Source organism: Streptomyces sp. CNB091 (assembly GCF_000377965.1).
Genome location: NZ_KB899011.1, coordinates 1 through 56,038, shown reverse-complemented (window position 1 = coordinate 56,038; position 56,038 = coordinate 1). Strand labels below are relative to the sequence as shown.

Here is a 56,038-nt window from a genome sequence, read left to right as displayed (position 1 = left end):
CGAGGCACCTGGCGGGGCGTCCGACGCGGGTTGCCACCTCGCATTCTCGACCAGGACGGTGGCGGCGACCCTCCTGGGCGTGATGGCGATCGCCTCGTCGGCTTTCTGAAGGCGAGACGGTTCGAGTTCTCTTGTCGCGTTATTCATGGTTCTCTCCGGATCGGTCCGTTGAGCCCCACGAAGACGACGACGTCTGCGGCGTCGATCTCTCTACAGTTCTCGGCCAGTTCTGTAGAAAAGAGCCCCATCTCCGCTTCTTGTCGCGGCAGTTCCGGCTGGGCCAGAGTTCGGGGCGCGGCGACAGGAACATGTCATCGCCGCCGGGCAGTGTCCATGGAACACATCGTGCTTCCCCAGGCGCGGTGTGGCCACCCCCCCCCATTGTCTGGACGCTCGCCTGCGTAGCGGAAGGAATCGCGTGAAGCACAGCCGGAAGAAGAACGCGCGCAGATACATCGTCGCCGCCTCGATCGGCGCTCTCCTGTCGGCCGGAGTCGCCACAGGGGCCTACGCCGGCGCGCCGACGGAGTCCTCGGCTCCCTCGGCTCCGGCGTACCAGCCGGAGATGGTGAAGGCGCTCGCCACCACCCTGGGTGTCAGCGAGAAGGCCGCCGTGCGGCGGCTGGACCACGAGGCCGACCAGCAGGACCGGTTCGCGGAGCTGCGGAAGGACCGGGTCGACACGCTCGGGGCCTTCTTCGCCGAGGACGGTTCGCTGATCGTCAACGCCGCCGACGCCGAAGCGGCGAAGGACGTCCGGGCCGCGGGGCTCAAGGCCCGCGTCCCCGAGCGCGGCGAGAGCGAGCTCGACCGGATCAAGGCACAGCTCGACGCCAAGGCGCTCAGGAGCGCCCCGGCCGGGGTGTCCGCGTGGTCCGTCGACCTCGCTTCGGACACCGTGACCGTCGAGGTCAACGGCGACTCCGACGCCGCGACCCGCAGCTTCCTCAAGGCGGCGAAGAGCAACGGCGACGCCGTACGCGTCGTGAAGGGCCAGGAGAAGCTGGAGACCCAGGCCGTCGTTCCGCCCGGCAGCCGGATGACCTTCAACGGCTACCTGTGCTCCGTCGGTTACGGCGCCAAGGACCGCAGTGGCAGGCAGGTGCTCGTGACCGCCGGGCACTGCATCGAGGACCTGCCGGCCCTGGCCTACAACGGCACACGGTTCGCCAAGGGCACCCACACCCGGTTCGCGCTGGGCACCCGCAGCGTGGACATGGGCATCGCGACCGTCGACGCCGGCCACTCGATCGGCCTCGACGTCACCACGTACGGCCGGGCCGGCACCGTCCCGGTCAAGGGCAGCAAGCGGGCCCCCTCGGGTGCGGCGCTCTGCAAGTCCGGGCAGACCACCCAGTGGACCTGCGGACGGGTCGGCTCGTACAGCGTCAGCGTCACCTACACCGACCAGAACGGCGGTCCGGACACCGTCGTGACCGGCCTGGCGAGCTCCAGCGTCTGCACCCAGGGAGGGGACAGCGGAGGCGCGTACATCTCCGGTGACCAGGCCCAGGGCATGACGTCCGGCGGTCCCAGCAACCAGCGCTGCAACGGTCAGGTCAACTCGCCCGGCTCCTCCTACTTCCAGCCGCTCGACGACGCCCTCGCATACTACGGGCTGACCCTCAACACCAAGTAGCAGCACCACAGATCAGACCGGCCAAGGCCACCCCCCAGACGCGGGAGGCCGTCCACTCATCCTGGGCGGCCTCCCGTTCCACTCGTTCCCGTCCCGTAGTCCCACGCCACCCCTTGGACGCCGGGCTTGCACCGGGAGGTGAGGACATGGACGTCGTGCGATTCGCTCAGCGGGATGCGCCTGCGTGCGCGGGGCGGGGCGCCGACCTTCTCCCGGACGTAGCGGTGGCAGTCCGACGGCAGGGCGCCGGGGTGGAAGAAGACCTGCTGGAGGTATTCGTGCAGGTTCGTCCGCGACCAGCGCTCGTAGTGGGTGGCAGGCGTCTCGGACGGGCTCACCTCGACCGCGTAACTCACCACCGTGGTATCCAGTTTGGCCAGCTCCCGGCCGAAGTGGATCTCCAGCACCAGGGATTTGAGCCCCTTCAGATACGTGGCCTCGGCGAGGCGTCCGCAGCTGACCCTGATGTCGACCGGCTCGGCCGCCTCGTCGTCGAAGCTGAGCACGAAGATCGCGCGGTCGGCCCCCGCCCGGCTGGCCCGCAGCACGTTCGTGGTGGAGATCGCGCTCAGCGTGCCGCTCTCTCCCATCCTCACGATGTCGTGGACCATCAGGGAGCTGGTCTCCTGGTTGAAGTGGCGGAAGCGGGCGCCGAGCGCCTTCTCCACCACCGAGTCCTCCCCGAGGATCTGGAGCGCCGCCCCCTCCGCGCCGGGCGGGGTGATCCGGCCGCGCGGGCGGCGCGGTCCGAGCAGCGAGCGCAGGGCTCCGGCGGGCAGTTCCAGGATCTCCTCCAGCACCTCCACCGCGCGCAGGGACCGGGCCCGTTCGGGCTGGCTTCGGCCGCGCTGCCAGCTGCTGAGGGTGGCCTGGCTGATGGTGATGCCGCGCACCCTGAGCCGTTCGCTCACCCGCTCCAGGGACAGCCCGCGGCGGTTCAGTGCCTCCCGCAGCGCCCCGGGGAAGGTGTCGGCGCCGGTCGCCGCCGCGTGCAGGGCCGAGGTGGTGATGGCCTCGCCCGTCCGCGCCGCGGTGGCGTGCGCCTCGGTGGCGTGCGCTTCGGAGACCTGTGCTTCAGTGGCCTGTGCTTCGGTGGCGTGCGCCTCGGCTACCTGTGCTTCGGTGGCCTGCGTCTCGATGACCTGTGCTTCGGTCACCCGTGCTTCGGTGGTGTCCGGACCGGTGGAGTCGCTTGCTCCGCCGGCCGTGGCCTCCGGCAGCGTGACGTCGGTGTCCGTATCGCTCGACATGTTCCTCCCGTTCCCGGCACTCTCTCGGCGGGACGGCCTACGGGCCCCCGCATACTGGTTGACCACCGGGCGGCGGACGGATAACAAAACCCTCAGGGGTGACCTGTCCCACATCCCGGTGGCGAACCGAACGAAGGGCGTGAACGGCGTGGACGGCACCGCTCTGGACAGCACCGCTCTGGTCATCGCGGCGAGGAACGGTGACCGGGTTGCCGGGGAACGGCTGGCCGCCCAGTACCTCCCGCTGGTCTACAACGTCGTCGGGCGCGCCCTCAACGGCCATCCGGACGTGGACGACGTGGTGCAGGAGACCATGCTCCGGGCGCTGTCCGGGCTGCCCTCGCTGCGTGATCCGGCCCGCTTCCGCTCCTGGCTCGTCGCCATCGCCATGAACCAGGTCCGCACCCGCTGGTCCGGCCTCGGCCACCGCCCGGCCCCGCTGGAGGCGACCGATGAGCCGGCCGACCCCGCCGCCGACTTCGTCGACCTGACGATCCTGCGCCTCGAACTCTCCGGCCAGCGGCGCGAGACGGCCGAGGCCACCCGCTGGCTGGACGGATCCGAGCGCGATGTGCTGTCCCTGTGGTGGCTGGAGACGACCGGCGACCTCACCCGGTCCGAACTCGCCGAGGCGCTCGGGCTTTCCCCGCAGCACGCCGCCGTACGCGTCCAGCGGGTGAAGAACCAGCTCGACGTCGGCCGCGCGGTCGTCCGGGCCCTGGCGTCCGACCCCCGCTGCCCGGCCCTGGAGGACCTGCTGGGCGACTGGGACGGTACGCCGACGCCGCTGTGGCGCAAGCGGATCGCCCGCCATGTACGCGGCTGCGCCTCCTGCTCCGACGGCAGTGCGGGGCTGGTTCCGCCGGAGGGCCTGCTCTCCGGGCTCGCCCTGGTGGTGCCGCTCTACGACAGCGGGCAGCAGGCGGCGGTGGCCTTCGCCTCATCGGCGGCCCCGGCCGCCGCGTCCGCGTCCGCCCCGGCCCCGGCCGCCGCGTCCGCCCCGGCCGCTTCCGCCCCCGCCACCTCCGCACCGCTCGCCTCCGCCCCCTCCGCCTCCGGCGCGTTCTCGGCAGGGAAGGCGGCGGGGCTCATAGCCGGCGCGGCCGCCGCGGCCGCCCTCGCCGTGCTGATCTGGCCCTCCGCCCCCGCCCCGCCCGCATCACGGGGCGGGGGTGTCACGTACAGCCCGTCGCCCTCGCCCCCGCCGCCCGCGGCCGCCCCCGCCGAGCCGCTTCCGGCGCCCTCCACGGCCTCGCCCTCGCCGACGCCCTCGCCGACGCCGAGCCGTACCGCCGCCTCCCGGGCGCGCCCCGTCGCCCCGTCGCCCGCCGCCCCGCCCGAGCCCGCCGAGCCGCGCCCCCGCCCGGAAGCGGGCGTGGTCACCCGGGTCAACACCCTGCGCGCCGCGAACGGCTGCCCGGAGCTGGAGACCGACCCCCGGCTGACCGCGGTGGCCCAGCGGCACTCCGAGGACATGGCCGCGCACGACTACTTCGACCACACGGACTCCTCGGGCCGGGGCGCGGGCGACCGGGTCGACGCCACGGGCTACGACTGGTCGGCCGTCGGGGAGACCATCGCGACCGGCATGAGCGATCCGGCGGCGGTCGTCGAGGAGTGGCGCGACAGCCCGGGCCGCGACGGCGACATCTTCAACTGCGATTTCGTCCATGTGGGCGTGGGCATCGCCGACTCCCCGCGCGGCCCCTACTGGACCCAGGTGCTGGCCACCCCGCGCTGAGCGGCCCCGGCCGATTGTCAGTGGCGGGTGCCAGACTCGGTCGGCATGGACAACAGCGTGCTTCTCAGGGATGTCGAACCAGCGGACCTGGAGTTCTTCCTCGCGAACGAGCACGACCCGGAGGCGGTCCGGAGATCGCGTTTCCCGCCGCGCGAGCGGGAGGCGTTCATGGCGCACTGGACGTCGAAGGTGCTGGGGGACCCCGCCAACCTCGTGCGGACCGTCGTCGTGGACGGCGAAACGGCCGGGAGCATCGTGGCCTGGTGGGACGGTGAGCGGCGCTACATCGGCTATTGGTTCGGCCGCCCGTACTGGGGTCGGGGCGTCGGCACCCGGGCGTTGACCGCGTTCCTGGAGCGGGAGACGGTACGCCCGTTGTACGCGGACCCCGCCGCCGGGAACACCGGCTCGATACGGCTGCTGGAGAAGTGCGGGTTCACGGCGACCGGCACGGTGCGGTACGGGGAGGACGAGCACGTGGTCCTGGTGCTCGGCGGGGGTGCCTGAGCGACCGCCGCGCCGGGCGGGCCGGCTCCCCGGCGGACCGGTCGGCTTCCCGGCGCCCGGGCAGCCGGGTCAGGCTCCGGGCCGCTGGAGCGGCTTCGCCATGCAGATGCTGCTCTCGTACTCCCGGTAGTGGCCGAACCTCTCGCAGACCGTGTAGCCGCTCGACGCGTACAGCGCGATGGCCTCGGGCTGCTGGTCGCCGGTCTCCAGGACCATCCGGATCCGGCCGGCGGCGCGCGCGTCCTCCTCCAGGGCGGCCAGCATCCGCCGGGCCAGGCCCCTGCCGCGCCCCTCGGGTATCACGAACATCCGCTTGATCTCGGCGTCGCCGTCCCAGTAGCCCTCGTCGTTGCGGTCCTGGGTCCGCCAGCCGCCGGTCGCCACAGGGCGGCCCAGCTCGTCGTAGGCGAGCAGGTACAGGCCGCGCGGCGGGAGGAACATCGAGGGGTCGAGCGGTGTGAGATCGCCCCCATCGCCGTAGCGCTCGTCGTATTCGAGCTGCACCTGGTCGTTGAGTTTGACGGCGTCGGGGTGGTCGAAAGGCCGAGTCTGAATAATCATGCTGAATATCGTATATCTATGCGTAGGGGTGGAGTGGGTACTGTTCCGGGATGCTCACAGTGACCTCCGTGAATGTTAATGGGCTCCGCGCCGCCGCCAAGAAGGGCTTCGTCGAGTGGCTGGCGGGGACCGACGCCGATGTGGTCTGCCTCCAGGAAGTGCGGGCCGAGCTCGCCCAGCTGCCCGAAGGGGTGGGCGCCCCCGAAGGGTGGCACACCGTCCACGCGCCCGCCGCCGCCAAGGGCCGCGCCGGCGTCTCGCTCTACTCGCGGCAGGCCCCCGAGCGGGTCCAGATCGGTTTCGGCGGGTTCGGGGCCCCCGGGGCGGAGGAGTTCGACGCGAGCGGCCGGTACGTGGAGATCGACCTCCCGGGTGTCACCGTCGCGAGCCTGTATCTGCCCTCCGGCGAGGTCGGCACCGAGCGTCAGGACGAGAAGGAGCGCTTCATGGCCGCCTTCCTGCCCTACCTCCAAGGGCTGAAGACGCGGGCCGCGGCGGCCGGCCGCGAGGTCGTGGTCTGCGGCGACTGGAACATCGCCCACCAGGAGGCGGACCTGAAGAACTGGAAGGCCAACCGCAAGAGCTCCGGCTTCCTTCCCGAGGAGCGCGCGTGGCTGACCCGGGTCCTGGACGAGGCGGCTTACGTGGACGTCGTGCGGGCGCTGCACCCGGAGGTCGAGGGGCCCTACAGCTGGTGGTCGTACCGGGGGCGGGCCTTCGACAACGACAGCGGCTGGCGCATCGACTACCAGATGGCGACCCCGGGGCTGGCCGGGCGCGCGGTGAAGGCCTGGGTGGAGCGGGCGGCCACGCACGGCGAGCGCTGGAGCGACCACGCGCCGGTGACGGTCGTCTACGAGCGGTAGCGTCGGGACGCCTGCGGGCGTTACGCCTTCGGGGGCTGCGTGCCGTCCTCGCGGCGCAGCCTCCGGTCGAGGGCCATCGACAGCTCGGCGTCCACCACCGCGCGGGCCAGTGGCCGGAGTTGGGCCGGTTCGGTCTCCTTGGTGTGGGCATGCAGTACGCGTACGAAGATCTCGGCGAGCGCGTCCGCGTGCTCGCGGACGCGGCGGCCCGAGGAGAGCACCGTGGACAGCGGCACCCCTTCCCGTACGAGCTCGGCCGACACCTCCAGGAGGCGGCGGCTGATGTGCACGATCTCGTCCCCGTCCGTGGCGAGATAGCCCAGGTCCAGTGCGGTGGCGAGGTTCTCGGGCGTGACCTCGCCCTCGAAGTAGTCCGCGAGCTGCTCCGGGGTGAGGCGGACCGGGGTCTCCTCGGTCGGTTCGCCCAGGCCCAGCACCTCGGCGACATCGCGGCCGCTCTCGAAGGTGGCCGCCAGGTCGGCGATGCCGTTGAGGGTGTGGCCGCGCTCCAGCAGGCCCGTGATGGTCCGCAGCCGGGCCAGGTGGTGGTCGTCGTACCAGGCGATGCGGCCCTCGCGGCGAGGCGGCGGAATCAGCCCGCGCTCCCGGTAGAAGCGCAGGGTCCGCACGGTGATTCCGGCCTTTTCGGCCAGCTCCTCCATGCGGTATTCGCGGTGCTCGCGTCTTTCGGCCACAGAGGCACCCTATGTTGTACCGCCGGTAACTTTCCTCGGTCCGCCCCCTACCCATCAGTACGGGTCCTGCTCTACCCTCCGAACAATGCCAGTGATTGCTGGCAGAGTCGTGTGGCGTACCGCGGGAGGCGGCAGCATGGCCCAGCAGGAACACGTACGTGTGGCGGTGATCGGAACCGGATTCGGGGGCCTGGGGGCCGCCGTGCGGCTGCGCCGCGAAGGCATCACCGATTTCGTCGTCCTGGAGCGGGCCGACTCGGTGGGCGGCGCCTGGCGCGACAACAGCTATCCCGGCTGCGCCTGCGACGTACCGTCCCACCTCTATTCCTTCTCGTTCGCCCCCAACCCCGACTGGCCGCGCACCTTCTCCGGGCAGGAGCACATCCGCGCCTACCTGGAGCGGGTCGCCGACACCTTCGGGCTCCGCCCGCACATCAGGCTGAACCACGAGGTGAAGCTGATGACCTGGGACAGGGAGAACCTGTACTGGGTGATCGAGTCCGCCGACGGGACCGTGCTCCACGCGGACGTCGTCGTCTCCGCCACCGGGCCGCTCTCCGACCCCAAGACGCCCGACATACCCGGGCTGGACTCCTTCCCCGGCAAGGTCTTCCACTCCGCGCGCTGGGACCACGACTACGACCTGGCCGGCAAGCGCGTCGCGATGGTCGGTACAGGCGCGTCCGCGATCCAGATCGTCCCGGCGATCCAGCCGAGGACCGCGAAGCTCACGCTCTTCCAGCGCACCCCGCCCTGGGTCATGCCGCGCATGGACCGCACGATCAGCAAGGCCGAACGGGCACTGCACCGGGCCGTCCCCGTCACCGGCACGGCGCGCCGCGGACTGCTGTGGGGCATCAGGGAGTTGCAGGTCAGCGCCTTCACCAAGCACCCCGACCAGCTGGGCCTGGTGGAGAAGATAGCCAAGTCCAACATGGCGCGGGCGATCAAGGACCCGGCCCTGCGGGCCAAGCTGACCCCCGACTACCGCATCGGCTGCAAGCGGATCCTGCTCTCCAGCACCTACTATCCGGCCCTCGCCCAGCCCAATGTGGACGTCGTCGCCTCCGGGCTCAGCGAGGTACGCGGCTCCACGGTGGTCGCCGCCGACGGGAGCGAGGCGGAGGTCGACGCGATCGTCTTCGGCACCGGCTTCCATGTGACCGACATGCCGATCGCGGAGCGGGTCGTCGGCGAGGAGGGCATCACGCTCGCCGAGTCCTGGAAGGACGGGATGAACTCGCTGCGCGGCGCGACCGCCGCCGGGTTCCCCAACTGGATGACGATCATCGGACCCAACACCGGGCTCGGCAACTCCTCCATGATCCTGATGATCGAGTCCCAGCTGAACTACATGGCCGACTACCTGCGGCAGTTGAACGTGCTGGGCGGACGCGCCGCGCTCGTGGCCCGCCCCGCCGCCGTCACCGCGTGGAACGACCGGGTCCAGCAGCGGATGAAGCGCACCGTCTGGAACACCGGCGGCTGCACCAGCTGGTACCTGGACGAGGCGGGCCGCAACACCACCGTCTGGCCCGGCACCACGGGTGAGTTCCGGCGGCAGACGCGTTCGGTGGACCTCGCGGAGTACGACGTCGTCCGGGTCGGCGCGGCGGGCGGGACGGGGCGGGCCGCCGGGAGCGGACGCGTACCGGAGCAGCCGGGACGCACCGACCGCGAGACCGTGACCGCCGCCTCCGCTATGGCTTCCGACACGGCTTGCGACGTCGGCTCCGATGCTGGCTCCGGCTCCGGCTCTGGCTCCGGCTCCGGTGCCGGTGCCGTCGTCGAGGAGGCCGCGCGATGAGCCGCCTCCTGCACCGCGACACCGTACCGCCGGTCCCCGCGGCCGAGCTGACCGTCCGCTCCGCCGACGGGACCCGGATCCACGTCGAACTGCACGGCCCCGAGGACGCCCCGGCGGTGGTCCTGGCCCACGGCTGGACCTGCAACACCCGTTTCTGGGACGCCCAGATACGCGACCTGGCCGCCGACCACCGGGTCATCGCCTACGACCAGCGCGGCCACGGGCTCACCCCCGAACCCGGCCCTGGCGGCTACAGCACGGACGCGCTGGCCGACGATCTCGAAGCGGTCCTCGCCGCGACGCTCGCCCCGGGCCGCAGGGCGGTGCTCGCCGGGCACTCCATGGGCGGGATGACGGTGATGGCCGCCGCCGCGCGCCCCGGACTCCGTGAGCACGCCGCCGCCGTGCTGCTCTGTTCCACCGGCAGTACGCGGCTGGCCGCCGAGGCCCGCGTCCTGCCGCTGCGCGCGGGTGCGCTGCGGACCCGGCTCACCACCGCCGTACTGGGCGCGAAAGCACCGCTCGGGCCGGTCAACCCGGTCTCCAGGAAGGTCCTCAAGTACGCCACGATGGGGGCCGGTTCGGCTCCGGACCGGGTCGACGCCTGCGCCCGCATCGTGCACGCTTGCCCACGCCGCGCGCGCGTGGGGTGGGGCCGGGTGCTCGCCGAGCTGGACCTCGCGGCGGGCATGCGCGAGCTGCGGGTGCCGACCGCGGTGATCGCCGGCACGGACGACCGGCTGACCCCGCCGGTCCACGCCCGGTCCCTCGCGGCCGCGCTGCCGGTCGGGCTCGGGCTGACCGAGCTGGCGGGCATGGGGCACATGACGCCGGTGGAGGCCCCGGAGGCCGTCACGGCGAAGATCAGGGAGCTGGTCACCCGGTACGTCGCCACGGGGGCGGCCGCCGAGCGGAAAGCCGCCACGGCGGAGAGGGAGGACGTCGCATGAGCGGCAAGCGGAGCCTTGAGGGCCAGGTCGTCGTCGTCACGGGTGCGGCCCGGGGGGTGGGTGAGCTGCTGGCCCGCAAGCTGTCGGCACGCGGGGCGACGCTGGCGCTCGTCGGCCTGGAGCGGGACGCGCTGAAGAAGGTCTCCGAGCGGCTGCACGGCGAGAGCGACCACTGGTTCGTCGATGTCACCGACCACGAGGCGATGGCCCAGGTGGCGCGCGAGGTGAAGGAGCGCTTCGGCAAGGTCGACGTCGTCGTCGCCAACGCGGGCGTGGCCTCGGGCGGCCCGTTCGCCGACTCGGACCCGGACGCCTGGCGGCGGGTCATCGAGGTGAACCTCATCGGCGGCGCGGTCACCGGGCGGGCCTTCCTGCCGGTGCTGACGGAGAGCCGCGGCTACTTCCTCCAGATAGCGTCGCTGGCCGCGATCACCCCGGCCCCGATGATGACCGCGTACTGCGCGTCCAAGTCGGGCGTCGAGGCCTTCGCGCACAGCCTGCGCGCCGAGGTCGGATACAAGGGCGTCAAGGTCGGCGTGGGCTACCTCTCCTGGACCAACACCGACATGGTGCGCGGGGCGGACCAGGACGACGTGATGCGCGAGCTGCGCCGGCGGCTGCCGTGGCCGATGAACCGTACGTACCCGCTCGGCCCGGCCGTCGACCGGATCGTGGACGGGATCGCGCGGCGCTCCCCGCATGTGTACGCCCAGTGGTGGCTGCGCGGGATGCAGCCGGTCCGCGGTTACCTGCCGTCCGTCATCGCGATCGGCGGGCAGCGCGAGATGCGGCGGTTCGAGCCGCGGCTGCACACGGTGTCGAAGGGGCTGGTGGGGGCCGGGGGAGCGGCGGACCAGGACGCGCGTGCGGAGCGTGCTGACCGTACGTAGCGGTACGAAATGCGAGGGATGTCGGGCCGTGCAACGCTGGGCGAGGCCCCGCAGGGGGCCGTCCCCCACGTACCCCACGCATCCCACAGGAGTGAACAGCATGGGTATTTCGGACCAGTTCAAGGACAAGGCGCAGGAGCTCGCCGACCAGGCCAAGCAGAAGGCGGGTCAGGGCAAGGACGAGGCCAAGGACCGGGCCTCCCAGGGCCGTGACCAGGAGTCGGACTCCTCCTCGGGCATGAAGGACCGTGCCGAGGACGCGAAGGACCAGGCGCGCGAGCGTTTTGACCGTTGACGGTCATTGAGGTGTGACGCGTGCGTGCGCGTCGCTCCAGGAGGCGCATCCGGGTGACCGGGTGCGCCTCCTTCTTTGTCCTCAAGCGCCGGACGGGCTGGAAAGGATGCCCTCAATCGCCGGGCGGGCTGGAATTGGTGGCCGAGGTGGTCATCTTTGAGCCCCTCCGGCGATTGAGGAGCGGGGTCCGGGGCGGAGCCCGGGTGCGGGCTGGAAAAGATGTCCTCAATCGCCGGGCGGGCTTGCACGCCTCGGCGGCAGCGGTGGTCGGCGCAGGTTCGGGGCCGTTTCGTACGACGGCGGGGTCGCCGCCGGGTGCGCGGCCAGCAGCACCAGGGCCAGGCGGACCGCGTCGTCGAGGACGGCGTACCGGCCCTCCGCCCAGTCCAGCGGCGTGCGCAGGGCCTCCACGTCCGGTTCCACGCCGTGGTTCTCCACCGACCAGCCGTACGTGTCGAACCAGGCGGCGTTCATCGGGACCGTGATCACCGTGCCGTCGCCCAGGCGGTGGCGGCCGGTCATCCCGACCACGCCGCCCCAGGTGCGCTGGCCCACCACCGGGCCCAGCTTCAGCAGCCGGAACGCGGCGGTGATCATGTCGCCGTCGGAGGAGGTCGCCTCGTCGGCCAGGGCGACGACCGGACCGCGCGGCGCGTTGGAGGCGTAGCTCACCGCCTGGGCGTTGCGGGTCAGGTCCCAGCCGAGGATCTTGCGGGTGAGGTTCTCCACGACCAGCTCGCTGATGTGGCCGCCCGCGTTGCCCCGTACGTCCACGATCAGGGCGGGGCGGGAGACTTCCAGCCGCAGGTCGCGGTTGAACTGCGCCCAGCCGGAGCCGCCCATGTCCGGGATGTGCAGGTAACCGCATTTGCCACCACTCAACTCCCGTACGACGTCACGGCGTTTGGCCACCCAGTCCTGGTAGCGCAGCGGGCGTTCGTCGACCAGGGGCATGATCGCCACCCGGCGGGACGGGCCGCCGCCCGCCGGGGAGAAGGTCAGCTCCACCGTCGTGCCGCCCGCCGCCGTCAGCAGGGGGTACGGGCCGGCGACCGGGTCCACCGGGCGGCCGTCGACGTGGGTGAGGACCGCGCCCTCCCTGATCCCCGTACCCGCCAGCGGTGAACGGGCCTTGGAGTCCGAGGAGTCGCCGGGCAGGATGCGCTGGACGGTCCAGGCGCCGTCCCGGCAGACCAGGTTGGCGCCGAGGAGGCCGATGGCGCGCTGGTAGTGCGGCGGGCCCTCGTTGCGGCGGGCGGGGGAGACGTACGCGTGCGAGGTGCCCAGCTCGCCCAGCACCTCGCGCAGCAGGTCCGCGAACTCGTCCGGTGACGCGACCCGTTCGACCAGGGGGCGGTACTGGTCCAGCACCCCGTCCCAGTCGATGCCGCACATGTCCGGCTCCCAGAAGTAGGCGCGGATGATCCGCCCCGCCTCGCCGTACGCCTGCCGCCACTCCGCCCCCGGGTCGACCTCGTGCAGGATGCGGCGCAGGTCCAGGAAGACCGTGGAGTCGGTGTCGCCCGCCTCGGTGGCCGGTACGGCGCGGAGTTCGCCGTCGTCCATCACGACCAGGCGGGACGCGTCGCCGCTGACCGCGAACCAGTCGAGGTGGTCGACCAGTTCGGTCCTGCGGGCCTTCGCGATGTTGAAGTGCTCCAGGGTCGGCCGCCCCGACATGTCGGCCGGGTTGGCGAACGTCTCGCCCAGCGCCCCCGAGATCGGCCAGCGCAGCCAGACCAGCCCGCCGCCGCTCACCGGGGCCAGCGCCGAGTACTTGGAGGCGGAGACCGGAAACGGCGTCACCCGGCTCTCCAGCCCCTCGAACTCCACCATGACCGTGGACCCCTCCGGCGTACCGCCGTCCGGCACGTCCACCGGGTCCAGGCCGCCCGCCGCCGGGCGGCCGTCGGGCGAGAGGGCGAAGGGGGACGGGGTCGCCGAGGAGAGCGGGACCAGGTACGGGCGGCAGCCGAGCGGGAAGGACAGGTCGCCGGTGTGGACGTCGTACACCGGGTCGAAGCCGCGCCAGGAGAGGAAGGCGAGGTAGCGGCCGTCGTCCGTGAAGACCGGGTTCTCGTCCTCGAAGCGGCCGTTGGTGACGTCGACGATCACCGGGGCGCCGGGGCCGGAGATCCGGGCCAGCTTGATCTGCCGCAGCGAGCGGCCGATGCCCGGGTGCGACCAGGTCAGCCAGTCGCCGTCGGGGGAGAAGGCGAGGTCGCGCACCGGCCCGTTGACCGAGCGGATCAGCTCGGTGAGGCCGGGGTGCTCGTCGACCGGCGCGGCACTGTCCGGGGCCGCCGCGCCGGTGGCGGCGTGGAGGTCGGCACGGGTCGAGCCGCTGGGGGCCTTCTCTTTCTCTGTCTCCTTCTCGTTCTCCACGGTTTCCAGGGGCTCCGGCTCTCCCGTGTCCAGGAGCAGCAGGCGGCCGTCGTTCGACGCGATGGCGAGGCGTTCCCCCTCGGGGTCGGAGATCATCTCCTGGACCCGGCCCAGCTGCCCGGAGGCCAGCCTGCGCGGCGGGCGGTCGCCGCTGGCGCGCGGCAGGTAGGAGATCTCGACGGCGTCGGGGCCGTCCGCGTCGGTGACGTACGCGACCTGACCGCCGCTGCCGAGCATCTCCGGCAGCCGCACCCGGACGCCGGGGGTGTCGGCGATGGTGCGGGCGGGTCCGTCGCGGTGGGTGAGCCAGTAGAGGCTGCCGCGTACGGTGACGGCGCTGGCCCGGCCGGTCTCGTCGACGGAGAGCGAGTCGACGTTGCTGGCGGCGGGCACCTGGTGGACGCGCCGGCCGGTGCGGGGGCCGCCGAGGCGCACCTCCAGCTTGCGCGGGGTGGCGTCGGGCGACTCCAGGTCCTCGACCAGCCACAGCTCGCCCGCGCACTGGTAGATCACCCGGTGGCCGTCGCTGGAGGCGTTGCGGGCGTAGAAGGCGTCGTGGTCGGTGTGCCGGCGCAGGCCGGTGCCGTCCATCAGGCAGGAGTAGAGGTTGCCGACGCCCTCGTGGTCGGAGAGGAACGCGATGCGGCGGCCGACGAACATCGGGTTGGCGAGGTGGCCGTCGATGTCCGGGAGCAGGCGTTCGCCGTGCAGCCACAGGCGGCCCATGGCCCCGCCGCGGTAGCGCTTCCAGGCGGCCGGTTCGTGCGGGGGCGTGCCGGTGAGCAGCAGGGTGCGGCGCTCGCCGTCGATGTCGGCGACCGCGATGTCGGAGACCGGGCCCCAGGGGAGCCTGCCGCCGGGGCCGCCGTCGGTGGGGACGCTGTAGGCCCAGGAGAAGTACGAGAACGGCTGGTTGTGCGAGGAGACGGCGAGGATCTGGCAGGCCTCGCCCGGATCGGGGCTCCAGCCGCAGACCCGGGCGTCGGTCGAGCCCCAGTGGGTGAGCCGGCGGGCCGGGCCGCCGGCCACCGGGGCGAGGTGGATCTCGGGGTCCAGGGTGCGCCAGGTCGTGTAGGCGATGGAGGAGCCGTCGGGCGAGAAGCGTGGATGGCTGACCCGGGTCCGGTCGACGGTCACCCGCCAGGCCCGTCCGGGGCGGTGCCCGGCGGCGGCGAGGGGGGCGACCCAGAGGTCGTCCTCGGCCGCGAAGCACAGCAAGTCCTGGTGAAGGTGCGGGAAACGGAGATACGCGACGTCGTCACTCACCCCCCAATGTTTTCGGTGCGCGGGGTCCGGGGCAACTTGTGGTGCAGAACACAAGCGAAACGATTTCGTTTCGCTGGGGCGTGCGGGTAGGGTTCAGGTGTACGAAACGGTTTCGTTCGATGGTGAGCGGAACCGCTGAGCGGGACGGACTGTTGAGCATGACGGACTGTTGAGCGGGACACCGGACAGGTGAAGCGAAGGAGGTCGGCGCATGGCACGCACCAGGCTGACCCCCGAGCGTGAGGGCGAGCTGTACGAGGCCGTCCTCGACCTGCTCCGCGAGGTCGGTTACGACGCCCTGACCATGGACGCCGTCGCCGCCCGTACCCGGTCGAGCAAGGCCACCCTCTACCGCCAGTGGGGCTCAAAGCCCGAGCTGGTCGCGAAGGCGCTGCGGCACAACAAGCCGGGGAACCTCGCGGACATCGACACCGGTTCGCTGCGCGGGGACTTCCATGCCGCGCTGAGCCGGACCGACGACTGCCAGATGGAGAAGGACGCCGCGCTGATGCGGGGCCTGAGCCATGCCGTCCATGAGTACCCCGAGCTGCTCCAGGCCCTGCGCGAGCTGCTGATCGAGCCGGAGATGACCGGCTTCGACCAGTTGCTGCAACGGGCGATGGACCGGGGTGAGCTGCGCCCGGGCAATCCGGCGCTGAAGTACATCCCGCACATGCTGGTCGGCGCGCTGGCCGCCCGGCAGCTGATCGAGGACCGTCCTGTCGACCAGGAGTTCCTCATCGACTACGTGGATTCCGTGGTTCTCCCCGCCCTCGGTGTCTGACGTCCCCGTCCCACCCGTACGGCCCTCTCCCCGACGCTCCACCTGACACGCCGCTCTCGTCGTCGGGCTGGTTCCTCACGCCCAATTCCACGCATACGACCTGACCGGGAGTACGCCCCCGTGGCCACTTTCCTCTACAAGCTCGGACGGCTCACCTTCCGCCGCCGCCGCTTCGTCGCCCTGATCTGGGTGGCGCTGCTGGCGGTCGCCGGAGTCGGTTTCGCCACCGCGTCCACCGACACCTCCAACTCCTTCTCCATTCCTGGTACGGAGGCGCAGCGCGCCTTCGACCTGCTGGAAGAGCGCAACCCCGGCACCAGGGCCGACGGCGCCACCGCCCGGGTCGTCTTCAAGGCGCCCGGCGGCGAAAAGGTGACCGACCCCGCCAACAAGAGCGAGATCTCCGGCATCGTCAAGGAGCTGGAGTCCGGCTCGGAGCAGATAGCCTCGGTCGCCGACCCGTTCGAGACGCAGGCCGTCAGCCAGAACGGTTCGACGGCGTACATCTCGGTCGGCTACGAGGTCAGCTCCATGGAGCTGACCGAAGAGACCCGGGAAGCCCTGAAGGACGCGGCCAAGGACGCGCAGAGCAGCGGAATGAAGGTGGAGATCGGCGGTGACGCCCTCCAGATCATGCCGCACACCGGGACCGCCGAGGTCATCGGCGTGGCCATCGCCGCCGTCGTCCTGGTCATCACCTTCGGCTCGCTGGTCGCCGCCGGACTCTCCCTGCTGACCGCGCTCATCGGCGTCGCGATCGGGGTCGGGACGATCACCGCGCTGGCCGACGTTCTGGATCTGGGCTCCACCACCGCGATCCTCGCCACGATGATCGGCATCGCGGTCGGCATCGACTACGCCCTCTTCATCGTCTCCCGCTACCGCGCCGAACTGGCCGAGGGCCGGGAACACGAGGAAGCCGCCGGACGGGCCGTCGGCACGGCCGGGTCCGCGGTCGTCTTCGCGGGACTGACCGTGGTCATCGCCCTCGCCGGCCTCTCCGTCGTCAACATTCCGATGCTGACGAAGATGGGCCTGGCCGCCGCCGGCGCGGTCGCCGTCGCGGTCCTCATCGCGCTCACCCTCGTGCCTGCCGCCCTCGGCTTCGCGGGCAGGCGGGTCATGGGCCGCAAGGTGCGCAAGGCGGCCGAGGCGGAGAAGAGCACCGAGGCCAAGCCGAACATGGGCACCCGCTGGGCGCGGTTCGTGCTGCGCAAGCCGGTCTGGGTCATGCTCGTCGGCGTTCTCGGCCTCGGCATCATCGCCGTACCGGCGGCCTCGCTGGAGATGGGCCTGCCCGACGACGGCGCCCAGTCGGAGTCGACCACGCAGCGTCAGGCGTACGACATGCTCTCGGACGGCTTCGGCCCCGGGTTCAACGGTCCGCTGATGGTGGTCGTCGACACGAAGAACAGCTCGGACGGCAAGGCCGCCGCCTCGCGGGTCGCCGAGGAGATCGAGTCGATCGGCGTCAGCGCCGTCATCCCGCCCGCCTTCAACAAGGCCGGTGACACCGCGACGATCACGGTCATCCCCAAGGACCGGCCGTCCTCCCACGCCACGGAGGAGGTCGTCCACGACATCCGTGACGCGGGTCAGGACGTCAGGTCCGACACCGGGGCCGAGGTCCTGGTCACCGGCGCCACCGCGATGAACATCGACTTCTCGCAGAAGATGAACGACGCGCTGCTGCCCTACCTGGCGCTCGTCGTCGGTCTCGCGTTCCTGCTGCTGATGCTGGTCTTCCGGTCGATCCTCGTCCCGCTGAAGGCGGCCCTGGGCTTCCTGCTCTCGGTGGTCGCGGCCCTCGGTGCGGTCGTCGCGGTCTTCCAGTGGGGCTGGCTCGGCTCGCTCTTCGGCGTCGAGCAGACCGGTCCGATCATGAGCATGATGCCGATCTTCATGGTCGGCGTGGTCTTCGGCCTCGCGATGGACTACGAGGTCTTCCTCGTGACCCGGATGCGCGAGGCGTACGTTCACGGCGAGAGCCCCGGGCAGGCCATCGTGACCGGCTTCCAGCACGGCGCGCGGGTGGTCACGGCCGCGGCGGTGATCATGATCGCGGTCTTCTCCGGCTTCATCGGCTCCAGCGAGCAGATGATCAAGATGATCGGCTTCTCGCTGGCGGTCGCCGTTCTCTTCGACGCGTTCGTGGTGCGGATGGCGATCGTGCCCGCCGTCCTGGCCCTGCTCGGCAAGCGGGCCTGGTGGCTGCCGCGCTGGCTGGACCGGGCGCTGCCCAACGTGGACGTGGAGGGCGAGAAGCTGCAGAAGCAGCTGACCGACGATCCCGGCTCCGAGCAGGGGCCCGGGGACGGCGGCGGCGAGGGTGAGCGCGAGCTCGCCCGCGTCTGACCCGTCCGTCCCGACGGCGCCCTCCCAGCTCCGGGGCCGCGTCTGAGCGGAGCGTGACCCCGGAAGCGCCGGTTACCTGTGGGGACGGGGACCGGGGCACAGCGAAAGCCCCCGTGCGCACTGCACGGGGGCTTTCCTCTTGCGGTGTTCCTCCGGTCGAGGGCGGGCGAGGCGTGGGCGAGGCGCGGGCGGGGCGCCGCACGACGGTCGGCGCGTCGCACGCGTTCAGCGGGCCGCACGCGTTCAGCGCGCCGCACGCGGTCAGCGCGCCGCCGGGTCGCGGAGGAACAGCGACTTCGACCACAGGTAGCCGAGCACGACGAGGCCGACGCTCCAGCCGACGGCCAGCCAGCCGTTGTGGCCGATCTCGGTGCCGAGGAGCAGGCCGCGCAGGGTCTCGATGACGGGGGTGAAGGGCTGGTACTCGGCGATCGGCTGGAACCAGCCGGGCATGGTGTCGGCCGGGATGAAGGCGCTGGAGATGAGCGGGAGGAGGATCAGTGGCTGTGCGCTGTTGGCGGCGGCCTCCGCGTTCGGGCTGGACATGCCCATGCCGACCGCGACCCAGGTGAGCGCCAGGGCGAAGAGCGTGACCAGCCCGAAGGCGGCCAGCCACTCCAGGGCGGTGGCGTCGACGGAGCGGAAGCCGATGGCCACGGCGACCGCGCCGACCAGGACCAGACTGGCGAGGATCTGGAGAACGCTGCCGACGACGTGCCCGGTGATCACGGAGCTGCGGTGGATCGCCATGGTGCGGAAGCGGGCGATGATGCCTTCGGACATGTCGGTGGAGACGGACACCGCGGCCCCGATCACGGTGGAGCCGATGGTCATCATCAGGATGCCCGGGACTATGTAGGCGATGTAGTCGGAGCGGTCTGCGCCGCCGATGCCCGCGCTCATCACGTCGCCGAAGATGTAGACGAAAAGGAGCAGGAGCATGACAGGTGTGAGGAGCAGGTTCAGGGTGAGGGAGGGGTAGCGCCGGGCGTGCAGAAGGTTGCGGCGCAGCATGGTGTTGGTGTCGCGGACGGCGAGGGCGAGGGTGCTCATCGGAGGTTCTCCTTCGGCTGGTCGGCCTGTGCGGGCACGGTGGTGGAGGCGGTGAGGGCGAAGAACACGTCGTCGAGGTCGGGGGTGTGGACGGTGAGTTCGTCGGCCTCGATGCCGGCCGAGTCCAGCCAGTCGAGGATGGAGCGCAGTTCGCGCTGGCTGCCGTCGCTGGGGATGGAGAGCGACAGGGTTTCGTCGTCGGGGGCGGCCCCGGTCAGTGCGGAGGCGGCGGACCGGTAGGTGTCGGGGTCGGTGAAGCGGAGCTTGACGTGGCCGCCGGGGACGATGCGCTTGAGCTGGTCGGCGGTGCCCTGGGCGGCGATCTTCCCGTTGTTGAGGACGGTGATGCGGTCGGCGAGTTCGTCGGCCTCTTCGAGGTACTGGGTGGTGAGGAAGACGGTGACGCCGTCGGCCACCAGGCCGCGGATGATGCCCCACATGGTGTGGCGGGAGCGTGGGTCGAGGCCGGTGGTCGGTTCGTCGAGGAAGATGATCCGCGGGGAGCCGACCAGGGTCATGGCGATGTCGAGGCGGCGCTTCATGCCGCCGGAGTAGGTGGACGCGGGCTTCTTCGCGGCTTCCACCAGGTCGAAGCGGTCCAGGAGTTCGGCGGCGACGCGTCGTCCTTCGCGCTTGGGCAGGTGGTGGAGGTCTGCCATGAGGAGCATGTTCTCCTCGCCGGTGATCAGTCCGTCGACGGCGGAGAACTGGCCGGTGACGCCGATCGTGGCGCGGATGGCCTGGGCGTCGGTGGCGAGGTCGTGCCCGCCGACGCGGATCTCGCCGGAGCCGGCGCCGGGGGAGATGAGGGTGGAGAGAATCTTGACCGCGGTGGTCTTGCCGGCGCCGTTGGGGCCGAGCAGCGCGAAGACCGTACCGGCCGGGACGGCCAGATCGATACCGTCCAGGACGGCCTTGTCGCCGTACGACTTCCGCAGCCCGTTCGCCGCGATGGCTGGATGAGTCATGGTCGTTGCTCCTCGAAGAGTGCGTTGGGGCGGGTGCGTTCGGGGGGTGCATTGGGGTGCGTTCGTGGGGCGTGTTCGGGGGGTGTGTTCGCGGTGCGAGGCGGGCGGTCGGAGACTGCGGGCGATCAGAGGCTGCGGGCGGTGATGTCGCCGTGGGAGGTGGTGGCGCGGATGTCGAGTCCGGCGGTGCCGTCGTTCTTGAGGGCGTTGCTGACGCGGCCGTGGTCGGTGCCCGCGTCCAGGGCGGCCGAGACACCGGCGGCGGCGGTGACCGAGATGTCGCCGGACCGGGTACGGAGCACGACCGTGCCGCGCACGGCTTCGGCGATCCGGATGTCGCCCCGTGTGGTGCTGATCTCCGAGGGGCCGCCCAGCCGGCCGACCTCGACGTCGCCCTCGATCGCGGTGAGGCGGAGGCTCGCCGCCTCGTCGATCTTGATCCGGCGGTAGGCGCCGTCGAAGGCGACATCGCCGAGGCGTCCGACGCCGCGGAGTTCGGCGGCGCCCGAGCGCGCCTCGACGTGGGATCCGGCGGGCAGTTGGACGGTCACCTCGACGGAACCCGAGTCGCCGAGGAGCCGGTTTCCGGCCGCCGGGACCGCGATGCGCAGGACGCCGTCGCCGTAGGCGACCTCGATCCGGTCGGCGGCCTTCACGTCCCGGCTCCTGGAGGCGTCGGCGGGCCGGACCTCGACGGTGGCGTCGCCTCGGTCGGCGGCGATGAACTGGACGCGTCCGGCGGGGATGTCGAGGACGGCGGTGACCGGGGCGGTGGTGTCGAACTTCTGCATCGTGCTCTCCTTGCACTCGTCGTTTCCGATGAGGGAAAGCTACGTTGCATTTACGGATCGCTCAACATGTTCGTTGCAAGCAATCTTTGTATCCGCAGCTCAGGGTCGTTAATTCGTTGCAATGCGCCTCGCGCTTAACGCAACGTCAGCTAGTGGTGCGTTGCAATAGATTGAGGGTGAACGCTAGGGTGGGGGCTCCGTGGACCACGAAGGAGAACCCGATGCCGGGAGGCAGGCTCACTCAGCAGGAACGTCAGCAGATCGCGCTGGGGCTGGCCGACGGCCTCGCCTATGCGGAGATCGCCAGGCGCCTGGACCGTCCGACCTCGACCATCACGCGTGAGGTGATGCGCAACGGCGGCCCCGCCGCTTATCGCGCCGACCTGGCTCACCGCGCCACCGAGCACCGTGCGCACCGGCGGAAGCAGGCCGCCCCCCGGGAGCCGCAGGCGTCGGCACAGCCCTACGGGCGCGATGCCGAGGCCGTGCGGGAGTACGAGGAGCAGTTCACCACCGGCATCATGAGTTCGGGCATGCCGTTGATGATGTCCCGGGTGCTGGCCTGCCTCACTCTCACCGACTCGGGCAGCCTCACCGCCCCTGAGCTCGCCCAGCGTCTCCAGGTCAGCCCGGCGTCCATCTCCAAGGCGATCGCGTTCCTCGACAGTCAGGGCATGGTCCGCCGGGAACGCGACGAGCGCCGGCGCGAGCGCTACATCGTCGACGACGACATTTGGTACCAGTCGATGATGGTCAGCGCCCGGGCCACCGCCCAGCTGGTCGACACCGCGCGGCAGGGGGTGGGTGTCCTCGGCCCCGGTACTCCGGCCGCCATCCGCATGGAGAACGTCGCCCGCTTCCTCGACTTCGTCTCCGAGGGCATAGCGCGCGCCGCCGAGCAGGCCCGCGACATTCTTCACACGGTGCCCGCGCCGGATGCGGCGTCGGATGCGGCACCGGCTACGGCGTCGGCACCGGCGCCGGCCGTTGCGCCGGACGCGACGTCGGCTACGGCGCCGGACGCGGCGTCGGGCGGCCCGGCCGGACCGGGTGCAGGCCGCGGCTGAGCAACTCTCCCGGGCGCTCGCCCTGGCGGCCCTGGACGGCGGCGCTCAGCCCCGGGCGGGCTGCGCGCCCCGCTCGGGTTGCGTGCCCTGTTCCGTCTGTGCGCCGCCTTCCGTCTGTGCGCCCCGGTTCGTCTGCGTGCTGCGGTCCGTCTGCGTGCTGCGCTCGGGGCGGGCGGTGCGGGCCGGTGGCTGCGGCTGGGATTCCCGGCCGGCGTTCGGCGGGGTGGCCGGTGTCTGTGCACGGGTGCGGGCGAGGAAGCGGATCAGCGTCCGGATCTCGAACTGGAACACCTCGACCCCGTCCGTCGAGTGCAGCTCCACGATCAGCTGCGTACGGCCGCACGGCCAGACACGGACGTCGCCGCGCTCGATCGGGGTCCGCAGGCCGCGCTCCAGGAGGTCGCGGCCGAAGGACCAGTCGGTGCCGTCGGGCAGTCCTATGTGGACGGCACGCCGCTCGTCGGCGGGGTCGTAGCGCAGGTCGACGGGGACCGGGCGGGTCAGGGGGCCATCGGTGATGAGCCGGGCGCGCGCATGTACTTCGATCACAGGGGACATGGGCCGGCTCCTCCTATATATGCGTAGCTCTGCCCTCTAATGTCCCATATTTTGCGGAAGTGGCACGATGAGTGCGATCTACCTGCCGGGCTTCCGCCCTTGCACACAGTTCGCAGGAGGGCACTGCTCTTGATGGGTTCATGGCCTCGCCCGCAGGACCTGGTCCGCACGGGCGTGGAGACCGTGCGGACCCGGCGGGAGACGGAGCCTCCCCTGCGTGTACCCGGTGGTTTCATCGATGCACCTGCCGACGTCACCGCGCTGACGGTCACCCACGATCTGCCGTACGCCCCTTGGCTCTGGTTCCGTCGGCGTAAACAGGTCGTGACAGCACGGTGGTCACGGCGACCCGCTCCCCGAACACCCTGCCGGGACGTGCACCATGGGGGGATGAGCGGGAGCGCGGGAGTGAGCACGACGGCGGGCGCGGAAGCGGAATCGGGATCGGGATCAGGCACGGGAGCGGAACCGGGCCCGGGGGCTGAACCAGGCACGGTATCGGGATCAGGCACGGCAACCGAACCACCACACACGGGAGCGCACGTCACCGGGACCGAAGCGGGGGCCGAAGCCGGGACCGAAGCAGGGGCCCCAGCCGTCACCGTGGACGTCCGGGGCACGGTCGCGCCCGGGTTCGAGCCGGTCGCGGAGGCGTTCGTCCGCAACTTCGAGCAGCGCGGGGAGCGCGGAGCGGCCGTCGCCGTCTACCGCCACGGGCGCAAGGTCGTCGACCTGTGGGCCGGTACGCGCGACGTCGACGGCACCGAACCGTGGGCCGTCGACACCGTCCAGATCGTCCGCTCGGCGGGCAAGGGCATCGCCGCCGCCGTCCCCCTGCTGCTCCACCAGCGCGGGCAGGTCGACCTGGACGCCCCGGTCTCCACCTACTGGCCGGAGTTCAAGGCGAACGGCAAGGAACGCGTACTCGTCCGCGACCTCCTCGCCCACCGGGCCGGGGTCCCCGCCCTGGACACCGCCCTCACCCCCGCCGAGGCCGCCGACGGGGTCTCCGGGCCCGCCGCCGTCGCCGCCCAGCGCCCGCAGTGGGAGCCCGGCACCGACCACGGCTACCACGCCCAGACCTACAGCTGGCTGATCGGCGAACTGGTCCGCCGCGCCACCGGCCGCACCATCGGCCGCTGGATCGCCGAGGAGATCGCCCGCCCGCTCGGTCTCGACTTCTGGTTCGGGCTCCCGGCCGACGAGGCCCACCGCATCGGCCGCATCGGCCCGGTGGAGCCCCCGGCGGCGGCCACCGCGTCGGGCGCCCTGCGCGTACGCGCCAAGCGCTCCGTCGTCGAGGCCTACCGGGACCCGGACTCCCTCACCCGCAGGGCGTTCGGCGCGATCGACCCGTTCCCCGACGAGAACGACCCCGCCTACCGCGCGGCCGAACTCCCCGCGTCGGGCGGCATCGCGACCGCCCGGGGCCTGGCCCGCTGCTACGCCGCGATGATCGGCCCCGTCGACGGCCACCGCCGCCTGTTCGCCCCCGCCACGCTCACCCTGGCCCGTACGGAGGAGTCGGCGGGCCCGGACCGGGTGCTGGTCGTCAACACCCGCTTCGGCCTGGGCTACATGCTGCACGGCCCGGCGGCGCCGCTGCTGGGCCCCGGATCGTTCGGGCACCCGGGCCGGGGCGGCTCGCTGGGCTTCGCGGACCCGGAGTCGGGCATCGCGCTGGGCTATGTCACCAACGGCCTCCAGAAGGGAGTCACCGCCGACCCCCGTGCCCAGGCCTTGGTCAGGGCAGTACGGTCGGCGCTATGACTCCAGCATCCGACCGGACCCCGGCCGCCCGCTTCGCCGGATACAGCGTCCTGATCACCGCCGCCGGCCAGGGCATCGGCGCGGCGACGGCCCGCCGCCTGGCGGCGGAAGGGGCCTCCGTTCTCGTCACCGACCTCGACGCGAAGCGCGCCGCCCACACGGCGGCGGCGATACGCGAGGCGGGCGGCACCGCCGAATCCCTCGTCTGCGACGTGGCCGACCGGGCGGCGGTCGAGGCGGCCGTGGCCCAGGCGGTCGCCGCCTTCGGCCGGCTCGACGTCCTGGTGAACAACGCCTACGCGGCGGGCGAGGACGAGCCGCTCTTCGAGGAAGAGACGGACGAGGTCTGGGAACGCGACCTGGACATCACCCTCTCCGGCCCGTTCCGCTGCGCCCGCGCCGCGCTGCCGCACCTGGTCGCCTCGGGCCGGGGCGCGATCGTCACCATCGGCTCGGTCAACGGCGAACAGGACTTCGGCGGCCACGCGTACAGCGCCGCCAAGGCGGGCCTGACCAGCCTCACCCGTACGCTGGCGGGCCACGCCGGACCGCGCGGCGTACGCGTCAACCTGGTCGCCCCCGGCACGATCCGCACCGACGCCTGGGCGGGCCGCGACGCCGAACTGGACCGGGCCGCCGCCCTCTACCCGCTGGGCCGCGTCGGCACCCCCGAGGACATCGCGTCCGCCGTCGCCTTCCTCGCCTCCAGCGACGCGGCCTGGATCACCGGGACGACGCTGCGCGTGGACGGCGGGATCCTCGCGGTGAACACGGGCTTCCGGCAGGCGATGGCGCAGCCGTAAGGACGCAGCCGCAGCCGTAAATCCGTGGTCGGGCACCGCTCGGGGGACCTACCCTGCGCGGGTGATCGACCACGGACACTCCGACAACACCGGCCGCCCCGTCACCCTCCACGAGGTGGACGCGGACAACTGGCGGGCGGTCGCCGACAGCGCGCCCCGCGACGACCAGCGCGACTGGGTCCCGGCCCTGGCCGCCCGCTACCTGGTACTGAGCAGCCGCGAGGACACCTGGACCTCACTCGCCGTCTGCGCGGGCGACGAGGTCGCCGGACACCTCATGTGGGCCCGGGACGAGGACGGTTCGCACTGGATCGGCGGCATGCTGATCGACGCCGCCCACCAGGGCGCGGGCATCGGCCGGGCCGCCGTACGGACCCTGGCGTCCTGGCTCTCCACCCGAGAGGACGGCACGGCGGTGCGCCTCTCCTACGCTCCGGAGAACCAGGCCGCCGCACACCTGTACACCTCGCTCGGCTTCCGCCCGACGGGGGTGGAGGAGGACGGGGAGGTGGTGGCGGAGTGGGGGTAGCGGCGTGGAGCGGGGGAGGCTCCGGCTTCCGGCGGCTTCACGGGAGAGTGCTCGCGTATTGCTCGCGCTCCCTGTAGTGATTCCGCGCGCTCTATTTGCCGACAAGGTGTCGGTATCTACTGAGTGCATGACCACACTCACCGAACGGCTGTTACCGGCCGCCGGCCCCGACGGCGTCAATCCCTCGCGTGCCCGATCCGCCGTGCGCACCCTCTACGCCCGCCCTGCGCTCACCTCCGCGGACCTGAGTGCCCCGCTCCTCGCCCTCCCTGACGGGCACCCAGGGACCGGAAGGCTCCCTGGGGCGGTGCAGCTTTCGGACGTACGGCGGACTGTGGCCCGCTGGAAGGGACTCGGCATCGGGGGCGTCAAGGCATTCGCCCTTGGCCACGACCGCGACAAGGCCGGGTCAACAGGCGTGTCCGCAGACAACCTCATGGTTCAGGTGGTTTCCGCGATCAGAGAAGCCACACCGGACCTGGCCGTTACCACAGAAGTGTGCGGCTGTTCCTGGACCAGCAGTGGCGAGTGTGTGTTGCGCACCCCCGCCGGAGGTATCGACCTTGACGCGACCTACCGGCTGATGGGTGAGATGGCAGTTCAGCACGCCGAGGCGGGAGCCGATGTCGTATCGCCCACCGCGATGCTCGACGGCTCGGTGCAAGTTGTCCGTGCCTCCTTGGACGACAGTGGGCTCCGTGACGTCGGCGTGAACCCCAACCTGGCGATCCACACGACGCTGTACGGGCCGTTCAAAGCCTTGATGGCCACAGACCCGGCCGCCGGTCACCGGCGTGGACTGCAGCTCGAACCGGGCCGGGCTCAGCGCGATACTCTTGTCCAGGCCCGGCGCTGGATCGCCGAGGGCGCGGACTCACTCACCCTCCAGCCGGTCATGACGGCGGTCGATGTACTCGTCCGACTCCGGGCTGACCAGGAGGCACCGCTCGTCGCGTACTCCACCTCCGGCGAATGGCTCGCGCTCAGAGAGCTGGGATCCGAGGGCATGACCGAGTACCTCGCCATGCTCCGCCGCGCGGGCGCGGACCACGTGCTGACGTTCGCCGCCGAGCAGGTGGCCACACACCTGGAGCGGAACCGTGGATGACCGCCCGTACTTCCGCCCGGCTGCCCTCGACGCGATTTTCGCGGATGCTAACCGTCTCGGATTCGCCATGTCGTGCGAGGACCGGACCGGGTCCCTCCTCGCCACGCTCGCCGCGTCCAAGCCCGGTGGGCACCTGGTCGAACTGGGAACAGGGGTCGGTGCCGGGGCGTCCTGGCTGCTCCACGGCATGCGCCCCGATGCCCGTCTGACCTCTGTCGAGATGGACCCCGAACACCAGGCTGTTGCCGCCGGCCACCTGGGCCAGGACGCCCGCGTCTCCTTCGTGACGGCAAACGCCGAGGCTTGGCTCGACAGCTACGCCGGGCCGCCCCTCGCCCTCGCCTACGTCGACTGCCGCCCCGGAAAGTTCCATCTCCTGGACGACCTCATCGGACTGCTGGAGCCTGGCGGCCTTTACGTCGTCGACGACCTGTTGCCGCAGCCCACCTGGCCCGGCGACCACCAGGCACGGGTCGACGAGTTCCTCGCACACCTGCCCGAGCAGTCCAACCTGCTTGGAACCACCGCAACATGGGCATCGGGGCTTCTTGTCGGAACTCGCATCTGACGGTCTATCGTGAGTTCCATGTCCGCCGATCTCATTCGCATCGTGTCCCGTGACTCGCCCATGGCACTCGCCCAGGTGGAGCGCGTCCGCGCCGAGCTGGCCGCCCTCCACCCCGACTCCCGTACAGAGGTCGTCCCGGTCAGGACGACGGGCGACAAGTGGATGGGTGACCTCAGCGCGGTCGAGGGCAAGGGCGCGTTCACCAAGGAGGTGGACGCGGCTCTCCTCGCCGGGGAGGCCGACCTCGCGGTGCACTGCGTCAAGGACATCCCGGCGGACCGGCCGCTGCCCGCAGGTACGGTCTTCGCCGCGTTCCTCCGGCGCGACGACATCCGTGACGCGCTGATCCACCCCGGCGGCCTGCACCTCGACGAGCTTCCCGCCGGGACGTGTATCGGTACGTCGTCCGTCCGCCGCGCCGCCCAACTCGCCGCGTCGCACCCGCACCTCCGCTGTGTACCGATGCGCGGCAACGCCAACCGGCGGCTGGACAAGCTTGCCGCAGGTGACGCCGATGCGTTGCTCCTTGCCGCCTCCGGGCTGGAGCGCATCGGCCGCCCCGACGTGATCACCGAGATCCTGTCGCCCGAGGTGATGTGCCCGCCGATCGGTGCGGGGGTCCTCGCCCTGCAGTGCCGTGAGGGCGACAGCGACCTCATCGACGCCGTGAGCGGGCTCGGCGACCCGGCGGCACACCGTGAGACGACGGCCGAGCGGATGTTTCTGCATGTGCTGCAGGGGCACTGCAACAGCCCCATCGCCGGGTACGCCCGAGTGGAACGGAACGGCGACCTGTCGCTCCGCGCCAAGGTGTTCACCCCCGATGGCAAGACCGTCCTCAACGCCCATGAGTGGGCCGGAGCGCTGGACCCGGCCACCCTGGGCACCTCCGTCGCGGTCAGCCTGCTGCGCCAGGGGGCGAGGGAACTGATCGACGGCATCGCCCACTGACCGCCTGCCCACCCGGGCGACTCAGCCGCAACGCCGCAGCCGCGCCCGGAGCCGGGACATGACCGTCTCCGGGGTGCCGGGAAGCGCCGCCGCGAGTGTGAGGGCGGCCCTCAGGTGTTCGGCCGTGGCGGTCCGGTCCTCGGGCACCGCTTGTACGAGCCGCGCTTCGTCCATCGGGACCAGGCAGTACCGCCAGGCCGGGTGGCCGTGCGACCTGGCGTAGCGGGCGGTCAGCAGCTCGGCGGGGGTCAGCGCTTCCGGCCTGCGGAGAAGGATCACCGCGAGCCCCGCCTGCCGGACGAGACGGCAGATCTGCTCGGGCTCGGCCTCGTTGCGGCGGTGGTCGTCGTGGACCTGGTAGATCAGGCCGTACACGAGCAGCGCCTCGCGTTCGGTGAGCGGGCTCGGCAGCCGTACGTCCCGCCAGAACGCCTCGACGGCGGTCGCGTCCACCAGGGGCCGTGGCCCTGACCCGCCCGTGGAGGTCGTCAGCCGTACGGCTCCGAGGGCGACGGCGGTCTCGGAGAGCCGCCGCCGGTAGTCGAGCCCCTGGAGGAGACCGTGGTGGAGACCCGGCGCAGCCTCCGGGCCGTCGGCCGCCCGGACCGCCCGCTCCACGCCCTCGACCGTCTCGCCGTCCGTCCATTCCAGCGACCACCGCCCCGTGTCCGGGTCGTGGACCGCCTCGAACTCCACCCCCGACTCCCGTGTGAGCAGGGCGACAAGGGCGTGGTGCGGGTCGGCCTCGCGGGGCGGTGTCCTGTCTCTGTCCGGCACGGTGCCCAACTACCGCTCGGCGCTCAGGGCCATCAGCATCGTGGGGTCGGTCACGGGGACGAACCCGACCTTGGCGTACAGCTCGTGGGCGTCGAGTGTGGCGAGGAGAGTCCGCTTGAGCTCGTACGGGGCGAGGTGGTCGCGTACGGCGGTCGCCAGCCGTACGCCCAGGCCCCGGCCGCGATGCGCCGGGTCCACGTAGACGTCGCACAGCCAGGCGAAGGTCGCCCGGTCCGTGACGACCCGGGCGTAGGCGACCTGGGCCCCGTCGGGGCCGTAGACACCGAAGTTGAGCGATCCGCGCATGGACCGCTCGACGAGGTCACGGCTGCGGCCGAGTGCCCAGAAGGCGTCGGTGGAGAGCCAGTGATGCACCAGGCCGATGTCGATGCGGTCCGGGTCGGTGTCGATCTCGTACCAGTCGGCGCCCTGGTTCCCGTTCCCGTTCCTGTTCTCGTCTTCGCTGCGCGTTATGGACGTCATGGGCTGGGATCGTAGCCCCGGCCCCCGGCCCCCGGCCCCCGGCCCCCGGCCCCCGGCCCCCGGCCCCCGGCCCCCGGCCCCCGGCCCCCGGCACCGGTGGCGTCCGCGAGCGTTGGCCGGACCGTACGACAAGCCGGCCCGGTTGATGGGCGCGCACGGTCGGCCGGATGATTGCCCCCGAGGGGATTCAGGCGTGTCGCTCGCCGCGTTGGGACAGCGCTGTCTCCAGGCGGGCGATGTCTTCGGCGTCCTTGGGCCGGCGCGGCATACCGGGCATCCAGACCGGAGTCATTCGCTTGATCTCGATCTGTCCCTGTGGGCTGACGATGGAGGCCTCCAGGCCGGCCAGGCGACCAGGGGCGGCCGCGGGCATGGCCTCGGGCCACAGGGTGCCGGCCCACGGGCCGCCGGCGACGCAGGTGCGGCCGGCCTCGTCCTCGGCCAGGAGCGTGACGCTGATTTCCAGACCGGCTTTGGCGAAGTCGAGCTGCTGCTGTGGCGGTGGTCCGGGGACCGGCTCATAGCCGCTCCGCGCCAGGGCGGCGGCCAGCTTCCCCGCACCGGCCTCCCATGCGAACCAGTCGATGTCCCCGTGGTCCCGCGTGATCTCGCCGAGGAAGAAGTCCATCGCCCAGCCACCGCGAAGCCACACGGCGACATCGTTCGCCTCGGCGACCTCCAAGACCTCGGCAATGAGCCGGAGCTGCTGATCAGCACGTCGGGTGTCCACAGTTCGGCAGACTATGCGGCACCCGCCATCCCCGGCACCCGCCACCCTCGATAGCGCAAACGTCTGCGTGCATGGGGCGAGGGACCTCATGATCCGTGTGTGAAGACGCGCGGAAGGCGCAGCATCATGACTGGCGGGCAGACCGAGGAGGGGACGGGGGGCGGGAGACTCCGGACGGCCCGCGCTCCGGCGCACCATCGGCGCGGCATCGGGCGTCTCGTCGGGGCCGGACGACCGCCGGTGGTTCGGGCGATCCGCTTCCGCCCCAACGCATCCGACCCCGTCGACGAGGACGACGCGTTCGTCGACGGACGCCCAACGACGTGAAGGAGAGCCACCGATGAGGTTCGGACGCACGGGCCGGCCGGCCCGCCCGGAAGAGGACCGATTCGCCGAGGGGCACCTCGCCGTCGGCGTGATCGAGGACGCGATCGAGGAGGGGCCCAGCGAGGTGCAGGGCCCCGACATACTCGTCATCAGCGCCGACACGCCGCAACACGGCGTCCTCCGCCGAAGGGTGATCTGCCCGCTGTCGATGTCCGGCAGTGGAGGCCGCCTGGTCGGACAGTCGGTCGGCTTCCGGCACGTCACCCACGACCCCGACGACCTGGACGACGTGCTCGTCGTCCGATGGCCGGAGGAGGTCAGGAAGGCCCTGGAACCGTTGCGTCCCGAGGGGCCGGGGGCGGGGCGCGCACGGGCGTGGGGGCTCCTCGCCCAGTGCAGCGCGGTCGTCTCGGCGCTGGGAATCCTGCTGACCGCGGTGATGCTCATCGGCGTGGTGTTCACCGCCGGCGAGCTGTTCGCGGATCTGCCGGCATGGTTCCGGCCCGGCACGGCGCTCGCCGCGAGTGCGGGCGCGGCGATGCTGGGGCCGTTCGCGTTCGCCTTCTGCGGTGCCCGTGCCCGCAGGACAGGGGCGCTGTCACACCCGTTCCGGCGTGGGCCCGCCACTCGTCCTCGTTCATGACCCGCCACTCGGCACTCCCGACGCATGAGGCGACACGTCAGGGGCTCCCGTGCGCCGTTCGGGGGACCGTACGCACCACCTCGTGGACGCCGCGAGAGCCCACGGCCCCGGCGGGAGCCGACTCGTCTAGCGTCGCCGCCATCCGCACCGTGAATGCCCGGAGGAGCCCGTCCGTGAATTCCTGGCTGCCCGAACGACGCCGCTCACTCGTGTGCCTGCTCGTCTCGGTGAGCGCGGCCCTGGTGCTGCCCCTCGACAGTGTCGTGCGGATCTCGGCCTACGACGTCGGCGTGCTGGTGCTCTTCGCCTACCTGGTCCCGTACCTGGCCCTCACCTTAACCGCCTTCCTGAGCGCCTCGCCGGAGCAGATCCGTACCTGGGCGGACCGCGAAGCCCGAGGCACGTTCCTTCAGCGGTACGTCCTGGGCACCGCGCCCGGTCCTGGGGCGTCCATCCTCATCGCGGCAGCCGCGTTGGCCGTGGCTGTCGTGTGGCTGCCCGGCCACCTCAGCACCACCTTCGCCGAGGGGCCGCGCGCCCTGATGGCGCTGTCGCTCGTCGTCATCGCCTGGACCTGTGTCGTCGTCGCGTTCGCCGTTGCCTTCCAGGCCGACAATCTGGTGGAGAACGAAGCGGCGCTCGACTTCCCCGGAGCGGGGTCTGCGGCCTGGGCCGACTACGTCTACTTCGCTGTGGCCGTCATGACGACCTTCGGCACCACCGACGTCAACGTGACTTCCCGCGCCATGCGGCGGACCATCTCGGCGAACGCGGTCATCGCCTTCGTCTTCAACACGGTCACCGTCGCCAGCCTGGTCTCCGCGCTCCAGGACTAGGTTCCAGCCGCCAAGCCGTCCGACGGTGATCACCTGGCTGCCGGGTGGTCGGACGACTGCCTCGACCGTGACACCCCGCGCGCTTCCACCAGCACCGTGGAGCAAGGCCTTCACGCGGCGGTCCGCACGTCTTCGGTTCGGTGCGCCTGGTGCGTGCGGTGTTCGCGGCAGTCGCGGCAGTGGCCGGGGGTGGGGGAGCGGAAGGCTCGGTCGCAGTCGTCGCAGGTCTGGAAGGGCGTGACCGTGATGCGTGGGCGGGCGAGTGCGGCGAGGTCGTGGATGCCCGGAGGCAGCGGCGGGAGCAGATGACGATGTGGATCACGCCGGAGGCGGGCAGGGGTCCGGGAATCTCTGCCAGGGCGCGCGTGAGCGCAGTATTCTGCTGGGTATCCATCGGGAAGCGGCTTTCTTCCTTGGTGGTCAGGCCCTCGGTTGGGATTGCAGTCCCGGTCGGGGGCCGACGTATGTCGGGTGGGGTGTTGCTGGCGTGAGCATATGCCGGACAACCCGCCCGAAAGCGAGCTGAGTTGGCAAACCTCACCCGTGTGGGTGACGAGCCCCTGGGATGCGTCAGGTGGTCGCCGGGGTGGGTTGGGTGGGGTTCTTTCTCTTGTTTCTTTGAGTAGTTGATGTCGCGCTTCACCAGGTCGCGGCCGAGAACGATCCGGTCGGGGTCCATCGGGAGGCACCGGGTCGCGGCAGCGCACGACCCGGCGGGAGCCGTCACCGTACGAGGTCGATCTCCGCCCATACGGTCTTACGGGGAACGGGCCCGGGTGTGATGCCCCAGTGGTCTGCCAGCGCCTCCACCATGAGCAGGCCCCGCCCTGTCTCCGAGTCGTCGTCCTCGGGCGGCTTCACCGCTCCCGGCCCGGGCGGGATGCTGTCGCCGCGCGTGTCCGTGACCTCGATCCGCAGCGTGCCGTCGCTGACGGTGAGGCCGAGTTGGAAGTCCCGGCCCTTCACGCGCCCCTGGCGCGAGGCGGCGGGCCTGCGGGCGTGCGAGCTGGGCTCCGCCATGGGGTACGGCGAGGACCTCGTCTACAAGGTCGAGGGCGGTCGGCGCATCCCCCGTCCGGAGTTCATGGACGCGGCGGACCTCGCGGTGGGCGCGGACGGAAAGCTCGCGGCGATGAAGTCCGATCTGGCGGAGGTGCGGTACCCGAAGAAGATCCGGGACTTGGCGAAGCTGGAGGCCAAGGCCGTCGAACTGGCCTCGTACGGCAGCCACAACCTGCACGGTCTGTTGCAGACAGAGGAGTACGCGAGGGCGCTGCTCGGTACGCGACGCCCTGTTCTGCCACCGGACGAGCTGGAACGCGCGCTGGCCGGGCGCATCGCCAGGCACTCCATCTTCGACCGGGCACCCGCGCCCGAACTCGGTTTCATCCAGGAAGAGGCCTCGCTGCGTCGCCCGATCGGCGGTCTGGCGGCGGCAACTGGAAAGGCTGCTCGTTCTTGGGGAGTTGCCCTTCGTGGACATCCAGGTGATGCCGACCTGTCGGTGGGATCATCCAGGAACGGGGGGACGGATCCAAGTGCTGAAGTTTGCTGACGGCTCGGCTGTCGGGCGGGCGGATGACGAGTTCGCGGGCAGGCCTATCTCGCATACGAAGCAACTCCGTATCCTTGAGCTGCGGTACGGCGTCATCGGGGCCCGGGCTCTTACGCCGGAGGAGCCCCGGGCCTTCATCGAGCAAGTGCTGGGAGAGACATGACCTACAGGCCCTCTGCCAGGGATGCTTCCGAGCTGCACTGGTTCAAGAGCAGCTACAGCGACAGCAGCAACCCCAACGACTGCGTCGAGGTCGCGACCGCCCTGGACGCCGTTCACGTACGCGATTCCAAGAACGCGCGGGGTCCTCGTTTCGCCGTCGCCCCCGCCGCGTGGGCAGGCTTCGTCGCGTACGCCGCAGCGCGCTGACCTCACCGCCCCGATCGCGAAGTGCGCGCCCTCCGATGCCGATATCGCCCCCGACCAGGACGGCCTCATGACTTCCGTGTACCGGAGCGAACAGGCGCGAGCGGAAGTGCGGCGCTGGTGCGTGAACCGGATCGACGGCTCGGGCCTGGCCCCTGCTCGCAGTGAGGTGGTGACCTCGGCGGGGGTCACCGGAGTCGTGACCGCAGGGCCTGAGCCGCGTGGCGGGGAGCCGAGTGTCGTCCTGCTGCCGGGGACGAACATGAACGCCGCTCTCTGTCTGCCGGTGGCGGAGGCGATCGCCCGGGAACGGCGGGTGGTCATCCTCGACCTGCCCGGCCAGCCGGGGCTCAGCGCGGACCGACGGCCTCGTGCCAAGCGCTCGTCCTGGTACGGGACATGGCTGACCGAGGCTCTTGCGCGGGTGGTGCCCGGGCCGGTCGTCGTCGCGGGGCATTCCCTGGGCGGCGCGGTCGCCCTCGCCTGCGACGCCCCGCAGATCGTCGGCCGGGTGCTGCTCTCCAGCGCCGGCATAGTCCGGCTGAGGGTGCCCGCCCCTCTGCTGGCCGCCACCGTCCCCTGGCTCCTGCGGCCCACGGTCGCCCGTTCGACGGCGCTGGTGCGTCACATGGCGGCTCCGGGGCGAGGGCCAGGGCCAGGGCAAGGGGAAGAGGAAGAGGAAGGACATGTGGCCGACGGCCTGGGGGAGTGGATGGATCTGGTCGGGCGCTGCTGCCGTACCAGTCTCGCTCCGCCTCCCCTTCCGTCCGGTCTGCTCGAACTGCGGCGCTCTGTGCCCACGTTGGTCGTCGCGGGGCAATTCGACCCCTTTCTGCCCCCGCGTCATCTGGGGCCGGCCGCCCGGCGTCGGCTCGGGGCGGAGTTCCGGGTGATCGAGGGGGCGGGGCACCTTCTGCTGGACGAGTCGCCGGAGGCGGTCCTCGTCGCGGTGCGGGAGCTCTGCGCGGCCGTCGCGACGGGGTGATGAGCCGCGCCGGTCTGTCTGCGCGGCGGCCTGTGGATGCGTCGGTCTGTCTACGCGGCGCACGGCGGGGTAAGCGAGGCGGGAAGACCTCTCTGGTCCGGGGGTTCCCCCTCCGGTCAGAGGCATCCCCTCAGTCCGGAGGTGTGCCCTCCGACCTGCCGATAGGTGTCCGATAAACGTATCCGCGATCCCGCGTAACGGTGACGTCACCCGCCCAGCATCTTCACATCCGCACGTCAGGAATGTGACCTGCATCACTAAAGATCGGGTAAATCGCGTGGTACAAATGCCCAACTTCGTAGGCGGAACCCTCGCTGAAGCGGAGCGCCGGGACCGCCCCGGTGGCAGGCCAGAGCGACCTCCGCCGTCGTCCACTCCATGGGACACGCCGGATCGCCGACCGGACGACGACGTTCGCTCATCGCTCCAGAAACGTCCCCGACGTCCCCCCATCGCACACCGACCGGCGAAGACACCCCACCTGTCCGCCGTTCCCGCGTCATCGAGGTAGCCAACGTGTCACTCGAATCCATAACCGAGAACGTCGACGAAGCCGTCAGCGGGTTCTTCGAACCGATAGCCGAATGGCTCGGCAAGATCGTCTTCTACGCCGTCCCCGTCGGCGGGACGGACCTCCCGCTCATCGTCGCCTGGCTGGTGGTGGCGGGCCTCGTCTTCACCGGCTGGTTCGGATTCATCCAGCTGCGCAAGTTCCGCCTCGCCGTCGACGTGGTGCGCGGCAAGTACGACGACAAGGACTCGGCGGGCGAGGTCAACCACTTCCAGGCCCTGACCGCCGCCGTCTCCGGCACGGTCGGCCTCGGCAACATCGCCGGTGTGGCCGTCGCCGTCTCCATCGGCGGTGCCGGAGCCACGTTCTGGATGATCCTCTGCGGTCTCCTCGGCATGGCCACCAAGTTCGTCGAGGTCACCCTCGGCGTGAAGTACCGCGAGGTGCACGCCGACGGCACCGTCTCCGGCGGACCGATGCACTACCTGCCCAAGGGGCTCGCCGAACGCTTCGGGAAGAACGGCAAGACCTTCGGCAAGGTCCTCGCCGTCCTCGCCTCGATCATGATCCTGTTCTTCGGGCTCTTCGGCGGCAACCTCTTCCAGGTCAACCAGTCCTACGCCCAGCTCGTCTCCGTCACCGGCGGCGAGGACGGGGCGCTGGGCTCCTCCGCCGGGGCGCTCTTCTTCGGCATCCTCGTCGCCGCCCTCGTCGGCATCGTGCTCCTCGGCGGCATCCGCTCCATCGCCTCGGTCACCAGTCGGCTCATCCCCGCGATGGCCGGGATCTACATCGCCGCCTGCCTCGTCGTCATCCTCGTCAACGTCACCGCCGTGCCCGCCGCGATCGGCGAGATCATCGATGGCGCCTTCAACCCCCAAGGCGTCGCGGGCGGTGTGCTGGGCGCACTGATCATCGGCTTCCAGCGTGCCGCGTTCTCCAACGAGGCCGGCCTCGGCTCCGCGCCGATCGCCCACTCCGCGGTCAAGACCAGGCACCCGGCCAGCGAGGGCCTGGTCGCCCTGCTGGAGCCGTTCATCGACACGGTCGTCATCTGCACCATGACCGCCCTGACCATCGTCATCGCCAACCCGAAGAGCTGGGGCGAGGCGCGCGACGGTGCGTCGATCGGCGGCGTGACGATCACCTCGGACGCCTTCGAGACCGTGCTGCCCTGGTTCCCGTACGTCCTGACCGTCGCCGTGCTGCTCTTCGCGATCTCCACGGTGCTCACCTGGGGCTACTACGGTCTCAAGGCCTGGACCTACCTCTTCGGCCGCAGCCGCACCAGCGAGACCGTCTTCAAGTCCCTCTACACCCTGCTCGCCGTCTCCGGGTCCCTGCTCACCCTGCAGACCCTCATCGACCTGGCCGACGCGGTGCTCTTCTCCCTGGCCGTCGTCAACATCATCGGCCTCTACCTCCTCGCGCCCGTCGTCAAGCGTGAGCTGAACACCTTCCTCGAATACGTCCGCACCCGGAAGGCCGGCGGAACGGACGAGGACAAGACCGACGAGCCGTCCAAGACCACCGTCTGAGGCCGGCCTCTCACGATCGGTGATCTATGCCCCTCGCCCCTGCCGGTACGCAGGGCGGGGGCATCAACTCGTGTGCAGCATCAGGCCGATGCCCACCACCATCAGCCCCGCCGCCGCGATCCTCGGGGCCCCGAAGCGCTCCTTGAAGAACAGCGTGCCGATCGCCGCGCCCACGATGATCGACGACTCGCGCAGCGCCGCGACCGGGGCGAGCGGGGCCTTCGTCTGGGCCCAGAGGACCAGCCCGTACGCGGCCGTGGGCGGCGCACGCCTGACTGGGGGCAGAGGGTCTCGATGACGTGGTGGGCGGAAGCCTTCAGCAAGGCGGGCCATGCCAAGACGTGCTGCTGCGCGGCCCTGCCACACTCCTGCGGCTCACCGGGCAGACACAGAGGCAGCGGCGGGCCCCGTTCGTCTGCCTCGGGGGAAGCTGACGAACGGGGCCCTGGCGGGGTCTGAGCAGGTCTCTACACTCTTGCCCCCTCATATGGCACCTGGTCGCGGCGCTCGGGGATCGTGGCAGCGATACCCCGACGCCTCAGCAGATGACGGATGGCCCTGCCGGAATACGCCTTATCGCCCAGCACACGGTCCGGTGTCGTGCGCGGACGGCCCGTGCCGGCCCGAGGAGTGCGTACCCCATTGAGGACATCGGCGAACGCTGTGGCGTCGTCGACGTTTTCGGGTGTGAGCACAATCGACAGCGGCAGCCCCCGGCCGTCGACGGCGAGATGGACCTTGGTGGTCAACCCGCCCCGAGACCGACCGAGTGCCTGGCACGCCTGCGAGCGGCCCGGATCTTCCAGTTCGTCCCCGTCCGCGTCCCCCTTTTACGGGCGCCTGCGGCATGCTGATGGGCCCGGTTGACCGTGGAGTCGACGGCGACGGTCCACTCCACCCGGCCCGCCGCATCGTCAGGGGGCCCCGGTCCGCAGCCGCCACAGCACCCCGTTGACCACCTGCCGGTGATCACGCCACGGACGGCCGCGTCCGTCCACCTGCGGCAACAGGGGCTCTATTCGCCCCCATGCCGCATCCGTCAACTCACCTCGACCCGCCACAAGATCAATTATCAGACCGGCTATAGAGTCCTGCCCGTGGCAAATCATCAGGACGACACCAGGACGGCCTACGACGGTGTCGTCGAGCTGTACGCATCGCTGTTCGCAAACCGGCTGGAGACACAGCCTTTCTCCCGGGCCATGATCGGCACCTTCGCCGAACTGGTGCGCGCGACGGGCAACCCGCGGGCAGCGGACGTCGGGTGCGGGCCCGGACATCTGACAGCCATGCTGCACGAACTGGGCCTGGACGCCTTCGGACTCGACCTTGCCCCCGGCATGGTCGTCCACGCCCGGCAGGCCCATCCGGCGCTGCGCTTCCAAGAGGCGCGGATGGAATCCCTGCCGATCGAGGACGGCGCGCTCGGCGGCGTGCTGGCCCACTACTCGATGATCCACACCCCTCCGGGGGAGCTGCCGGAGCTACTCTCCGAACAGGTACGCGTCCTGGCGCCGGATGGCCTGCTCCTGGTCTCCTTCTTCGGGACCGACGGACAGGAACCGGTTCGCTTCAACCACAAAGTGGCGCCCGCCTACAGCTGGCCGGCAGATAGCCTCGCCGAACTGCTGGCCGATGCCGGTCTCGATCCCTTCGCCCGGCTGCTCCACGATCCGGCCTCTGAACGGGGTTTCCTCGACGCGCACCTGCTGGCCCGCCGCTCGTAGGTCCTGCCCGGCAATACCCGCCAGATGTCGGCGCATATCCGGGCTGCCAGCTCGACGGACGCTCGCTGGTCCGACGGGAATTGTCAGACAGGTCCGGCATGCGAGAGGGTTCCGGGGGGTGGGCGCGAGGCGGGGCCGGCGCCGCCTCGCGCTCCGGGAGCGGGGCGGCGAAACCCGGATGATCCGGGGTGGGGGTGCTCCTACGCTCACCCCATGGGCATGGGCATGGGCATGGGCATGGGCATGGGCATGGGCACGGGCACGGGCACGGGCACGGGCACGGGCACGGGCATCGGCATCGGCGGGCAGGGCGAGCAGCTGCTGAACGTGGTCGACGTCGAGGCGACCTGCTGGGACGGGCAGCCGCCGCCCGGCCAGGTGAGCGAGATCATCGAGATCGGCCTCACCGTTGTCGACCTGCGCGCGGGCCGACGGCTGGCCAAGCACCGGCTGTTGGTCCGGCCCGCGCGCTCGAAGGTCAGCCCCTTCTGCACGGAGCTGACCGGGCTGACGCAGGCGGAGGTGGACGGCGGCCTGCCCTTCGCCCAGGCCTGCCGGGTGCTGGCTGCCGAGCACCGTACGGGGCTTCTGCCGTGGGCGAGTTGGGGCGACTACGACCGTAACCAGTTCACGCGCCAGTGCCGGGCGGCGGGCGCGGAGTACCCCTTCGGGCAGCGGCACACGAATGCCAAGGTCGCCTTCACCGCCGCGTACGGGCTGCGCCGCCGCCCCGGCATGGCCCAGGCGCTGGAGGTGGCCGGTCTCCCGCTGGAGGGCCGCCACCACCGGGGCGACGACGACGCGTGGAACATCGCCGCCCTGGTGCTGGACCTGGTGGGGCGGGGGGACTGGCCCGAGGGGTAAGGCCTTCGGCCGCGGACTCAGCGGCCCGCCTTCAGCACCTCCGCCACGACCGGACCCGCCGCGTCGCCGCCGTGGCCGCCGGTCTGGACGACCGCCGCCGCGGCGAGGTCGTCGCTGAAGCCGGTGAACCAGCTGTTGGAGGTCTCCTGCCCGTCGACCTCCGCCGAACCGGTCTTGGCTCCCTTGTCGCCGCCCACCGAGGCCATCGCCTCCGCGCCGGTGCCCCAGGCGGCCGTGGCGCGCATCATCGTCTTGAGCTGCTGGGTGACGGAGGGGGACAGCGAGCGCGAGGCCTCGGCCAACTGCCGGTTGTCCAGGGACTTCGGGACGATGACCGGCTGCTGGAAGGTGCCCGTCATGGCGGTGGCGGTGATGGACGCCATGTTGAGGGCGTTCATCTGGACCGTGCCCTGACCGATGTACTGGGCGGCGGCCTCACCCTGCACTTCCTCCGGCACGCTGCCGTCGGTCGTGACGACACCGGACTTCCAGTCCAGGCCGATCCCGAAGACCTCCCGCGCCTCCTTGGCGAGCGCCGAGTCGTCGTCGACCTCGTCGATCAGCTTGACGAAGGCGGTGTTGCACGACCTGGCGAAACTCTGCGTGAACGTCGAGCCGTCCGGCAGCGAGAAGTGCTTCAGGTTGTGGATCGTGCGGGTGTAGTACCTGGCCTCCTTGGGGCACTCCGCCGCCCCGTTGGCCGTGACCAGGCCCTTCTCCAGCAGCAACGCCGCCGTCATGATCTTCAGCGTGGAGCCGGGCGCCTGCTTCCCCTGCATCGCCGCGTTGAACCCGGTCGCCGGGTTGTTGGCCACCGCGCGGATCGCCCCGGTGGACGGCCTCACCGCGACCACGGACGCCTCCGGGAACTTCTTCACCGCCCGCTCGGCCGCCGCCTGCGCGTCCGCGTCGATCGTCGTCTGCACCTTGCCGGGCTTGCCCTTGGCCAGCGTCAGCAGGCTGACGTCCGGCTGGGTCTCGTCGGCGGGCTCGATCCACGTCTCGATGCCGGGCGAACCGCCCGCGCTCTCCCCGTACTTCTCGCGCAGCGTGTCCAGAATCGGCCCGAGCGAGGGGTACTTCTCCTTGGTCAGGACCTTCCCGTTGTGGTCGACGGCCTCGATCGCCGGCGTCGAGGACTCGCCCGTCCTCAGCGTCGCGCCCTCCGTCAGCTGCGGGTGCACGACCGTCGGGGCCCAGTCGACCAGCGCCTTGCCCGTCGTCAGGCCGCGCACCACGGTCAGCTCCGAGGCGTACGACAGGGGCTTGGACTTCCCGTCGTACGAGACGGTCGCCTTCACCGTGTAGGGCACCTTCGTGCCGACCGCCGGGCCCGGGGTGATCTTCACCTTGCCGATGCGGGCGTCCTCGCCGTACGAGGCGAGCACCGGCTCCGAGCCCGCCTCGTTGTTGGTGAGGAGCGACGCGGCCGTCGCGTCACCGGACGCCCACGCGTCGAGGAAGCCCTTCGACGTCTCCGCTATCTCCTCCGCGCTCGGCGGCCCCGTCTTCACCTTCGACGACTCGGACGCGCTCCGCGTACCGCCGTCCCCGCCGACCGTGTCCCCGAGCATGCTGTACGCCCCGTAACCGAGCCCTCCGGCCACCAGGACGAACGCTCCGCCGATCACGGCGACCTTCGCTCCACTGCGCATCTCGCAGTCCCCCTCCCCAGGAGAGCCCCCTGAACACGTTCAAGGGGCAACCATGAGGAACCCTAAAGGCTTGTGGCAGGTGGTGACGGCGTTGTTACCGGACCGGAATGCTTGGCCGAAAAGCGCTCTCCGCAGTGTGGCGGTGGCCCGTGGCGGGCAGACTGGCCGGGAATGCGCGGGGGAGCGAGCGTCGGGGGGCGTGCGGCATGGGCATATGCGGGCGTGTGGCGGTGGCCCGGTGACGGCGTATCACATCAAGCGTCTGCCACCCGAGATCCTGCCCGACGGAGCATCCGTCACCTGGTCCGTGACCGGAGGCGGCACGGTCTCCCGGCTGTCCGGCGGCGTCGCCGTCTGGCCCGCCGCCGATGCCGAACGGTGGCGGAGGGCGGGAGTCCCGGCCGTGCTCGCCCCGGTCGCGGGCGGCTGGATCCTCACCGCCCTGGTGGCGGCGGCGTACGTCCTCCTGTTCGGGGTCTCGTCCGGCTCCGCGGCCTGGGGCGGCGGGGCCGGGGGCGGGACGGACTGGCTGAGGTACCCGGGCGTGGTCCTGCTGACCGCCCTGCCGTTCTGGTACCGGTACGTTCCGGTCGCGGCCGTTCCGGGCGCGCTGTACGTCGCCGTGGCGGCGGGGCTGTCCCTGGCCCGGCCCGGAGACTCCGACCGGCCGACGCCAGTCGGCCACCTGGTCGTCCTCGCCCTCTGCGCCGTGTTGCTCGCGGGAAGCTGCCTCCGGCTGCGGGCCCGCCGCCGGCAGCGGGCCCTCGCCCTCGAAGCGGCCGGAAAGCGTCGCTTCCCGCTGCCCGACCGCGTCCCGGAATCGGACGGCCGTCGCGGTCACGCTCAGGTGTACCTCGGGCTGGCGCTCTGCCTCGTCGCCGTGGGCATCCTCACCGACGGCCTGGTCGAGGACCTGACCTCGGGCGGCGCCGGGTACGACGCCGTCGGGCAGCAGCGCGTCGCCCTGGTGCTCCTCGTCGCCGGCACGACCTTCGGCGGCTGGGGCCAGCTCGCCTACCGGGCGGCGCGGCGGCTGCACGAGGAGGAACAGCCGGCCCTGATCGTGGGCGTGCGCGCCGGAGCGGACGGGCGCCACTGGATCTGCGCGGACGCCCGCACCCGCACCGCACCGCCCCTGATCGCGTACATCCCGCGCGCGAGAGACACCCGCGACCGGACGCGGCTCCTGGGCGGCGGCTCGGCGTACGGGGTGGGGAACGGGCACCACGACATCGACCCGAAGCACGAGCCCTTCGAAGCGGTCCTGTACGGCACCCTCGCGGAGGGCGACGAGGTCGTCCTCGCCTACGCCTGCGCCGAATACCACCGCTACCAGGAGATGGGGCGGATGTACGCGACCGTGACCACGGCCCCGCTCCGGCCGGACCGCCGCCACCGGCTGGGCCCGTGGGAACCGGCGGACGGCGCCGCCCGGCAGCAGGAGCGGCTGCGCGAGGGCCGGGAGCGGGCGGAGCGCCAACGGAGGGCGCAGCGCGAGGCGGAGGAGCGCCGCAGGAACCCACCGCCCCGCCCGTCGCGCGGGTCGAGCGGGAGCGGCTCCGGCAACCGGCACAACGGGGGCGGCGGCTGCGGGTCCACTTGCGGGTCTAGCTGCGGAGGCGGTTGCGGGGGCGACTGAGCCCCGGCTGAGCCCTGGGCGGCAACCCGTCGTGCCGGCAACCCGTCGTGCCGCGTTGCCGCGCTGCCGGCCGGCGGCCTACCGCCTTGGCGTCCTACCGCCCTGCCGGCCTACTGCGCCCAGTCGAAGACTTCCGACTCCAGGTCGATCTGCGCGGTGCCGCCGCCGAGGTTGAGCCCGCCGACGCCGTCCTCCAGCTCGAAGACGTACGGGGTCAGCCCCTCGGGCATCCCCTGGCAGGGCATGATCGTTCCGCCCAGGTGCGAGGTTCCCTCGATGCACGACCAGAACTCCTGGAGCTGCTCGTCCTCGGAGGACCAGGCGGCCACATAGCCGCCCGCGCCGTCCTCCGCCGGGGCGATGCCGGTGTTGGCGTCGCCGGTGCGCTCGCCGAGCCAGACGGTGGTCTCGGGCGCGCTGTCGTCCCAGGCGTTCTGGCCGCGGCTGTAGTGATCGCCGAGGCCGGCCGGGCGGATGTCGGCCGGAGGACCGATGCGGGGCGCGGCGAACTCCTCGGCGGTGAGCCACAGGAGCGCGTGCGCGCCGCCGATGAGGTCTTCCAGGTCCCGCTGCTGGGGATGGCGCGCCGCGGCCGTCGCGGCCACCGCGGCGAGGAACGGATCGGCGGCCTGCTCGGCGGTGGGCGCGGTGCCCTCCAGCAGCTCGGCGACGCCTTCGATGTCGTCGGCGACATGGTCGTCGGCCTGGAAGAAGGAGATGGCCACCAGGTCCTCGCCCTTGCGCCGGTAGTCCTCCGGCAGTCCGAGGGTGATGACGTGAATCATCGGCAGTCCGGTGACGGGGCTCCGCGGCCACGCGGCCGTCCCGATGCCGGGCGCACGACCGCCGCACCACCCGGCGACGCGGGCACCGGGCAGATCGGTCTCGATGGACTTGCCGGGGAGGACCGTCAGCTTGTCCGCGGATTCCCCGAACGCCAGTTCGTACGCCTTCACTGTGTGCCTTCCGTTCGACTGCGACGGCGCTCAACCTACGCGAGGGCTCTGACACCCCGGCCGTGGTTGCCGACAACAGGCAGCCGGGGCCGGTCCGGGTGTGCCGACATCACCCCGTGAAATCCCCTCGGTCACCCGCTTACCCTGCTCGGAAACGAGGAAGCGGAACGTCGGCTCGACGCCGACGGGCAAGGGGGGAGAGCCAAGTGGACGGCGAAGCGAACGGGGGCGGGTCCGCAGTGCGCGCCCCGGCGAAGACAGGTGCGGCCGGCGGCGGAGCGAACGGGCTGGGGCCCCGTGCGTCCATGCTGATGTCCTTGGCCCTCGGCCTGCTGCTGGGGGCGCTGTCGGCGCTGGTGATGTTTCCGGCGGCAGAGCACCTGCGCTCTCTCCAGGACGGCGAGCGGGCCCAGGCGACCCTGCACACCAGTGGCGCGTGCATGTCGGGCCAGTGCGAGGTCACGTTCGAGGCCGGCGGGCGGACCGTGGTGGCGGACCTGCCGGTGGGCAGCGGAGGCGGCAGGCAGTCCGTCGGCGCACCCATGACCGTCCGGTACCAGGCGGACGACCCGCAGGTGGTCGCCCGTGAGGAGGACGTCGGGGGCGGCGGCGCGGCCCTGCTGGCGTGGATGTCGGGCGGGGCCGCCGCGCTCTTCCTGGTGCTTTCGGGGGCGGCCGCGATCTATCTGGCGCGACAGCGGCGCACGTCATTGCGATGATGTGAGAGCGATGTGTGAATGCCGAATTGCCGGGCACCAGGACCTTTGCAACGAGGTTCTGGCGACATTCGGAACCGGGCGGTACCGGTGAGGTGCACTGAGGCCGTTGTGAAGTGCAGGCGCATACGCGTCTGAACCGACTTGACGATGGGAAACGAAAATGATCGTCCTTGGACTTATTCTGCTGATCATCGGCCTGCTCGTCGGCATGGGGATCCTGACGACCATCGGCGGAATCCTCATTCTGGTCGGTGCCATCCTGTGGATCCTGGGTGCTACCGGCCGCGCGGTGGGCGGGCGAAAGCACTTCTTCTAAACCCTCAGGTCCAGAAGAGAAACGCGGGCGGGCCGCGACGATGATTCGTCGCGGCCCGCCCGCGTTTCGGCTTCCTGCCCGCCTGCCCCGGTCACGCCGTGGCGTCTACACCCACGTGTCCAGCCACATCCGGTCCCGCCACAGGTCGTCCGGGATCTGCGTCCCCGTGAACAGGGGGTGGAAGTAGATGAAGTTCCAGACGATCAGGAGCACCAGCACGCCCACCGTGATCGCCCCCAGCGTGCGGCGGCGTTCGCCGGTGGGGTCCTGGGTGGTGAGGCCCAGTTCGGCCCGGGCGCCCGTGCCCGCCGCCGGGCCCGCGATGGCGCCCAGCATCATCGTCACGGCCAGACACAGGAACGGGACGAAGACCACCGCGTAGAAGAGGAAGATCGTCCGCTCCTGGTAGAAGAACCAGGGCAGCCAGCCCGCCACCACACCGCAGGCGATCGCGCCCGCCCGCCAGTCGCGGCGGAAGAACCAGCGCCAGAGCACGTACGCGAGGGCGAAGCAGGCCAGCCACCACAGCAGCGGGGTGCCGATGGCGAGGACCTCGCTGGCGCACTTGCCGGTCGCCGACTCCTCGCAGCCCGCCTGCTCCTCGTAGTAGTACGACACGGGCCGGCCGAGCACGAGCCAGCTCCACGGGTTGGACTCGTACGTGTGGCCCGAGGTCAGGCCGACGTGGAAGTCGTACACCTGGTTCTCGTAGTGCCACAGACTGCGCAGCCAGTCCGGGAACAGCCAGCTCCAGGAGGAGTCCTTGCCCTCGGTGGCCGCCCAGTTCCGGTAGTAGCCCTTGTCCGTGACGATCCAGCCGGTCCACGACACGACGTACGTGACGATCGCCACCGGCACCGTGGAGAGGAACGCGGGGATCAGGTCGCGGCGCAGCACCGCCTGGTACGGGTGCACGGCCCCTGCCGTGCGGCGTGCCCCGACGTCCCACAGGACCGTCATCAGGCCGAACGCCGCCAGGACGTACAGGCCGTTCCACTTCGTGGCGAAGGCCAGGCCCAGCATCACGCCCGCCGCCAGCCGCCACGGCCGCCACCCCAGGCGCAGGGTCTCCGCGATCCGGGCGTCCGGGCGCAGCACCCCTTCCTCGTCGACCGGCAGCGCGTCGGCCAGTCGGCGGCGGGCATGGTCACGGTCGGCCACCAGGCAGCCGAACGCGGCCAGCACGAAGAACATGACGATCAGGTCGAGCAGCGCGGTCCGGCTCATCACGAAGTGCAGCCCGTCCACCGCGAGCAGCAGCCCCGCCAGGCACCCCAGGAACGTGGAGCGGAACAGCCGCCGGCCGATCCGGCAGAGGAGGAGCACGGAGATCGTGCCCAGCACCGCCACCATGAAGCGCCAGCCGAACGGTGTGAAGCCGAACAACTGCTCGCCCAGCCCGATGATCCACTTGCCGACCGGCGGATGCACCACATAGCCCGGGTCGGTCGGGATCGGGACGGACGAGGGGTCCTTCAGGATCAGTTTGTCGACGTCCTTGGGCCAGGACCCCTCGTACCCCTGGTTGACCAGCGCCCACGCGTCCTTCGCGTAATACGTCTCGTCGAATATCACCGCGTGCGGCTGGTCCAGCCGCCAGAAGCGCAGCAGCCCGGCGACCAGCGTCACCAGCAGCGGACCGCCCCAGCCGGACCACCGCACCAGCCGGTCCGCCACGTGCGGCGGGATCGCGAGCACCGACCACACCTGCCGCCCGGGCCGGGTGTACGGCGGGTCCAGCCGGTCGCGGAGAGAGGTCTCCGGGCGGGGAACATGGCCGAAGCGGCGCAGCCGCCGTTGCCAGGAGGTCGGCTGTTCGCCGAGCGGGTCCCCGGCGTCTTGGCCCCGCTGGGTCTCGGGTGCGGTACTCGTCACCGCGCCATCGTAGGGAACGCATCTGTAGGAAGGGCGCTGCCCGTGCTGCGAGGATGGCTGATGTGACTGGAACGACTGGAACGCTCGTGCTCGCAGGGACCCCCATCGGTGACGTGTCGGACGCCCCGCCACGCCTCGCCGCCGAACTGGAGCGGGCCGACGTCGTCGCCGCCGAGGACACCCGGCGGCTGCGCCGGCTCACCCAGGCGCTCGGCATCCACACCTCGGGGCGTGTCGTCTCCTACTTCGAGGGGAACGAGTCGGCCCGTACGCCGGAACTCGTCGAAGCCCTGACCGGCGGCGCGCGTGTCCTGCTCGTCACGGACGCGGGCATGCCGTCCGTCTCCGACCCCGGCTACCGGCTCGTCGCCGCCGCCGTGGAGAAGGACATCCGCGTCACCGCCGTCCCGGGGCCCAGCGCCGTACTCACCGCGCTCGCCCTCTCCGGACTGCCCGTGGACCGGTTCTGCTTCGAGGGGTTTCTGCCCCGCAAGGCCGGTGAACGGCTCTCCAAGCTCCGCGAGGTCGGGGACGAGCGGCGCACCATGGTCTTCTTCGAGGCCCCGCACCGGCTCGACGACACCCTCGCCGCGATGGCGGAGGTCTTCGGCGACGGGCGCCGCGCCGCCGTGTGCCGGGAGCTGACCAAGACGTACGAGGAGGTCAAGCGCGGTCCGCTCGGCGAGCTGGCCGTGTGGGCCGCCGACGGCGTACGCGGGGAGATCACCGTCGTCGTGGAGGGCGCCACCGATGCCGGCGACGAGGGGCTGGACGCCGAGGAGTTGGTGCGGCGCGTGCGCGTGCGCGAGGAGGCGGGGGAGCGGCGCAAGGAGGCGATCGCCGCCGTCGCCGCCGCCGCGGGGCTCCCCAAGCGGGACGTCTTCGACGCGGTGGTGGCCGCCAAGAACGCGGAGAAGGGCGCGGGGAAGAACGCGGAGAAGGGCGCGGGGAAGGGCGAGCTGCCGAACTCGTAGCGCCTACGGCGTCTCGGTCAGCACGCCGTAGCGCCTACGGCGTCTCGGTCAGCAGGCCGTAGCGCCTACGGCGTCTCCGTCAGCAGGCCGTACGCCGTCGCCACGAACGTGTCCGCCCGGTGCACCCGCCGCGTCGCCGTCGCCGCCACCGCGAGACCCGTGTCCGGGCGGAAGCCCAGGAACGCCTGCTGGCCGAGGGTCGCTCCCGCGTGGAAGAGGACCGGGCCGTACGGGGACGGGTGGTGGAACCACGTGAGCGTGTGGGTGTGCGCGTGCCGCAGGCCCCGCCGCAGCAGGGGGCGGGACACGTCGGCGAGCGCGGCGCCCAGCGTCGGGTCCAAGGGGGCAGCAGGCCCGCACGGACGGTCCTCCGGATGTGCCTCCAGGTGCGCCTCCAGGAACGTCAGCAGGTCCAGCGGGGTCGCCCGGACCGCGCCCGCCGCCGTGAAGCCCCCGGTGTCCAGCGCGGGCACCGGCGTCCCGTCGCGGCGGTGGCCGACCGCGTCCGTGCCCTCCGGCCCCGGGCGCACCCGGGTCGCCGCCAGGCGCAGCGGGGCCAGCACCTGCTGGTGCAGCAGGACCTCCCACGGGGTGCCGGTGGCCGCCGCCAGGGTGTGGCCGAGGACCGAGACGGCGAAGTTCGAGTAGTGCCAGCGGGTCCCGGGCCGGTGGCGCGGGCGGGCCCGCAGGAAGGCCCGGACCACCCGGTCGGCCGGGTAGCCGCCGTACGGGCCGGTGGACCAGCGGGGCACCGCCTGCGGGTAGAAGTCGGCGGGCAGGCCCGGCAGCCCCGAGGTGTGGGTGAGCAGATGGCGCAGGGTGATCCGGCGCACCGCCGGGTGCACCGGGAGGCCCGGGGCCAGCAGGTCCGCCGCCCGGTCCGCGTACCGCACCCGGCCCTGCGCCACCAGCCGGGCCAGCAGCAGCCCCGCGAACGGCTTCGACGCCGAGCCCAGCTCGTAGCCCAGCAGCTCACGGGGGACCGGGCCGGGCTGCCCGCTGCCCCCGGTGTGGACGGTGCGCACCCCGTTCCGGCTGACCGCGAGCACCAGGTCGGGCGCGTCGACCGCACCGGCGGCCTCGGCCAGGAGGCGTGCGGTGGCCGGGGAGCCGGGGGTGTCCGCGAGGACCGCCGTCGTGTCCGTCATGCCGGGGCCGGGGCGGCGGAGAGGTCGGACAGGGCCCGGGACATCGCGAGCGCCGAGGCGAACGCGGCGACCAGCGTCGGGTGGTAGACGAGGTCGAACACCGATTCCTCGTCGCCCTCCGGCATCCCGCCGAGTACCGGCATCGCCCCGTCCGGCTGCTGGGCCTGCGCGAACCCCTGCCAGGCCGCCGGATCCAGTGTCGGTTCGGGGAGGCACGCGTCGACCACCAGCAGCTCGCCCAGCAGGTCCCAGCGCTTCAGGTCCAGCCAGTCGTCCAGCCAGACCGGCAGCCACAGCGCAAGGTACTCCGCGATGTCGGCGGGCAGCCCGGCCGGATTCTCGCCCCAGCCGGTGAGGTGGAAGACCGTGTGCGTGATGTCGTAGCCGATGTGGCCCTCGACCGTCCACGGCTCGGCCCGCCGCGCCAGCCAGGTGTGGGCCAGCGCCGCCGTCTCCGGGATGCTCGGCTCCACTCCGAAGCGCCGCTCGACCGCGCTCAGGCCGAGCCGCCGCACCGGTGGCACCTCCAGCGCCGCCCAGCTGGTCAGCCGGTGGTTGAGCCGGATCGCGGACTCCAGGTCCGGCTGCCGGTAGCCCAGCTCCCGGAACGGTACGTAGACCTCCAGCGGCACCGGCGACAGCGGTTCGCGCCGCTGGCCGTCCAGCAGCCGCGCACCGGAGTCCAGCAGTTCGTGCCAGGCGTGGTCCAGGAGCTTGTGGGCCAGGGAGGACTGCTGCGAGCCGGCCACGCCCTCGCGGAAGATGACCTTGCTGATCAGCGCCAGCTCGCCCAGCGGTTTGAAGCGGTCCAGCATTCCCGCCTCCGGGGGCGGGTCGGCCTCCAGCCGGAACCCCTCCCGGTGTTCGTACAGCCAGCCCAGGGCCTTCGCCCCGACGTCGTGGATCTGCTGGATGCCGCTGCTCATGCGGTCCGCCTTTCCCGGCCGGGCACGGACCCGTCCGTCCGTCCCGGCGACCGCAGCGACCTCAGGGACAGGGCCGCGGCGAAGGCCGTGACGAGCGTGGAGTGGTAGCAGTCGCTGAAGGGGTACGGGTCCGGGGCCGTCGTGTCCCGCACCGGTGGGCCGGTCTCCGGGACGCAGCCGGTGGCGTGCTGTACGTCGGCGAGCACCGGCCACACCGCGTCCAGCAGCGGCTCCGGAGCCGGGCCCGGCAGCGACGCCGCCACCGCCAGCAGTTCGCCCGTCAGGTCCCACTGGCCGCTCTCCAGGCAGCCGTCGGCCCACGCGGGCAGCCAGGTCCGCAGATAGCCGTCGATCCCCGCGGGGACCCGGTCGGGCATCAGGCCCCAGTCCGTGAGGTGGAAGACGGTGTGGGTCAGCGCGTAGCCGGAGGGGCCCTCGAACATCCACGGCTCCGACAGACCGCCCAGCCAGGTCCGGGACAGGACCGCGCCCGCGTCGGTGTGGGTCACCACGCCGACCCGCCGCTCGGAGTTGACCAGGCCCAGCTGCCGGTTGGCGTGCTGCTCGGTGTGGGCCCAGGCGCGGGTCGCGGTGAGCGGGCGGGCCAGGGCCTCGAAGCCCTCGTGGCGCAGCCCGTACCCGGCGAAGGCGGCGTAGATCTCGTACGGGTACGCGGCGAACGGCTCGGCGCGCAGCAGCTCCAGCAGCAGCTCGCCCGCCGTCACCTGCTCCCAGGCGTACGTGACGAGCTCCCCGGCCAGCTCGTGCTCCGGGCTGCCGGGGGCGGTGGTGCGGCGGATCGTGGAGCCGAGCTGGGCCAGTTCGCCCAGGGGCTTCAGCGTGGCGTTGACCTGGGTGTGGGGTTCCAGGACGTCGTCGGGGAGCGTGAAGTCCGCCCGGTGCGCGTCGGTCCAGGCGAGGGCTCCGGCCAGGACGCCGGGGAGGGCCGCGAGCGCGGCGCCGGGGGCCGGGTGTCCCCGCTGGGCCGCGGGCCCGGGCCCCGGGCCTGGGCGTCCCCGGGGGCTCTCGGCCGGGCGGTCCTGGGAGGAGCCCTCGGTCGCGGTCGTCGTCACCGTGTCCTCGCTTCGGCCATCAGCCGGGCGGCCCGCACATGGAGGGCGACCCGGGGGTCGTGGCCGCCCATCAGCTCGACGAAGTCCAGGCCGCGTTCCAGGCCCAGCGTCGCAGGTTCGCCGCCGATCGCCGCGAGCCAGCGGCCCGCGCCCGCCGCCTGGAGCCAGTCGCGCCGCCGGACCGCGCGGACGAAGCCGCGCGACAGGTCGACGGCCCGGTCCGTCGCGGCCCGCCGCACGGCCGAGGGGGCGGCCGGGACGGCCAGCGGGGCGAGGACCGAGAGCTGGTGGGTGAACGCCTGCCAGGGCGCCCCCTCCAGCCAGGCCGCGTCGGGCTCCGCGTACGTCGCGGGAGCGGCCGCTCCCGGTGTGGGCGGCGCCATCCGCTGGAGCGTGGAGATCAGGTGCCAGTGGCTCCAGGCCGTCGCGGCCGGAGCGTCGGGCTTCGGCGGGAACTCCCGCACCGCCCGGTCGAGCACGGCGACGTCACCCGGATGCGGAAGACGTCCGTAGAGAACACTGGGCAGCAGCAGGTCCGCCCCGATGACCCGTGCCGCCGCGATTCCGGTCCGATTCTCCTCGTCGATCCCCGCCGCGCCGCACACCGTGGCGAGGTGGTCCCCGCTCCGAAGAGCGAGGACCACCTCTGTCGCCAGGTCATGCACGGCGCCCGCCAAGGGCGACGAGTCATGTGTCTGGTCCATGTGCCGGCGACTAGCCCTTCTTGGGGCGCGGGGTCGGGGGCGCGAGCAGAAGCAGGCTGCCGCCGCCGATGAGCGCGAGGTAGGCGCACTCGCGGGAGTCGCGGTACAGGCCTTCGATCTCGCCCGGGTTGAGGGCGGCGTCGAGGTCGAGCTCGACGTCGGTGGCAGTGGTGTCCGTGGTGAACATGGGTTGTTCCCCGTCCTGTGGGAAATGGGGTGGACGTAATGAGTGAAAAGGACGAATGGGGGCGCCGCAAATCGGCGTCCGGCATCGGGGGAAATCGTGATTTCAATTGAATGGTGAATTCATGGGATGTGGGGAGTGGAAAACCCCGGGGATTAAGGGAAGGGAGGCGGGCGGACGGGGGTGGTGCGCCGGGCGCATTCACGACCGGCGCACGGCGCGCTCGGGGGCGCTCGGTGGCGCGGCGGTCACACACCGCCCTCCCTGGGTCCAGTCCACTGCCATGCGTCGGCAAAGGGCCCCCAAAGGAGGCCAAGAACGCACCAATATTGGCGCCGAGCTGGTGCGTCCGAACGGGTGCAGGTGTCCACTGGAGGGGACGGGCCACCTGCTCGAAAACCCTCGGGCGGGCCGCCCGCCCCCGGAGCGCGTGACCCGCGGCCAAGAGGAGCAGGCATGAGCGAGATCGCAGCCACCACCGTCCATGAGGCGTACGCCTTCGCCTGCATGAAGTGCGGGTACGGCTGGGAGCAGTCCTACGAGATAGAGCACCACGTCGACGTCCACGGTCACGCCTTCGTCGTCTACAAGGCGGACGGCGAGCGCGTGCCGTCCCCGCTCTCCGCGCCCACCTGCATGAACTGCGGCGGACACGTGGTGCGCATCATGCGGGCGGGGCGGGTCGCCGGCGTCCAGGAACTGCTGCGGAAGCAGCGGATGCCGCGCACGGCATCCGAGGCCGCCGCGAAGGACCGGACGGTGCCGGCCGCCGCCGTCCCGGCCCGCCACTGGCGCCTGTCGGACCTTTTCCACCGCAGGTGAGCCGACCCTTTCACCGCAGGTGAACCGACCCTTTCACCGGGGGTGACAACGGCTGTCATCCTCGGCGGCACCGTCGGCCACCGCAGGTGACACAGACCAACCACTGCGGGTGACGTGATCCTCCGAGCGCGGATGGGGTGGGGCCTTCCGTCGCGGATGACGTACCCGGGTGGCTTCCGCAGCCGACGGTCGTACGAGGGTGGGGCCCTCGTACGATCGTCGGCATGAGCCGTACCGAAGCCCCGCCGCTGCCCGAGCCCCTGCGGGTTCCGGTCGCCGACTCCCACACGCACCTGGACATGCAGGACGCCACCGTCGAGGAGGCCCTCGCCCGGGCCGCCGCGGTGAACGTGACGGCCGTCGTCCAGGTCGGCTGCGACGTGACCGGCTCCCGCTGGGCCGCCGACACCGCGGCCGCGCACCCCGCCGTCCACGCCTCGGTCGCGCTGCACCCCAACGAGGCCCCGCGCATCGTCCACGGGTACGTCGAGGGCGCCGCCGGCGCCGCGCGGCAGGGGGCGAGGGAGCCCGGCGGCAGGGCGGCGCTGGACGAGGCGCTGGCGGAGATCGACGCACTGGCCGCCCTCGACCACGTACGCGGGGTCGGCGAGACGGGCCTGGACTTCTTCCGCACCGGGCCCGAGGGCGTAGCCGCCCAGGAGGAGTCCTTCCGGGCCCACATCGAGATCGCCAAGCGGCACGGCAAGGCCCTGGTCATCCACGACCGCGACGCGCACGAGGACGTCCTGCGGGTCCTGCTCGACGCGGGCGCGCCCGAGCGGACCGTGTTCCACTGCTACTCCGGCGACGCCGACATGGCCCGGATCTGCGCGCGGGCCGGGTACTTCATGTCCTTCGCGGGCAACGTGACTTTCAAGAACGCCCAGCCGCTGCGGGACGCCCTGGCCGTCGCCCCGGCCGAGCTGGTCCTCGTCGAGACGGACGCCCCTTTCCTCACGCCTGCCCCGTACCGCGGGCGGCCCAACGCGCCCTACCTCATTCCGGTCACGCTCCGCGCCATGGCCGAGGTGAAGGGGCTGGACGAGGATGTACTGGCCGCCGCGATCTACGACAACACCGCGCGCGCGTTCGATTTCTGACCCCCGGGTTCTGATCCCGGGCTCTGACCCCGGGCTCTGACTCTCGGGTTCTGATCCCCGGGTTCTGACCCTCGGGCGGGCCCGGCTTCCGACCGCCGGGCCCGCCCCCGCGGGCACGCTTTGCGGCCGGGTCGCGCCTCGGCCGTAGGCTTACCGGGTGAGCAGCACAGAGCCCGACGCCCTCCTGGGCCCCGCAGACATCCGCGACCTGGCCGCGAAGCTGGGCGTACGCCCCACCAAGCAGCGCGGTCAGAACTTCGTCATCGACGCCAACACCGTCCGCCGCATCGTGCGCACGGCCGAGGTCCGCCCGGACGACACCGTCGTCGAGGTCGGCCCCGGGCTCGGCTCGCTGACCCTGGCGCTGCTGGAGGCGGCGGACCGCGTCGTCGCGGTCGAGATCGACGACGTGCTCGCCGCCGCGCTGCCCGCCACGGTCCGGGCCCGGATGCCGGAGCGCGCCGACCGCTTCGCCCTGGTCCACTCCGACGCGATGCTGGTCACCGAGCTGCCGGGCCCGGCCCCGACCGCGCTCGTGGCGAACCTCCCGTACAACGTGGCCGTGCCCGTCCTGCTGACCATGCTGGAGCGCTTCCCCAGCATCGAACGGACCCTCGTCATGGTCCAGGCCGAGGTCGCCGACCGGCTGGCCGCCCGCCCCGGCAACAAGGTCTACGGCGTGCCGTCGGTGAAGGCCAACTGGTACGCCGAGGTCAAGCGCGCCGGGTCCATCGGCCGCACCGTCTTCTGGCCCGCCCCGAACGTCGACTCCGGGCTCGTCTCCCTGGTCCGGCGCACCGAGCCCATCGCCACCACCGCGAGCCGCGCCGAGGTCTTCGCCGTCGTGGACGCCGCCTTCGCCCAGCGCCGCAAGACCCTGCGCGCCGCGCTCTCCGGCTGGGCAGGCTCCGCGCCCGCCGCCGAGGCGGCGCTCGTCGCCGCCGGGATCTCCCCGCAGGCGCGCGGCGAGGCGCTGACGGTGGAGGAGTTCGCGGCGATCGCCGAGAACAAGCCGGAGGCGGCCGCATGAGCACCTCGCACACCTCGCACACCGGAGGCGGCCCGGTGGCTCCCGCGGGTACGGCCGTCACCGTCCGCGTCCCCGCCAAGGTCAACGTCCAGCTCGCCGTGGGCGCCGCCCGCCCCGACGGCTTCCACGACCTGGCCAACGTCTTCCTCGCCGTCGGCCTGTACGACGAGGTCACCGCGGTCCCCGCCGACGGGCTGCGGATCACCTGCGCGGGCCCGGACGCCGCCCAGGTCCCGCTGGACACCACCAACCTCGCCGCCCGCGCCGCCCTCGCGCTGGCCGAGCGGTACGGCGTCGAGCCCGCCGTCCACCTGCACATCGCCAAGGACATCCCGGTCGCGGGCGGCATGGCGGGCGGCAGCGCCGACGGGGCCGCAGCGCTCGTCGCCTGCGACGCCCTGTGGGGGACCGGCGCGAGCCGCGACGAGCTGCTGGCCATCTGCGCGGAGCTGGGCAGCGACGTGCCGTTCAGCCTGGTCGGCGGGGCCGCGCTCGGCACCGGACGCGGCGAGAAGCTGACCCCGATCGAGGTCGGCGGAACCTTCCACTGGGTCTTCGCGGTGGCGGACGGCGGCCTCTCCACACCCGCCGTGTACGGGGAGTTCGACCGCCTCACGGCCGGCACCGAGGTCCCGGAGCCGACCGCGTCCCCCGCCCTCCTCGCCGCCCTGCGCTCCGGCGACTCCGGCGCACTCGCGAAGGCCCTGGGCAACGACCTCCAGCCCGCCGCGCTCTCCCTCCGCCCCTCTCTCGCCGAGACCCTGGCTGCGGGCACCGAGGCGGGGGCCCTGGCCGCCCTGGTCTCCGGGTCCGGGCCGACGACGGCGTTCCTGGTGGCGGACGAGTCGGCGGCCGAGAAGGTGGCGGCCGCACTGCTGACGTCCGGGACCTGCCGCGACACGCGCGTGGCGGCCTCGCCCGCGCCGGGGGCGATGGATGGCGCTTCTATGACCGCTTCGCCCAGTGGCCACCTCTAAGCTCAGTATCAGCCGATCTTCTGCGAGGCGCGGACACCTTACCCGTCGAAGATTATCTGGGACGTGCACAGAGTGTGAAGGAGTGACTATGCGGCCGCCGGTGATCGAGTCCATCAAAGTGGAGAACTATCGAGTTCTTCAGGACGTGGAAATTAAGAAGCTTAGAGGATGTCTCACGTGGCGCTTTGGTGGTGCGGCATGATGCTGCACCGTGAGGGTTGATCTGTCGCGTCGGCTGGTTCCGGACGAACTGTGGGAGCTGACAGCTCCGTTGTTACCAAGATTCACGTCCCGTCCGCAGGGCGGGGGTACTGCTCCGGTGGACGAGCGAGCGGTGTTCGCGGCCGTGGTGTACGTGCTGACGAGCGGGTGCGCGTGGCGGTATCTGCCGGAGTCGTTCGGCGTCTCGCCGGCCACCGCGCACCGTCGGTTCACCGCGTG

At 71.7% G+C, this 56,038-nt stretch carries 52 protein-coding genes and 5 pseudogenes; 34 read left to right on the top strand and 23 right to left on the bottom strand.

Going from position 1 to position 56,038, the window contains the following annotated elements; translation table 11 throughout:
- Positions 1-418 precede the first annotated feature (418 nt).
- On the top strand, positions 419-1,639 hold the full coding sequence (locus D581_RS0131400) for a S1 family peptidase (protein WP_018961086.1): 1,221 nt from the start codon (positions 419-421) through the stop codon (positions 1,637-1,639).
- Between the two features lie 56 nt (positions 1,640-1,695).
- Here D581_RS0131400 and D581_RS0131395 read toward each other — a convergent pair whose 3' ends face one another.
- Positions 1,696-2,889 (bottom strand): helix-turn-helix domain-containing protein, encoded by a 1,194-nt coding sequence (locus D581_RS0131395; protein ID WP_018961085.1) that lies wholly within the window; start codon positions 2,887-2,889, stop codon positions 1,696-1,698.
- A 118-nt stretch (positions 2,890-3,007) separates the two neighbouring features.
- On the opposite strand from D581_RS0131395, the gene D581_RS0131390 reads away from it, so the two are divergent.
- Together D581_RS0131390 and D581_RS0131385 are read left to right on the top strand one after the other, a co-directional pair.
- Positions 3,008-4,630, top strand: a complete 1,623-nt coding sequence (locus tag D581_RS0131390; RefSeq protein WP_106434486.1) for a sigma-70 family RNA polymerase sigma factor — start codon at positions 3,008-3,010, stop codon at positions 4,628-4,630.
- Positions 4,631-4,675: 45 nt separating this feature from the next.
- Positions 4,676-5,137, top strand: coding sequence for a GNAT family N-acetyltransferase (locus tag D581_RS0131385; protein WP_018961083.1), 462 nt, complete (start codon positions 4,676-4,678; stop codon positions 5,135-5,137).
- Between the two features lie 69 nt (positions 5,138-5,206).
- Here D581_RS0131385 and D581_RS0131380 read toward each other — a convergent pair whose 3' ends face one another.
- A complete protein-coding gene (locus D581_RS0131380; protein WP_018961082.1) occupies positions 5,207-5,698 on the bottom strand; it encodes a GNAT family N-acetyltransferase in 492 nt (163 codons plus the stop codon).
- A 50-nt stretch (positions 5,699-5,748) separates the two neighbouring features.
- On the opposite strand from D581_RS0131380, the gene D581_RS0131375 reads away from it, so the two are divergent.
- Complete coding sequence (locus D581_RS0131375) at positions 5,749-6,564, top strand: exodeoxyribonuclease III (RefSeq protein WP_018961081.1); 816 nt, start codon at positions 5,749-5,751, stop codon at positions 6,562-6,564.
- A gap of 20 nt (positions 6,565-6,584) precedes the next feature.
- On the opposite strand, the gene D581_RS0131370 is transcribed toward D581_RS0131375, so the two are convergent.
- Positions 6,585-7,226, bottom strand: coding sequence for a MerR family transcriptional regulator (locus D581_RS0131370; protein ID WP_018961080.1), 642 nt, complete (start codon positions 7,224-7,226; stop codon positions 6,585-6,587).
- 169 nt (positions 7,227-7,395) lie between these two features.
- On the opposite strand from D581_RS0131370, the gene D581_RS0131365 reads away from it, so the two are divergent.
- From D581_RS0131365 to D581_RS0131350, 4 genes are all read left to right on the top strand, one after another.
- Positions 7,396-9,066: a flavin-containing monooxygenase gene (locus D581_RS0131365; RefSeq protein ID WP_018961079.1), complete on the top strand. Its 1,671-nt coding sequence runs from the start codon at positions 7,396-7,398 to the stop codon at positions 9,064-9,066.
- On the top strand, positions 9,063-10,016 hold the full coding sequence (locus D581_RS0131360) for an alpha/beta fold hydrolase (RefSeq protein ID WP_018961078.1): 954 nt from the start codon (positions 9,063-9,065) through the stop codon (positions 10,014-10,016). The genes D581_RS0131365 and D581_RS0131360 overlap by 4 nt, the downstream gene beginning before the upstream one ends.
- Complete coding sequence (locus D581_RS0131355) at positions 10,013-10,906, top strand: SDR family oxidoreductase (RefSeq protein ID WP_018961077.1); 894 nt, start codon at positions 10,013-10,015, stop codon at positions 10,904-10,906. The genes D581_RS0131360 and D581_RS0131355 overlap by 4 nt, the downstream gene beginning before the upstream one ends.
- 100 nt (positions 10,907-11,006) lie before the next feature.
- Positions 11,007-11,201, top strand: coding sequence for a hypothetical protein (locus tag D581_RS0131350; protein WP_018961076.1), 195 nt, complete (start codon positions 11,007-11,009; stop codon positions 11,199-11,201).
- Between the two features lie 225 nt (positions 11,202-11,426).
- Here D581_RS0131350 and D581_RS0131345 read toward each other — a convergent pair whose 3' ends face one another.
- Positions 11,427-14,852 carry a S41 family peptidase gene (locus tag D581_RS0131345; RefSeq protein WP_018961075.1) on the bottom strand — a complete coding sequence of 1,142 codons (3,426 nt, stop codon included), beginning with the start codon at positions 14,850-14,852 and terminating at the stop codon, positions 11,427-11,429.
- Between the two features lie 211 nt (positions 14,853-15,063).
- Here D581_RS0131345 and D581_RS0131340 point away from each other — a divergent pair, with 211 nt between their 5' ends.
- Both D581_RS0131340 and D581_RS0131335 read left to right on the top strand, forming a co-directional pair.
- Positions 15,064-15,636, top strand: coding sequence for a TetR/AcrR family transcriptional regulator (locus D581_RS0131340; RefSeq protein ID WP_018961074.1), 573 nt, complete (start codon positions 15,064-15,066; stop codon positions 15,634-15,636).
- Between the two features lie 120 nt (positions 15,637-15,756).
- On the top strand, positions 15,757-17,991 hold the full coding sequence (locus D581_RS0131335; RefSeq protein WP_018961073.1) for an MMPL family transporter: 2,235 nt from the start codon (positions 15,757-15,759) through the stop codon (positions 17,989-17,991).
- A gap of 261 nt (positions 17,992-18,252) precedes the next feature.
- On the opposite strand, the gene D581_RS0131330 is transcribed toward D581_RS0131335, so the two are convergent.
- The 3 genes from D581_RS0131330 to D581_RS0131320 all read right to left on the bottom strand — a co-directional run bounded on the left by D581_RS0131330 (position 18,253) and on the right by D581_RS0131320 (position 20,803).
- The gene (locus tag D581_RS0131330) at positions 18,253-19,044 is read right to left on the bottom strand and encodes an ABC transporter permease (protein ID WP_018961072.1); all 792 of its coding nucleotides are present in this window, start codon (positions 19,042-19,044) and stop codon (positions 18,253-18,255) included.
- Positions 19,041-20,012, bottom strand: a complete 972-nt coding sequence (locus D581_RS0131325; protein ID WP_018961071.1) for an ATP-binding cassette domain-containing protein — start codon at positions 20,010-20,012, stop codon at positions 19,041-19,043. Before D581_RS0131325 ends, D581_RS0131330 begins: the two co-directional genes overlap by 4 nt.
- Before the next feature lie 125 nt (positions 20,013-20,137).
- Positions 20,138-20,803 carry a DUF4097 family beta strand repeat-containing protein gene (locus tag D581_RS0131320; protein ID WP_018961070.1) on the bottom strand — a complete coding sequence of 222 codons (666 nt, stop codon included), beginning with the start codon at positions 20,801-20,803 and terminating at the stop codon, positions 20,138-20,140.
- 221 nt (positions 20,804-21,024) lie between these two features.
- Between D581_RS0131320 and D581_RS0131315 the strand changes: the two genes are divergently transcribed.
- On the top strand, positions 21,025-21,870 hold the full coding sequence (locus tag D581_RS0131315) for a helix-turn-helix domain-containing protein (RefSeq protein ID WP_018961069.1): 846 nt from the start codon (positions 21,025-21,027) through the stop codon (positions 21,868-21,870).
- Positions 21,871-21,915: 45 nt separating this feature from the next.
- On the opposite strand, the gene D581_RS0131310 is transcribed toward D581_RS0131315, so the two are convergent.
- Positions 21,916-22,428: an SsgA family sporulation/cell division regulator gene (locus D581_RS0131310; RefSeq protein WP_018961068.1), complete on the bottom strand. Its 513-nt coding sequence runs from the start codon at positions 22,426-22,428 to the stop codon at positions 21,916-21,918.
- A gap of 603 nt (positions 22,429-23,031) precedes the next feature.
- Here D581_RS0131310 and D581_RS0131305 point away from each other — a divergent pair.
- From D581_RS0131305 to hemC, 6 genes are all read left to right on the top strand, one after another.
- Complete coding sequence (locus tag D581_RS0131305; protein ID WP_018961067.1) at positions 23,032-24,198, top strand: serine hydrolase domain-containing protein; 1,167 nt, start codon at positions 23,032-23,034, stop codon at positions 24,196-24,198.
- Positions 24,195-25,001, top strand: a complete 807-nt coding sequence (locus tag D581_RS0131300; protein ID WP_018961066.1) for an SDR family oxidoreductase — start codon at positions 24,195-24,197, stop codon at positions 24,999-25,001. The genes D581_RS0131305 and D581_RS0131300 overlap by 4 nt, the downstream gene beginning before the upstream one ends.
- A gap of 61 nt (positions 25,002-25,062) precedes the next feature.
- On the top strand, positions 25,063-25,530 hold the full coding sequence (locus D581_RS0131295) for a GNAT family N-acetyltransferase (protein WP_018961065.1): 468 nt from the start codon (positions 25,063-25,065) through the stop codon (positions 25,528-25,530).
- A 127-nt stretch (positions 25,531-25,657) separates the two neighbouring features.
- A complete protein-coding gene (locus tag D581_RS0131290; protein WP_026291078.1) occupies positions 25,658-26,638 on the top strand; it encodes a hypothetical protein in 981 nt (326 codons plus the stop codon).
- Positions 26,631-27,206, top strand: coding sequence for a class I SAM-dependent methyltransferase (locus D581_RS0131285; protein ID WP_018961063.1), 576 nt, complete (start codon positions 26,631-26,633; stop codon positions 27,204-27,206). Before D581_RS0131290 ends, D581_RS0131285 begins: the two co-directional genes overlap by 8 nt.
- 18 nt (positions 27,207-27,224) lie before the next feature.
- Entirely contained in the window at positions 27,225-28,157 is a 933-nt protein-coding gene (gene hemC / locus D581_RS0131280; RefSeq protein ID WP_018961062.1) for a hydroxymethylbilane synthase, read from the top strand.
- A gap of 21 nt (positions 28,158-28,178) precedes the next feature.
- On the opposite strand, the gene D581_RS0131275 is transcribed toward hemC, so the two are convergent.
- The 3 genes from D581_RS0131275 to D581_RS0131265 all read right to left on the bottom strand — a co-directional run bounded on the left by D581_RS0131275 (position 28,179) and on the right by D581_RS0131265 (position 30,147).
- Positions 28,179-28,934, bottom strand: coding sequence for a hypothetical protein (locus D581_RS0131275; protein ID WP_469224216.1), 756 nt, complete (start codon positions 28,932-28,934; stop codon positions 28,179-28,181).
- A gap of 9 nt (positions 28,935-28,943) precedes the next feature.
- A complete protein-coding gene (locus tag D581_RS0131270) occupies positions 28,944-29,417 on the bottom strand; it encodes a GNAT family N-acetyltransferase (protein WP_018961060.1) in 474 nt (157 codons plus the stop codon).
- Between the two features lie 187 nt (positions 29,418-29,604).
- Positions 29,605-30,147 (bottom strand): nucleotidyltransferase domain-containing protein, encoded by a 543-nt coding sequence (locus D581_RS0131265; RefSeq protein ID WP_018961059.1) that lies wholly within the window; start codon positions 30,145-30,147, stop codon positions 29,605-29,607.
- A gap of 340 nt (positions 30,148-30,487) precedes the next feature.
- Here D581_RS0131265 and D581_RS0131260 point away from each other — a divergent pair, with 340 nt between their 5' ends.
- Both D581_RS0131260 and D581_RS0131255 read left to right on the top strand, forming a co-directional pair.
- Positions 30,488-31,117: a hypothetical protein gene (locus D581_RS0131260; protein WP_018961058.1), complete on the top strand. Its 630-nt coding sequence runs from the start codon at positions 30,488-30,490 to the stop codon at positions 31,115-31,117.
- A gap of 173 nt (positions 31,118-31,290) precedes the next feature.
- A complete protein-coding gene (locus D581_RS0131255) occupies positions 31,291-31,953 on the top strand; it encodes a DUF1345 domain-containing protein (protein ID WP_018961057.1) in 663 nt (220 codons plus the stop codon).
- 110 nt (positions 31,954-32,063) lie between these two features.
- On the opposite strand, the pseudogene D581_RS1000000142340 reads toward D581_RS0131255, so the two are convergent.
- Positions 32,064-32,291, bottom strand: a pseudogene (locus D581_RS1000000142340) (hypothetical protein); the annotation flags it as partial.
- Between the two features lie 385 nt (positions 32,292-32,676).
- Positions 32,677-32,937 (bottom strand): annotated as a pseudogene (locus tag D581_RS01000000137995) (ATP-binding protein); the annotation flags it as partial.
- On the opposite strand from D581_RS01000000137995, the pseudogene D581_RS1000000138740 reads away from it, so the two are divergent.
- The 4 genes and pseudogenes from D581_RS1000000138740 to D581_RS0131230 form a co-directional block, all read left to right on the top strand.
- A pseudogene (locus tag D581_RS1000000138740) lies at positions 32,921-33,671 on the top strand (helix-turn-helix domain-containing protein); the annotation flags it as partial. The pseudogenes D581_RS01000000137995 and D581_RS1000000138740 sit on opposite strands and share 17 nt — an antisense overlap.
- Entirely contained in the window at positions 33,668-33,877 is a 210-nt protein-coding gene (locus D581_RS0131240; protein WP_018961054.1) for a DUF397 domain-containing protein, read from the top strand. The pseudogene D581_RS1000000138740 and the gene D581_RS0131240, both read left to right, overlap by 4 nt.
- A 67-nt stretch (positions 33,878-33,944) precedes the next feature.
- On the top strand, positions 33,945-34,859 hold the full coding sequence (locus D581_RS0131235) for an alpha/beta fold hydrolase (RefSeq protein ID WP_018961053.1): 915 nt from the start codon (positions 33,945-33,947) through the stop codon (positions 34,857-34,859).
- Positions 34,860-35,375: 516 nt separating this feature from the next.
- Positions 35,376-36,908, top strand: coding sequence for an alanine/glycine:cation symporter family protein (locus D581_RS0131230; protein WP_018961052.1), 1,533 nt, complete (start codon positions 35,376-35,378; stop codon positions 36,906-36,908).
- 63 nt (positions 36,909-36,971) lie between these two features.
- Here the strand turns inward: D581_RS0131230 and D581_RS0131225 are convergent.
- Positions 36,972-37,160, bottom strand: a pseudogene (locus tag D581_RS0131225) (hypothetical protein); the annotation flags it as partial.
- Positions 37,161-37,402: 242 nt separating this feature from the next.
- A pseudogene (locus tag D581_RS1000000140255) lies at positions 37,403-37,969 on the bottom strand (transposase); the annotation flags it as partial.
- 36 nt (positions 37,970-38,005) lie between these two features.
- On the opposite strand from D581_RS1000000140255, the gene D581_RS0131220 reads away from it, so the two are divergent.
- Entirely contained in the window at positions 38,006-38,635 is a 630-nt protein-coding gene (locus tag D581_RS0131220) for a class I SAM-dependent methyltransferase (protein ID WP_018961050.1), read from the top strand.
- A gap of 249 nt (positions 38,636-38,884) precedes the next feature.
- Positions 38,885-39,499 carry a 3'-5' exonuclease gene (locus tag D581_RS0131215; protein ID WP_486585900.1) on the top strand — a complete coding sequence of 205 codons (615 nt, stop codon included), beginning with the start codon at positions 38,885-38,887 and terminating at the stop codon, positions 39,497-39,499.
- A gap of 17 nt (positions 39,500-39,516) precedes the next feature.
- Here the strand turns inward: D581_RS0131215 and D581_RS0131210 are convergent, their stop codons facing one another.
- Positions 39,517-41,154 carry a penicillin-binding transpeptidase domain-containing protein gene (locus D581_RS0131210; RefSeq protein WP_018961048.1) on the bottom strand — a complete coding sequence of 546 codons (1,638 nt, stop codon included), beginning with the start codon at positions 41,152-41,154 and terminating at the stop codon, positions 39,517-39,519.
- Between the two features lie 238 nt (positions 41,155-41,392).
- Here D581_RS0131210 and D581_RS0131205 point away from each other — a divergent pair, with 238 nt between their 5' ends.
- Positions 41,393-42,793 carry a hypothetical protein gene (locus D581_RS0131205; protein ID WP_018961047.1) on the top strand — a complete coding sequence of 467 codons (1,401 nt, stop codon included), beginning with the start codon at positions 41,393-41,395 and terminating at the stop codon, positions 42,791-42,793.
- Positions 42,794-42,903: 110 nt separating this feature from the next.
- Here the strand turns inward: D581_RS0131205 and D581_RS0131200 are convergent, their stop codons facing one another.
- On the bottom strand, positions 42,904-43,749 hold the full coding sequence (locus tag D581_RS0131200; RefSeq protein WP_018961046.1) for a hypothetical protein: 846 nt from the start codon (positions 43,747-43,749) through the stop codon (positions 42,904-42,906).
- Between the two features lie 305 nt (positions 43,750-44,054).
- On the opposite strand from D581_RS0131200, the gene D581_RS0131195 reads away from it, so the two are divergent.
- Positions 44,055-44,468 (top strand): hypothetical protein, encoded by a 414-nt coding sequence (locus D581_RS0131195; protein WP_018961045.1) that lies wholly within the window; start codon positions 44,055-44,057, stop codon positions 44,466-44,468.
- Positions 44,469-44,628: 160 nt separating this feature from the next.
- Positions 44,629-44,784, top strand: coding sequence for a hypothetical protein (locus D581_RS1000000140985; RefSeq protein ID WP_018961044.1), 156 nt, complete (start codon positions 44,629-44,631; stop codon positions 44,782-44,784).
- 105 nt (positions 44,785-44,889) lie between these two features.
- On the opposite strand, the gene D581_RS0131185 is transcribed toward D581_RS1000000140985, so the two are convergent.
- Positions 44,890-46,659, bottom strand: coding sequence for a dolichyl-phosphate-mannose--protein mannosyltransferase (locus D581_RS0131185; RefSeq protein ID WP_018961043.1), 1,770 nt, complete (start codon positions 46,657-46,659; stop codon positions 44,890-44,892).
- A gap of 53 nt (positions 46,660-46,712) precedes the next feature.
- On the opposite strand from D581_RS0131185, the gene rsmI reads away from it, so the two are divergent.
- Positions 46,713-47,633: a 16S rRNA (cytidine(1402)-2'-O)-methyltransferase gene (gene rsmI / locus D581_RS0131180; RefSeq protein ID WP_199787858.1), complete on the top strand. Its 921-nt coding sequence runs from the start codon at positions 46,713-46,715 to the stop codon at positions 47,631-47,633.
- 65 nt (positions 47,634-47,698) lie between these two features.
- Here rsmI and D581_RS0131175 read toward each other — a convergent pair whose 3' ends face one another.
- Genes D581_RS0131175 through D581_RS1000000141760 form a run of 5 tightly spaced genes read right to left on the bottom strand, consistent with a single transcriptional unit; the run spans position 47,699 to position 51,671 of the window.
- Positions 47,699-48,781, bottom strand: a complete 1,083-nt coding sequence (locus tag D581_RS0131175; RefSeq protein WP_018961041.1) for a serine hydrolase domain-containing protein — start codon at positions 48,779-48,781, stop codon at positions 47,699-47,701.
- On the bottom strand, positions 48,778-49,707 hold the full coding sequence (locus D581_RS0131170; RefSeq protein WP_018961040.1) for a DUF6895 family protein: 930 nt from the start codon (positions 49,705-49,707) through the stop codon (positions 48,778-48,780). Before D581_RS0131170 ends, D581_RS0131175 begins: the two co-directional genes overlap by 4 nt.
- Entirely contained in the window at positions 49,704-50,780 is a 1,077-nt protein-coding gene (locus tag D581_RS0131165) for a DUF6895 family protein (RefSeq protein WP_018961039.1), read from the bottom strand. Before D581_RS0131165 ends, D581_RS0131170 begins: the two co-directional genes overlap by 4 nt.
- Positions 50,777-51,484 carry a hypothetical protein gene (locus D581_RS0131160; protein ID WP_026291074.1) on the bottom strand — a complete coding sequence of 236 codons (708 nt, stop codon included), beginning with the start codon at positions 51,482-51,484 and terminating at the stop codon, positions 50,777-50,779. The genes D581_RS0131165 and D581_RS0131160 overlap by 4 nt, the downstream gene beginning before the upstream one ends.
- Before the next feature lie 10 nt (positions 51,485-51,494).
- Positions 51,495-51,671, bottom strand: coding sequence for a hypothetical protein (locus tag D581_RS1000000141760; protein ID WP_018961037.1), 177 nt, complete (start codon positions 51,669-51,671; stop codon positions 51,495-51,497).
- A 453-nt stretch (positions 51,672-52,124) separates the two neighbouring features.
- Between D581_RS1000000141760 and D581_RS0131150 the strand changes: the two genes are divergently transcribed.
- From D581_RS0131150 to D581_RS01000000137980, 5 genes are all read left to right on the top strand, one after another.
- A complete protein-coding gene (locus D581_RS0131150; protein ID WP_018961036.1) occupies positions 52,125-52,490 on the top strand; it encodes a hypothetical protein in 366 nt (121 codons plus the stop codon).
- A gap of 224 nt (positions 52,491-52,714) precedes the next feature.
- Positions 52,715-53,590 (top strand): TatD family hydrolase, encoded by an 876-nt coding sequence (locus D581_RS0131145; RefSeq protein ID WP_018961035.1) that lies wholly within the window; start codon positions 52,715-52,717, stop codon positions 53,588-53,590.
- Positions 53,591-53,747: 157 nt separating this feature from the next.
- The gene (gene rsmA, locus D581_RS0131140; protein WP_018961034.1) at positions 53,748-54,620 is read left to right on the top strand and encodes a 16S rRNA (adenine(1518)-N(6)/adenine(1519)-N(6))-dimethyltransferase RsmA; all 873 of its coding nucleotides are present in this window, start codon (positions 53,748-53,750) and stop codon (positions 54,618-54,620) included.
- Entirely contained in the window at positions 54,617-55,597 is a 981-nt protein-coding gene (locus D581_RS01000000137985; protein ID WP_018961033.1) for a 4-(cytidine 5'-diphospho)-2-C-methyl-D-erythritol kinase, read from the top strand. The genes rsmA and D581_RS01000000137985 overlap by 4 nt, the downstream gene beginning before the upstream one ends.
- A gap of 211 nt (positions 55,598-55,808) precedes the next feature.
- Positions 55,809-56,038 (top strand): transposase (locus D581_RS01000000137980; RefSeq protein WP_032753380.1); only part of this gene is annotated, 230 nt, incomplete at its 3' end.

Bases quoted from the DNA above. Each gene is read 5' to 3' on its own strand.
- D581_RS0131395 (WP_018961085.1), bottom strand. From the start codon at position 2,889: ATGTCGAGCGATACGGACACCGACGTCACGCTGCCGGAGGCCACGGCC.
- D581_RS0131385 (WP_018961083.1), top strand. From the start codon at position 4,676: ATGGACAACAGCGTGCTTCTCAGGGATGTCGAACCAGCGGACCTGGAG.
- D581_RS0131380 (WP_018961082.1), bottom strand. From the start codon at position 5,698: ATGATTATTCAGACTCGGCCTTTCGACCACCCCGACGCCGTCAAACTC.
- D581_RS0131375 (WP_018961081.1), top strand. From the start codon at position 5,749: ATGCTCACAGTGACCTCCGTGAATGTTAATGGGCTCCGCGCCGCCGCC.
- D581_RS0131370 (WP_018961080.1), bottom strand. From the start codon at position 7,226: ATGGAGGAGCTGGCCGAAAAGGCCGGAATCACCGTGCGGACCCTGCGC.
- D581_RS0131365 (WP_018961079.1), top strand. From the start codon at position 7,396: ATGGCCCAGCAGGAACACGTACGTGTGGCGGTGATCGGAACCGGATTC.
- D581_RS0131360 (WP_018961078.1), top strand. From the start codon at position 9,063: ATGAGCCGCCTCCTGCACCGCGACACCGTACCGCCGGTCCCCGCGGCC.
- D581_RS0131355 (WP_018961077.1), top strand. From the start codon at position 10,013: ATGAGCGGCAAGCGGAGCCTTGAGGGCCAGGTCGTCGTCGTCACGGGT.
- D581_RS0131350 (WP_018961076.1), top strand. From the start codon at position 11,007: ATGGGTATTTCGGACCAGTTCAAGGACAAGGCGCAGGAGCTCGCCGAC.
- D581_RS0131340 (WP_018961074.1), top strand. From the start codon at position 15,064: ATGGCACGCACCAGGCTGACCCCCGAGCGTGAGGGCGAGCTGTACGAG.
- D581_RS0131330 (WP_018961072.1), bottom strand. From the start codon at position 19,044: ATGAGCACCCTCGCCCTCGCCGTCCGCGACACCAACACCATGCTGCGC.
- D581_RS0131325 (WP_018961071.1), bottom strand. From the start codon at position 20,012: ATGACTCATCCAGCCATCGCGGCGAACGGGCTGCGGAAGTCGTACGGC.
- D581_RS0131320 (WP_018961070.1), bottom strand. From the start codon at position 20,803: ATGCAGAAGTTCGACACCACCGCCCCGGTCACCGCCGTCCTCGACATC.
- D581_RS0131315 (WP_018961069.1), top strand. From the start codon at position 21,025: ATGCCGGGAGGCAGGCTCACTCAGCAGGAACGTCAGCAGATCGCGCTG.
- D581_RS0131310 (WP_018961068.1), bottom strand. From the start codon at position 22,428: ATGTCCCCTGTGATCGAAGTACATGCGCGCGCCCGGCTCATCACCGAT.
- D581_RS0131300 (WP_018961066.1), top strand. From the start codon at position 24,195: ATGACTCCAGCATCCGACCGGACCCCGGCCGCCCGCTTCGCCGGATAC.
- D581_RS0131290 (WP_026291078.1), top strand. From the start codon at position 25,658: ATGACCACACTCACCGAACGGCTGTTACCGGCCGCCGGCCCCGACGGC.
- hemC (WP_018961062.1), top strand. From the start codon at position 27,225: ATGTCCGCCGATCTCATTCGCATCGTGTCCCGTGACTCGCCCATGGCA.
- D581_RS0131270 (WP_018961060.1), bottom strand. From the start codon at position 29,417: ATGACGTCCATAACGCGCAGCGAAGACGAGAACAGGAACGGGAACGGG.
- D581_RS0131260 (WP_018961058.1), top strand. From the start codon at position 30,488: ATGAGGTTCGGACGCACGGGCCGGCCGGCCCGCCCGGAAGAGGACCGA.
- D581_RS0131240 (WP_018961054.1), top strand. From the start codon at position 33,668: ATGACCTACAGGCCCTCTGCCAGGGATGCTTCCGAGCTGCACTGGTTC.
- D581_RS0131235 (WP_018961053.1), top strand. From the start codon at position 33,945: ATGACTTCCGTGTACCGGAGCGAACAGGCGCGAGCGGAAGTGCGGCGC.
- D581_RS0131215 (WP_486585900.1), top strand. From the start codon at position 38,885: ATGGGCACGGGCACGGGCACGGGCACGGGCACGGGCACGGGCATCGGC.
- D581_RS0131210 (WP_018961048.1), bottom strand. From the start codon at position 41,154: ATGCGCAGTGGAGCGAAGGTCGCCGTGATCGGCGGAGCGTTCGTCCTG.
- D581_RS0131195 (WP_018961045.1), top strand. From the start codon at position 44,055: ATGCTGATGTCCTTGGCCCTCGGCCTGCTGCTGGGGGCGCTGTCGGCG.
- D581_RS1000000140985 (WP_018961044.1), top strand. From the start codon at position 44,629: ATGATCGTCCTTGGACTTATTCTGCTGATCATCGGCCTGCTCGTCGGC.
- rsmI (WP_199787858.1), top strand. From the start codon at position 46,713: ATGGCTGATGTGACTGGAACGACTGGAACGCTCGTGCTCGCAGGGACC.
- D581_RS0131175 (WP_018961041.1), bottom strand. From the start codon at position 48,781: ATGACGGACACGACGGCGGTCCTCGCGGACACCCCCGGCTCCCCGGCC.
- D581_RS0131170 (WP_018961040.1), bottom strand. From the start codon at position 49,707: ATGAGCAGCGGCATCCAGCAGATCCACGACGTCGGGGCGAAGGCCCTG.
- D581_RS0131160 (WP_026291074.1), bottom strand. From the start codon at position 51,484: ATGGACCAGACACATGACTCGTCGCCCTTGGCGGGCGCCGTGCATGAC.
- D581_RS1000000141760 (WP_018961037.1), bottom strand. From the start codon at position 51,671: ATGTTCACCACGGACACCACTGCCACCGACGTCGAGCTCGACCTCGAC.
- D581_RS0131150 (WP_018961036.1), top strand. From the start codon at position 52,125: ATGAGCGAGATCGCAGCCACCACCGTCCATGAGGCGTACGCCTTCGCC.
- D581_RS0131145 (WP_018961035.1), top strand. From the start codon at position 52,715: ATGAGCCGTACCGAAGCCCCGCCGCTGCCCGAGCCCCTGCGGGTTCCG.
- D581_RS01000000137985 (WP_018961033.1), top strand. From the start codon at position 54,617: ATGAGCACCTCGCACACCTCGCACACCGGAGGCGGCCCGGTGGCTCCC.